General features: G+C 71.5%; 55 protein-coding genes and 1 riboswitch (2 of these 56 only partly in view). Of the genes, 32 read left to right on the top strand and 23 right to left on the bottom strand.

Going from position 1 to position 56,795, the window contains the following annotated elements; all coding sequences use genetic code 11:
• From proS to OHU35_RS30565, 18 genes are all read left to right on the top strand, one after another.
• On the top strand, positions 1-1,342 hold the 3' portion of the coding sequence (proS, locus tag OHU35_RS30480) for a proline--tRNA ligase (RefSeq protein ID WP_189727989.1). The gene continues 74 nt to the left of window position 1, outside the view; 1,342 of the gene's 1,416 nt are visible here — the last part of the coding sequence; its start codon lies off the left edge, out of view; the stop codon is at positions 1,340-1,342.
• Between the two features lie 304 nt (positions 1,343-1,646).
• Entirely contained in the window at positions 1,647-2,255 is a 609-nt protein-coding gene (locus OHU35_RS30485; RefSeq protein ID WP_184598513.1) for a hypothetical protein, read from the top strand.
• Positions 2,256-2,539: 284 nt separating this feature from the next.
• Positions 2,540-2,959: a 30S ribosomal protein S16 gene (gene rpsP, locus OHU35_RS30490; protein WP_189727991.1), complete on the top strand. Its 420-nt coding sequence runs from the start codon at positions 2,540-2,542 to the stop codon at positions 2,957-2,959.
• 2 nt (positions 2,960-2,961) lie between these two features.
• On the top strand, positions 2,962-3,201 hold the full coding sequence (locus OHU35_RS30495; RefSeq protein WP_115744409.1) for an RNA-binding protein: 240 nt from the start codon (positions 2,962-2,964) through the stop codon (positions 3,199-3,201).
• A gap of 81 nt (positions 3,202-3,282) precedes the next feature.
• Positions 3,283-3,825, top strand: coding sequence for a ribosome maturation factor RimM (gene rimM, locus OHU35_RS30500; RefSeq protein ID WP_189727993.1), 543 nt, complete (start codon positions 3,283-3,285; stop codon positions 3,823-3,825).
• Complete coding sequence (gene trmD / locus OHU35_RS30505; protein ID WP_189727995.1) at positions 3,825-4,658, top strand: tRNA (guanosine(37)-N1)-methyltransferase TrmD; 834 nt, start codon at positions 3,825-3,827, stop codon at positions 4,656-4,658. Before rimM ends, trmD begins: the two co-directional genes overlap by 1 nt.
• A 135-nt stretch (positions 4,659-4,793) precedes the next feature.
• Positions 4,794-5,144: a 50S ribosomal protein L19 gene (gene rplS / locus OHU35_RS30510; protein ID WP_030852073.1), complete on the top strand. Its 351-nt coding sequence runs from the start codon at positions 4,794-4,796 to the stop codon at positions 5,142-5,144.
• Positions 5,145-5,189: 45 nt separating this feature from the next.
• Positions 5,190-5,918: a signal peptidase I gene (gene lepB / locus OHU35_RS30515; RefSeq protein WP_189727997.1), complete on the top strand. Its 729-nt coding sequence runs from the start codon at positions 5,190-5,192 to the stop codon at positions 5,916-5,918.
• Entirely contained in the window at positions 5,911-7,002 is a 1,092-nt protein-coding gene (lepB, locus tag OHU35_RS30520; protein WP_189727999.1) for a signal peptidase I, read from the top strand. Before lepB (OHU35_RS30515) ends, lepB (OHU35_RS30520) begins: the two co-directional genes overlap by 8 nt.
• Positions 6,890-7,852, top strand: coding sequence for a signal peptidase I (lepB, locus tag OHU35_RS30525; RefSeq protein WP_189728002.1), 963 nt, complete (start codon positions 6,890-6,892; stop codon positions 7,850-7,852). The genes lepB (OHU35_RS30520) and lepB (OHU35_RS30525) overlap by 113 nt, the downstream gene beginning before the upstream one ends.
• Before the next feature lie 51 nt (positions 7,853-7,903).
• Positions 7,904-8,683: a signal peptidase I gene (lepB, locus tag OHU35_RS30530; protein WP_189728004.1), complete on the top strand. Its 780-nt coding sequence runs from the start codon at positions 7,904-7,906 to the stop codon at positions 8,681-8,683.
• Positions 8,673-9,197, top strand: coding sequence for an NUDIX hydrolase (locus tag OHU35_RS30535; protein WP_189728006.1), 525 nt, complete (start codon positions 8,673-8,675; stop codon positions 9,195-9,197). The genes lepB (OHU35_RS30530) and OHU35_RS30535 overlap by 11 nt, the downstream gene beginning before the upstream one ends.
• A 56-nt stretch (positions 9,198-9,253) precedes the next feature.
• Positions 9,254-9,562 (top strand): DUF2469 domain-containing protein, encoded by a 309-nt coding sequence (locus tag OHU35_RS30540; RefSeq protein WP_003993268.1) that lies wholly within the window; start codon positions 9,254-9,256, stop codon positions 9,560-9,562.
• An 87-nt stretch (positions 9,563-9,649) separates the two neighbouring features.
• Positions 9,650-10,051 carry a YraN family protein gene (locus OHU35_RS30545; RefSeq protein WP_189728008.1) on the top strand — a complete coding sequence of 134 codons (402 nt, stop codon included), beginning with the start codon at positions 9,650-9,652 and terminating at the stop codon, positions 10,049-10,051.
• Positions 10,051-11,676: a YifB family Mg chelatase-like AAA ATPase gene (locus OHU35_RS30550; RefSeq protein ID WP_189728010.1), complete on the top strand. Its 1,626-nt coding sequence runs from the start codon at positions 10,051-10,053 to the stop codon at positions 11,674-11,676. The genes OHU35_RS30545 and OHU35_RS30550 overlap by 1 nt, the downstream gene beginning before the upstream one ends.
• Positions 11,673-12,833 (top strand): DNA-processing protein DprA, encoded by a 1,161-nt coding sequence (dprA, locus tag OHU35_RS30555; RefSeq protein ID WP_189728014.1) that lies wholly within the window; start codon positions 11,673-11,675, stop codon positions 12,831-12,833. The genes OHU35_RS30550 and dprA overlap by 4 nt, the downstream gene beginning before the upstream one ends.
• 271 nt (positions 12,834-13,104) lie before the next feature.
• Positions 13,105-13,947, top strand: coding sequence for an RNA polymerase sigma factor WhiG (gene whiG, locus OHU35_RS30560; RefSeq protein WP_189728016.1), 843 nt, complete (start codon positions 13,105-13,107; stop codon positions 13,945-13,947).
• 93 nt (positions 13,948-14,040) lie between these two features.
• Positions 14,041-14,598 (top strand): TetR/AcrR family transcriptional regulator, encoded by a 558-nt coding sequence (locus tag OHU35_RS30565; RefSeq protein ID WP_189728231.1) that lies wholly within the window; start codon positions 14,041-14,043, stop codon positions 14,596-14,598.
• 100 nt (positions 14,599-14,698) lie between these two features.
• Here the strand turns inward: OHU35_RS30565 and OHU35_RS30570 are convergent, their stop codons facing one another.
• Positions 14,699-15,241, bottom strand: coding sequence for a M23 family metallopeptidase (locus tag OHU35_RS30570; protein WP_189728233.1), 543 nt, complete (start codon positions 15,239-15,241; stop codon positions 14,699-14,701).
• Between the two features lie 297 nt (positions 15,242-15,538).
• Here OHU35_RS30570 and rpsB point away from each other — a divergent pair, with 297 nt between their 5' ends.
• The 11 genes from rpsB to OHU35_RS30625 all read left to right on the top strand — a co-directional run bounded on the left by rpsB (position 15,539) and on the right by OHU35_RS30625 (position 26,845).
• Complete coding sequence (gene rpsB, locus OHU35_RS30575) at positions 15,539-16,507, top strand: 30S ribosomal protein S2 (protein WP_405507563.1); 969 nt, start codon at positions 15,539-15,541, stop codon at positions 16,505-16,507.
• A gap of 177 nt (positions 16,508-16,684) precedes the next feature.
• A complete protein-coding gene (gene tsf, locus OHU35_RS30580) occupies positions 16,685-17,521 on the top strand; it encodes a translation elongation factor Ts (RefSeq protein ID WP_189728020.1) in 837 nt (278 codons plus the stop codon).
• Positions 17,522-17,705: 184 nt separating this feature from the next.
• Entirely contained in the window at positions 17,706-18,464 is a 759-nt protein-coding gene (pyrH, locus tag OHU35_RS30585) for a UMP kinase (RefSeq protein ID WP_189728022.1), read from the top strand.
• Positions 18,465-18,628: 164 nt separating this feature from the next.
• The gene (frr, locus tag OHU35_RS30590; RefSeq protein ID WP_184598490.1) at positions 18,629-19,186 is read left to right on the top strand and encodes a ribosome recycling factor; all 558 of its coding nucleotides are present in this window, start codon (positions 18,629-18,631) and stop codon (positions 19,184-19,186) included.
• Positions 19,186-20,313, top strand: coding sequence for a phosphatidate cytidylyltransferase (locus tag OHU35_RS30595; RefSeq protein ID WP_189728024.1), 1,128 nt, complete (start codon positions 19,186-19,188; stop codon positions 20,311-20,313). The genes frr and OHU35_RS30595 overlap by 1 nt, the downstream gene beginning before the upstream one ends.
• Before the next feature lie 116 nt (positions 20,314-20,429).
• Positions 20,430-20,879, top strand: a complete 450-nt coding sequence (locus OHU35_RS30600; RefSeq protein WP_189728026.1) for an SRPBCC family protein — start codon at positions 20,430-20,432, stop codon at positions 20,877-20,879.
• A 76-nt stretch (positions 20,880-20,955) separates the two neighbouring features.
• A complete protein-coding gene (gene rlmN / locus OHU35_RS30605; protein WP_405507566.1) occupies positions 20,956-22,062 on the top strand; it encodes a 23S rRNA (adenine(2503)-C(2))-methyltransferase RlmN in 1,107 nt (368 codons plus the stop codon).
• A 24-nt stretch (positions 22,063-22,086) separates the two neighbouring features.
• Positions 22,087-22,193: riboswitch (TPP riboswitch) on the top strand.
• 123 nt (positions 22,194-22,316) lie between these two features.
• Positions 22,317-23,354, top strand: a complete 1,038-nt coding sequence (locus tag OHU35_RS30610) for a thiamine ABC transporter substrate binding subunit (RefSeq protein WP_189728235.1) — start codon at positions 22,317-22,319, stop codon at positions 23,352-23,354.
• On the top strand, positions 23,330-25,003 hold the full coding sequence (locus tag OHU35_RS30615) for an ABC transporter permease (protein ID WP_405507568.1): 1,674 nt from the start codon (positions 23,330-23,332) through the stop codon (positions 25,001-25,003). The genes OHU35_RS30610 and OHU35_RS30615 overlap by 25 nt, the downstream gene beginning before the upstream one ends.
• Positions 25,003-26,022: an ABC transporter ATP-binding protein gene (locus OHU35_RS30620; RefSeq protein ID WP_405507569.1), complete on the top strand. Its 1,020-nt coding sequence runs from the start codon at positions 25,003-25,005 to the stop codon at positions 26,020-26,022. The genes OHU35_RS30615 and OHU35_RS30620 overlap by 1 nt, the downstream gene beginning before the upstream one ends.
• Before the next feature lie 25 nt (positions 26,023-26,047).
• Positions 26,048-26,845, top strand: coding sequence for a maleylpyruvate isomerase family mycothiol-dependent enzyme (locus OHU35_RS30625; RefSeq protein WP_189728034.1), 798 nt, complete (start codon positions 26,048-26,050; stop codon positions 26,843-26,845).
• A 59-nt stretch (positions 26,846-26,904) separates the two neighbouring features.
• Here OHU35_RS30625 and OHU35_RS30630 read toward each other — a convergent pair whose 3' ends face one another.
• From OHU35_RS30630 to OHU35_RS30660, 7 genes are all read right to left on the bottom strand, one after another.
• The gene (locus OHU35_RS30630) at positions 26,905-27,594 is read right to left on the bottom strand and encodes an LAETG motif-containing sortase-dependent surface protein (RefSeq protein WP_189728036.1); all 690 of its coding nucleotides are present in this window, start codon (positions 27,592-27,594) and stop codon (positions 26,905-26,907) included.
• 147 nt (positions 27,595-27,741) lie between these two features.
• Positions 27,742-28,863, bottom strand: a complete 1,122-nt coding sequence (locus tag OHU35_RS30635; protein WP_405507570.1) for an LOG family protein — start codon at positions 28,861-28,863, stop codon at positions 27,742-27,744.
• A 24-nt stretch (positions 28,864-28,887) separates the two neighbouring features.
• Positions 28,888-29,295: a VOC family protein gene (locus OHU35_RS30640; protein WP_189728040.1), complete on the bottom strand. Its 408-nt coding sequence runs from the start codon at positions 29,293-29,295 to the stop codon at positions 28,888-28,890.
• 112 nt (positions 29,296-29,407) lie between these two features.
• Positions 29,408-30,862, bottom strand: coding sequence for a hypothetical protein (locus tag OHU35_RS30645; protein ID WP_189728042.1), 1,455 nt, complete (start codon positions 30,860-30,862; stop codon positions 29,408-29,410).
• Entirely contained in the window at positions 30,844-31,593 is a 750-nt protein-coding gene (locus OHU35_RS30650; RefSeq protein WP_189728044.1) for an ABC transporter ATP-binding protein, read from the bottom strand. The genes OHU35_RS30645 and OHU35_RS30650 overlap by 19 nt, the downstream gene beginning before the upstream one ends.
• Before the next feature lie 206 nt (positions 31,594-31,799).
• Positions 31,800-33,167 carry an aspartate aminotransferase family protein gene (locus OHU35_RS30655; RefSeq protein ID WP_189728237.1) on the bottom strand — a complete coding sequence of 456 codons (1,368 nt, stop codon included), beginning with the start codon at positions 33,165-33,167 and terminating at the stop codon, positions 31,800-31,802.
• A 13-nt stretch (positions 33,168-33,180) separates the two neighbouring features.
• Entirely contained in the window at positions 33,181-33,720 is a 540-nt protein-coding gene (locus OHU35_RS30660; RefSeq protein ID WP_189728046.1) for an Lrp/AsnC family transcriptional regulator, read from the bottom strand.
• 164 nt (positions 33,721-33,884) lie between these two features.
• Between OHU35_RS30660 and OHU35_RS30665 the strand changes: the two genes are divergently transcribed.
• On the top strand, positions 33,885-35,324 hold the full coding sequence (locus OHU35_RS30665) for a gamma-aminobutyraldehyde dehydrogenase (protein ID WP_189728048.1): 1,440 nt from the start codon (positions 33,885-33,887) through the stop codon (positions 35,322-35,324).
• A gap of 61 nt (positions 35,325-35,385) precedes the next feature.
• Here OHU35_RS30665 and OHU35_RS30670 read toward each other — a convergent pair whose 3' ends face one another.
• From OHU35_RS30670 to OHU35_RS30725, 12 genes are all read right to left on the bottom strand, one after another.
• Entirely contained in the window at positions 35,386-36,864 is a 1,479-nt protein-coding gene (locus tag OHU35_RS30670; protein WP_189728050.1) for an NADase-type glycan-binding domain-containing protein, read from the bottom strand.
• Complete coding sequence (locus OHU35_RS30675) at positions 36,861-37,427, bottom strand: phage tail protein (protein ID WP_189728052.1); 567 nt, start codon at positions 37,425-37,427, stop codon at positions 36,861-36,863. Before OHU35_RS30675 ends, OHU35_RS30670 begins: the two co-directional genes overlap by 4 nt.
• Positions 37,427-39,388 carry a putative baseplate assembly protein gene (locus OHU35_RS30680; protein WP_189728053.1) on the bottom strand — a complete coding sequence of 654 codons (1,962 nt, stop codon included), beginning with the start codon at positions 39,386-39,388 and terminating at the stop codon, positions 37,427-37,429. Before OHU35_RS30680 ends, OHU35_RS30675 begins: the two co-directional genes overlap by 1 nt.
• Positions 39,388-39,810, bottom strand: a complete 423-nt coding sequence (locus tag OHU35_RS30685; RefSeq protein ID WP_189728055.1) for a GPW/gp25 family protein — start codon at positions 39,808-39,810, stop codon at positions 39,388-39,390. Before OHU35_RS30685 ends, OHU35_RS30680 begins: the two co-directional genes overlap by 1 nt.
• Before the next feature lie 31 nt (positions 39,811-39,841).
• On the bottom strand, positions 39,842-41,749 hold the full coding sequence (locus OHU35_RS30690; RefSeq protein ID WP_189728057.1) for a VgrG-related protein: 1,908 nt from the start codon (positions 41,747-41,749) through the stop codon (positions 39,842-39,844).
• Positions 41,749-42,474: a LysM peptidoglycan-binding domain-containing protein gene (locus OHU35_RS30695; protein ID WP_189728059.1), complete on the bottom strand. Its 726-nt coding sequence runs from the start codon at positions 42,472-42,474 to the stop codon at positions 41,749-41,751. Before OHU35_RS30695 ends, OHU35_RS30690 begins: the two co-directional genes overlap by 1 nt.
• Positions 42,475-42,488: 14 nt before the next feature.
• Positions 42,489-42,911 carry a phage tail protein gene (locus tag OHU35_RS30700; RefSeq protein ID WP_184598457.1) on the bottom strand — a complete coding sequence of 141 codons (423 nt, stop codon included), beginning with the start codon at positions 42,909-42,911 and terminating at the stop codon, positions 42,489-42,491.
• A gap of 16 nt (positions 42,912-42,927) precedes the next feature.
• The gene (locus tag OHU35_RS30705; RefSeq protein WP_189728061.1) at positions 42,928-43,302 is read right to left on the bottom strand and encodes a hypothetical protein; all 375 of its coding nucleotides are present in this window, start codon (positions 43,300-43,302) and stop codon (positions 42,928-42,930) included.
• A gap of 3,036 nt (positions 43,303-46,338) precedes the next feature.
• A complete protein-coding gene (locus OHU35_RS30710) occupies positions 46,339-46,497 on the bottom strand; it encodes a DUF6760 family protein (RefSeq protein WP_189728064.1) in 159 nt (52 codons plus the stop codon).
• On the bottom strand, positions 46,494-47,015 hold the full coding sequence (locus OHU35_RS30715) for a hypothetical protein (protein WP_189728066.1): 522 nt from the start codon (positions 47,013-47,015) through the stop codon (positions 46,494-46,496). Before OHU35_RS30715 ends, OHU35_RS30710 begins: the two co-directional genes overlap by 4 nt.
• Positions 47,015-47,458, bottom strand: a complete 444-nt coding sequence (locus OHU35_RS30720) for a phage tail protein (protein ID WP_189728071.1) — start codon at positions 47,456-47,458, stop codon at positions 47,015-47,017. The genes OHU35_RS30715 and OHU35_RS30720 overlap by 1 nt, the downstream gene beginning before the upstream one ends.
• Before the next feature lie 56 nt (positions 47,459-47,514).
• Positions 47,515-49,113, bottom strand: a complete 1,599-nt coding sequence (locus OHU35_RS30725) for a phage tail sheath subtilisin-like domain-containing protein (protein WP_189728073.1) — start codon at positions 49,111-49,113, stop codon at positions 47,515-47,517.
• A 269-nt stretch (positions 49,114-49,382) separates the two neighbouring features.
• Here OHU35_RS30725 and OHU35_RS30730 point away from each other — a divergent pair, with 269 nt between their 5' ends.
• Entirely contained in the window at positions 49,383-50,780 is a 1,398-nt protein-coding gene (locus OHU35_RS30730; RefSeq protein ID WP_189728076.1) for an RICIN domain-containing protein, read from the top strand.
• A 12-nt stretch (positions 50,781-50,792) separates the two neighbouring features.
• Here OHU35_RS30730 and OHU35_RS30735 read toward each other — a convergent pair whose 3' ends face one another.
• The 3 genes from OHU35_RS30735 to OHU35_RS30745 form a co-directional block, all read right to left on the bottom strand.
• Entirely contained in the window at positions 50,793-52,796 is a 2,004-nt protein-coding gene (locus tag OHU35_RS30735) for an ATP-binding protein (RefSeq protein WP_189728078.1), read from the bottom strand.
• Positions 52,793-53,485, bottom strand: a complete 693-nt coding sequence (locus OHU35_RS30740) for a DUF4255 domain-containing protein (protein ID WP_189728080.1) — start codon at positions 53,483-53,485, stop codon at positions 52,793-52,795. Before OHU35_RS30740 ends, OHU35_RS30735 begins: the two co-directional genes overlap by 4 nt.
• 144 nt (positions 53,486-53,629) lie before the next feature.
• The gene (locus OHU35_RS30745) at positions 53,630-54,298 is read right to left on the bottom strand and encodes a response regulator transcription factor (protein WP_189728082.1); all 669 of its coding nucleotides are present in this window, start codon (positions 54,296-54,298) and stop codon (positions 53,630-53,632) included.
• A 297-nt stretch (positions 54,299-54,595) separates the two neighbouring features.
• On the opposite strand from OHU35_RS30745, the gene OHU35_RS30750 reads away from it, so the two are divergent.
• Positions 54,596-56,795 carry the 5' portion of an AAA family ATPase gene (locus tag OHU35_RS30750; protein ID WP_233878725.1) on the top strand. Its footprint extends 605 nt past the window's final position, so 2,200 of the gene's 2,805 nt are visible here — the first part of the coding sequence; its start codon is at positions 54,596-54,598; its stop codon lies off the right edge, out of view.

Raw genomic sequence — 56,795 nt, forward strand, 5'->3', positions numbered from 1 at the left:
GGAACTCGCCGACAACGGTCCGGTGCGCGGCACCATGGTCATCCGACCGTACGGGTACGGGCTGTGGGAGCGGATGCAGTCCGAGATGGACGCCCGCATCAAGGAGACGGGCACCCAGAACGCGTACTTCCCGCTGCTGATCCCCCAGTCGTACCTGACCAGGGAAGCGGACCACGTCGAGGGCTTCGCGCCCGAGCTGGCCGTGGTCACCCATGGCGGCGGCAAGGAACTCGAAGAGCCCGCCGTGGTCCGGCCCACCTCCGAGATGATCATCAACGACTACTTCTCGAAGTGGGTGCAGAGCTACCGCGACCTGCCGCTGCTCATCAACCAGTGGGCCAACGTCGTGCGCTGGGAGCTCAGGCCCCGCCTGTTCCTGCGCACCTCCGAGTTCCTCTGGCAGGAAGGCCACACCGCGCACGCGACCTACGAGGAGGCGCGCGACTTCGCCGCGCACATTCACCGGCAGGTCTACGAGGACTTCATGGTGAACGTGCTCGCGATGGACGTCGTCCCGGGCCGCAAGACCGTCAAGGAGCGGTTCGCCGGCGCCGTCAACACCCTCACCCTCGAAGGCATGATGGGCGACGGCAAGGCCCTCCAGATGGCCACGAGCCATGAACTGGGCCAGAACTTCGCGAAGGCCTTCAACACCCGGTACCTGTCCAAGGACGGCAAGCAGGAGCTGGTCTGGCAGACGTCCTGGGGTTCCACCACCCGCATGATCGGCGCCCTGGTGATGATGCACGGCGACGACAACGGCCTGCGCGTCCCGCCGCGGCTCGCGCAGATCCAGGCCGTGGTGCTCGCGATCAAGGGCGACGAGGCGGTTCTGGCCACCGTCCGCGAGCTCGGCGACCGGCTGAAGGCCGCCGGTGTCCGCGTCCAGGTCGACGACCGCACCGACATCCCCTTCGGCCGCCGTGCCGTCGACTGGGAGCTCAAGGGCGTCCCGGTGCGCATCGAGGTCGGCCCGCGCGACCTGGAGAACGGCACGGCGATGCTGGCGCGCCGCATCCCGGGAGGCAAGGAGCCGGTGTCCCTGGACTCCCTGGTGTCGCTGCTGCCCGAGGTCCTGGAGGAGGACCAGGCCCTGCTGCTGAAGCAGTCCCGCGAGCGCCGCGAGTCCCGTACGACCGAGGTCGCCACGTTCGAGGAGGCCGTCGAGGCGGCCACCGCCGGCGGCTGGGCGCGCATCCCCTGGGCCGTGCTCGGCGAGGAGGGCGAGTCCAAGCTCGCCGATCACGCGGCGACCGTACGGTGTCTGGTCGCCGAGGACGGGTCGGTGCCGGACGCCGACGACGCACCCGGTAACGTCGCCGTCGTGGCACGCGCTTACTGAGTGGGGCGCAAGGCGGCCGAAACGCCTCTTGCGTACGCGCGGACCCCTGCTTCCCCGGCGTGTGGACCTGAGCTGCGCGCCGGTCGGGAGGGATGGCCCGAAGGGCCTCCGTTGAGGGTGGCGGCGGGAGACGGGTGGGCGTACGCGGAACTACGCACCACCTTGTGGTGAGCTGCGAGGCTTCTCCACAGATCAGCGCACGCGCCCTCGTCAGGACGCATCAGAGGCAACTGACGGGTACGTGCAAATTATTTGGGATGGCCCGGAATCGGAACACTGTGGCACCCCGGCTCGTTGTCATTACGTGAGCACGACACAGACACCACCTGTTCTCGCCGCAGAGCTGGCACAGGCGTGGGCCGATATTCAGCGGTACCACCCCGAGCTGCCCGACCTTGCCGCGCCAGAGTCCCTGATCGGGGAGTCGTCGTCCGCGTGCGGTCACGAGCTCTCCTTCGAGCGACTGCTCCATGAGGCAGTCCATGGCATCGCCGCCTCGCGCGGCGTCCGCGACACCTCCCGTGCCGGCCGCTACCACAACCGCAGATTCCTCGCGATCGCCGAGGAGCTGGGCCTGGACCACCCCGAGGAACCGCATCCCAGCAGCGGTTTCTCCCTGGTCACGCTCACTCCCGAGGCGAAGCGCCGCTACCGCCCGACGATGGAACGCCTCCAGCGCGCCCTGAAGGCCCACACGGCCGCGACCTCCTCCGACACCTCCCGCACCTTCCGGGGCCCGGCCGCACGCCACGGCTCCTCCGGCGGCGGCGTACGCGTCAAGGCGGTCTGCGACTGCGGCCGCAACGTACGCGTGGTTCCGTCCGTACTCGCCCAGGCGCCGATCGTCTGCGGCGGCTGCGGCAAGCCGTTCCGTATCCCGGACGTCGTGGGAGCGGGAGCGGTGGCGGGCTGACGTCGGCAACCGGCATCTCGTGGCTGCCGGTCGAGACGCGCTGCCGGGGTGTGCACCCGACGTACCTCACCTCCGCGCCGGGTGCCGGCCCGGCATGCCCGTGGAGCGGCGCACCCCCGGCAAAGCCGCCCGGCAGGGTGTGGCACAATGGCTAGCTGTACTCGACAGTCGCACAGGACCCCTCTCTCCTCCGGCTGACGCGTCCATCGGGCACTCGGGTACCGCAACCCCACGCGGCCGTCTCGCCGTGCCCAACCACGTCAAATCCAGGAGAATCCACTCCCGTGGCAGTCAAGATCAAGCTGAAGCGTCTGGGCAAGATCCGTTCGCCTCACTACCGCATCGTCGTCGCCGACTCCCGTACCCGCCGTGACGGCCGGGCCATCGAGGAGATCGGCAAGTACCACCCGACGTACAACCCGTCGGTGATCGAGGTCGACGCCGAGCGTGTGGCGTACTGGCTGGGTGTCGGCGCGCAGCCGACCGAGCCCGTGCTCGCCATCCTCAAGAAGACCGGCGACTGGCAGAAGTACAAGGGCGAGCCCGCCCCGGCTCCGCTGCTGCAGGCCGCCGAGAAGTCGGCCCGCCCGTCGTTCGAGGCCCTCGCTGGCGACGACGAGGGCAAGGGTGAGGCCATCACCCAGAAGAAGAAGGCTGAGAAGAAGGACGAGGCGGCCGCCGAGTCCGCGTCGACTGAGGCCTGAGCATGCTCGAGGAGGCTCTCGAGCACCTCGTGAAGGGCATCGTCGACAACCCTGACGATGTGCAGGTCGCCTCGCGCAACCTGCGCCGCGGGCAAGTGCTCGAGGTCCGGGTGCACCCGGACGACCTCGGAAAGGTGATCGGCCGCAACGGCCGCACCGCACGCGCCCTGCGTACCGTCGTGGGCGCCATCGGCGGTCGCGGCGTCCGCGTCGACCTCGTCGACGTGGACCACGTCCGCTGACGCTTATCGCAACCGGCTCGGGCCGGGGAGGGCCTGAGGGCCGTCCCCGGCCCGCAGTCGTATGACAGGAGAGTTGGACACGTGCAGCTGGTAGTCGCACGGATCGGCCGTGCCCATGGCATCAAGGGTGAGGTCACCGTCGAGGTCCGTACCGACGAGCCGGAGCTCAGGCTCGCGCCCGGCGCCGTACTCGCCACCGATCCCGCCACCACGGGACCGCTCACCATCGAGACGGGCCGCGTCCACAGCGGCCGTCTCCTCCTGCGCTTCGAGGGCGTCAGCGACCGCACCGGCGCCGAAGCCCTGCGCAACACCCTCCTGATCGCCGAGATCGACCCGGAGGAACTGCCCGAGGGCGAGGACGAGTACTACGACCACCAGCTCATCGACCTCGACGTGGTCACCGCGGACGGCACGGAGGTCGGCAGGATCACGGAGATCTCGCACCTGCCCTCCCAGGACCTGTTCATCGTGGAGCGCCCCGACGGCAGCGAGGTGCTGATCCCCTTCGTGGAGGAGATCGTCGCCGAGATCGACCTCGAGGAGCAGAAGGCCGTCATCACCCCGCCGCCGGGCCTGATCGACGACCACGCCGAGATCGCGTCCAGCCGGGACGAGTCGTAATGCGCCTCGACGTCGTCACGATCTTCCCCGAGTACCTGGAACCGCTGAACGTCTCCCTCGTCGGCAAGGCACGCGCGCGTGGACAGCTCGACGTCCATGTGCACGACCTGCGTTCCTGGACCTACGACCGCCACAACACCGTCGACGACACGCCCTACGGCGGCGGCCCCGGCATGGTCATGAAGACCGGGCCCTGGGGGGACGCGCTCGATTCCGCCCTGGCCGACGGCTACGAGACCGGCTCCCACGAGCCCGCACTCATCGTGCCCACGCCCAGCGGGCGCCCCTTCACCCAGGAACTCGCCGTCCAGCTCTCCGAGCGCCCCTGGCTGATCTTCACGCCGGCCCGCTACGAGGGCATCGACCGGCGGGTCGTCGACGAGTACGCGACACGGATGCCGGTGTACGAGGTGTCCATCGGCGACTACGTCCTGGCCGGCGGCGAGGCGGCCGTCCTCGTCGTCACGGAGGCCGTGGCGCGGCTGCTCCCGGGCGTCCTGGGCAACGCCGAGTCCCACCGGGACGACTCCTTCGCGCCCGGCGCCATGGCGAGCCTGCTGGAGGGGCCCGTCTACACCAAGCCGCCCGAGTGGCGCGGCCGGGACATCCCCGACGTGCTGCTCAGCGGCCACCACGGGAAGATCGCGCGCTGGCGCCGGGACGAGGCCCTGAAGCGTACGACCGCCCACCGGCCCGACCTCATCGAGCGGTGCGATCCCAAGGCCTTCGACAAGAAGGACCGCGAGATGCTGTCCATCCTGGGCTGGGCACCGGACCCCGCGGGGGAGCCGTACGGCCGATTTTGGCGCAGGACCGAGGGCATGGAACAATAGGTCGCTGTTGTGCGTCCGTCCGGCGTGCGCCCCTGCCACAGGGGGAGATGACGCCCGTTCCGACGCGTACAGCCCTGATCCGAAACACCTAGTTTCCGTTGATGACCTGTGGCATCAGCGAAGAAAGCAGACGAAATGTCTCACCTGCTCGACACCGTCGACTCCGCGTCGCTGCGCAGCGATGTCCCCGCCTTCCGCCCGGGTGACACCGTCAACGTCCACGTCCGCGTCATCGAGGGCAACCGCTCCCGTGTGCAGCAGTTCAAGGGCGTTGTGATCCGCCGCCAGGGCTCCGGCGTGCGCGAGACCTTCACGGTCCGCAAGGTCTCCTTCTCCGTCGGCGTCGAGCGCACCTTCCCGGTGCACACCCCGATCGTCGAGAAGATCGAGCTCGTCACCAAGGGTGACGTCCGCCGCGCCAAGCTGTACTACCTGCGCGAGCTGCGCGGCAAGGCCGCGAAGATCAAGGAGAAGCGCGAGAACTGAGCGCTCTCCGGGGTTCACGTCGGGGCCGGATAGCATCTGGCTCCGATGGACACCGAAGCACAGCCGACGGAGCGCGACCGCTCCTCCCGCCCTTCCGACTCCGAGGAGACCTCGGACCCAGGAGGGCCGGAGGAACGGTCGCGTTTCGCGTTGGTGTCGCGTGTCAGCGCGTGGGTCCCGGGCGGCCGGATCACTCTGACCCTGTTGACCTGCCTGCTCTTCCTGCTGCTGCTCAGCACGTTCGTGCTGCGGCCGTTCCAGATCCCCAGCGGATCCATGGAGCCGGGATTGAGGATCGGGGACCGGGTTCTCGTAAATAAGTTGGCGTACCGTTTCGATGCCCGGCCGCAGCGGGGAGACATCGTCGTGTTCGACGGGACGGGGTACTTCGGGCACGCGGACTACATCAAGCGCGTTGTCGGTGTGGGGGCGGACCGCGTGGTCTGCTGCGACAAGGAGGGGAGGATCCAGGTGAACGGCCGGCCGGTCGACGAGTCGGGCTTCCTGTACCCCGGGGACAGCCCCTCCACGGTTCCCTTCGACGTCGTGGTGCCCGACGGCACCCTGTTCGTCCTCGGCGACCACCGCGGCGACTCCAGCGACTCCCGCGACCACCTCGGCTCCCCGGGCGGCGGCATGATCCCGGTCGGCGACGTGATCGGCCGCGCCGACTGGATCGTCTGGCCCTTCGGCCACGCCACCCGGCTCCAGCGCCCCGACGCCTACGCGCGCGTGCCCGCTCCCGCCGCCGGACGGGCGGGCGCCCATGGGTAACCGCGGCAAGCCGCGCGGCGTCGCCACGAGCGCCGCGGAAAACCTGCTGCCCACCGGAGCCCGGCGCGCCGCCAGCCCGTCCGGTGGACGTACCCGCGCCGAGCGGCGCAAGCTCCAGCGCAAGGTCAAGCGGCGCCGCAGGCGCGGTGCCGTCAAGGAGATACCGCTCCTCGTCGGCGTCGCCGTCCTGATAGCCCTCGTGCTGAAGACCTTCCTCGTCCAGGCCTTCGTCATCCCGTCGGGCTCCATGGAACAGACGATCCAGATCGGCGACCGCGTCCTGGTCGACAAGCTCACCCCGTGGTTCGGGTCCGAGCCGCAGCGCGGGGACGTCGTCGTCTTCAAGGACCCCGGCGGCTGGCTCCAGGACGAGCAGACCACCACCCAGCAGGAAGACCCCGTGGTCATCAAGCAGGTCAAGGAAGGGCTCACCTTCATCGGCCTGCTGCCGTCCGAGAACGAGAAGGACCTCATCAAGCGGGTCGTCGGCGTCGGCGGCGACCAGGTCAAGTGCTGCGACGCCCAAGGCCGCGTGACCGTCAACGGCATCCCGCTGAACGAGGACTACCTGTACCCCGGCAACGCCCCGTCCGACACGCCGTTCGAGATCACGGTCCCCCAGGGACGGCTGTGGGTGATGGGCGACCACCGGAACAACTCCGCCGACTCCCGCGCCCACCAGGACACCGACTACGGAGGCACGGTCTCCGAGGACGAGGTCGTGGGCCGCGCCATGGTCATCGCCTGGCCCTTCGGCCACTGGAACATGCTGGAGGAGCCGACTACGTACGCCTCCGTGTCCGACTCGGCCACCGGGTCGACCGCTGCGGCCCGGCTGTCGCATAGGGTTGCCTCCGACGATTCGAACGGAACGATCCAGCTCCCGACCCCTGCGGAACTCCCGCTCGTTATGGGAGTGGTGGGCCTGCGCCGTGTATGGGGCAGGCGGCGGCACAGAGTGAGGAGTTGGCGTGGGGGATGTGGCGGTCGGCGCACGGTCCGGACACGACGGCGAGGAGCAACGCGGGCGCCCCGCGGAATCCGCCGTCCCGGCCGCGGACAGCGCCGTGACCTCCGGGAATGACTCCGGGGCAGCCGAGGACGACAGGGTGACAGGCAAGCACACCACAGCCGAGAACCAAGGGCCGGGCGGTACGAACCGGACGCCGAAGAAGGCGCGCTCCTTCTGGAAGGAGCTGCCCATTCTGATCGGCATCGCGCTGGTGCTGGCGCTGCTGATCAAGACCTTCCTGGTGCAGGCGTTCTCCATCCCCTCCGACTCGATGCAGAACACGCTCCAGCAGGGCGACCGCGTCCTGGTCGACAAGCTCACCCCCTGGTTCGGCTCCGAGCCCGAGCGCGGCGAGGTCGTCGTCTTCCACGACCCCGACAACTGGCTGGCGGGCGAGCCGACCACGGACCCGAACGCGCTGCAGACGTTCCTCAGCTGGATCGGCCTCATGCCGTCCGCGGAGGAGAAGGACCTCATCAAGCGGGTCGTCGGCGTCGGCGGCGACACGATCGAATGCAAGGGCACGGGCCCGCTGACGGTCAACGGCAAGGCGCTGGACGAGAGGTCGTACGTCTACCCGGGCAACACGCCGTGCAGCGTCGACGACCAGGGCGGCCAGTTCAAGGTGAAGGTCCCCGAGGGCTCCATCTGGGTCATGGGCGACCACCGGCAGAACTCCCGGGACTCCCGCTACAACCAGGCGGACCGGCACAAGGGCATGGTCCCGGTGAAGGAGGTCGTCGGACGGGCCGTCGTCATCGCCTGGCCGATCAACCGCTGGGACAACCTGCCGGTGCCGGACACCTTCGACCAGTCCGGCCTGAACGCGCAGTCGGCCGCGGCCGGCTGGACAGTGGCGCCGCAGGGCCTGGCACTCGCCGGTGTGGTGCCCGTGGTGCTGTGGTGGCGCCGGAAGCGATGATTCCGACGGCGGGCTGACCCCCGCTGGTACCCCCGGGTAGGGTGCGGACCCATGGGTGGCGAGAGCATGACGCACACGGCCCCGCGCAGCGGTGGCACAGGTACGGGCCCGGTGGGCAGCCGGACCGGACAGCGGTTGTCCGGGCTGGCCGTCGCGCTGGGCCTCGTGCTTTTCCTCGGAGGGTTCGCCTGGGGAGCGGTGGTCTACCGGCCCTACACCGTGCCCACCAGTTCGATGACACCGACGATCGACGCGGGCGACCGGATCCTCGCGCAGCGCGTCGACGGCGATGATGTGCGCCGCGGCGATGTCGTCGTCTTCAAGGACACGACCTGGGCCAACGCGCCGATGGTCAAACGCGTGGTCGCCATCGGCGGCGACACGGTCTCCTGCTGCCAGGACGGCAAGCTCAAGGTCAACGGCAAGGAGATCGACGAGCCCTACCTGCCCAAGGGCACGCCGGCCGAGATCAGCAACTTCCCGACCGTGACCGTCCCCAAGGGGCGGCTGTTCCTGCTCGGCGACGAGCGCGGCAGCTCCGTGGACTCCACCGCCCACCTGACCGACGCCGCCAGTGGCACGGTGGCGCGCTCCGCCGTCGACGCCCGCGTCGACTCCGTCGTGTACCCGATGAAGGGCATGCTGGAGCGCCCGACCGGCTTCGAGGCGCTCGGCAGCCTCTCCTCGCCCGGACCGCTGCGGACGATCACCGCTGCGGTGATCGCCGGCGCCGTGCTCGTCCTGGGCGGGGGCGCCTACGGCCCGATCGCCAAGCGCGCGGGCGCGGCCCGTGCCCGGCGGTCGAGCGCGGAGCCCGCGGGTGTCCGCTGAGGCCGTGGGGGAGGGCCAGGACTCCTCCGAGGGCGGGCTGCGCAAGGTCGCCCGGGTCGTGCTGCTCGACCCGCAGGACCGCATCCTGCTGCTGCACGGGCACGAGCCGGACGATCCGGCCGACGACTGGTGGTTCACCCCCGGCGGCGGAGTGGAGGGCGACGAGACCCGTGAACAGGCCGCCCTGCGGGAACTCATGGAGGAGACGGGCATCACCGAGGTCGAGCTCGGCCCGGTGCTGTGGCGGCGGAAGTGCTCGTTCCCGTTCGCGGGCCGCCGCTGGGACCAGGACGAGTGGTACTACCTGGCTCGTACGGACCGTACGGAGATCGCCGCCGCCGGGCTGACCGAGCTGGAGCGGCGCAGTGTCGCCGGAGCGCGCTGGTGGACGTGTCGGGAACTGACCCGGGCACATGAGACGGTGTATCCGACCAGACTCGCCGGGCTGCTGCGTACGCTGCTCGACGAAGGTCCCCCGGCCAGGCCCGTGATCCTTGACCCGGAAATCGTCTAGGGGCTCACAGGACTGGCGCACAATGGTGGGATCGCACGGCTGAAGGGGAACATGCCATGAGCGCCGAGGACCTCGAGAAGTACGAGACCGAGATGGAGCTGAAGCTCTACCGGGAGTACCGCGATGTCGTCGGTCTGTTCAAATACGTGATCGAGACCGAGCGGCGCTTCTACCTGACCAACGACTACGAGATGCAGGTGCACTCGGTCCAGGGTGAGGTGTTCTTCGAGGTGTCCATGGCGGATGCCTGGGTGTGGGACATGTACCGGCCGGCGCGGTTCGTGAAGCAGGTTCGGGTGCTCACGTTCAAGGACGTGAACATCGAGGAGCTGAACAAGAGCGATCTCGAGCTGCCGAGCGGGTGACGTTCAGTGACGTTCACCCAGGTGGGTGAGGGGTTTATCCACAGCCGCTGAGCTGTCCACCAAGATCCACTTCGTGGCGGCGGGTGCGTGATCGTTGGCGCCGGAGGTGGTGCCGACATGAACGCACATCGGGCGCGCAGCGCCATGGGCAAGTACGGCGAGAGCCTGGCCGCGCGGCGGCTGGCCGAGGCCGGTCTGACGGTTGTGGAGCGCAACTGGCGCTCCGGCCGGACGGGTGAGATCGACATCGTGGCCACGGACGGTGACGTCCTGGTCGTCTGCGAGGTGAAGACCCGCAGGGAGGGTCCCTTCGAGCATCCGATGGCGGCCGTGACCCCGAAGAAGGCGGAGCGGCTGCGGGATCTCGCCGAGCGGTGGATCCAGACCCACGGGGGCGCACCGCCCGGCGGGGTCCGCATCGACGTGGTCGGCGTACTGCTGCCGAACCGCGGCGCGGCCGTGGTCGAGCATGTGCGGGGGGTGGCCTGATGGGATTCGCCCGTACGTGTTCGGTGGCGCTGGTGGGCGTCGAGGGTGTGGTCGTCGAGGTCCAGGCCGATCTCGAACCGGGTGTCGCGGCGTTCACGCTGGTGGGACTGCCCGACAAGAGCCTGACGGAGAGCCGGGACCGGGTGCGCGCCGCGGTCGTCAACTCGGGCGCGGCCTGGCCGCAGAAGAAACTCACGGTGGGCCTGAGCCCGGCCTCCGTCCCGAAGTCAGGCAGCGGCTTCGACCTGGCCGTCGCCGCGGCGGTCCTCGGCGCGGCGGAGCGCATCGACCCCCGGGTCCTCGCCGACGTCGTGATGATCGGGGAACTGGGGCTGGACGGGAGGGTGCGGCCGGTCCGCGGGGTGCTGCCGGCGGTGCTGGCGGCGGCGGACGCGGGGTATGAACAGGTGGTGGTGCCGGAATGCGCCGCCGCCGAGGCGTCCCTGGTGCCCGGGGTGTCGGTGCTGGGCGTCAGGAGCCTGCGGCAGCTGATCGCCATCCTGGCCGACGAACCCGTGCCCGACGAGGAACCGGACGAACAGGGCCGCCCGGACCCGCTCCTCGCAGGCCTGCGCGTGCCCGGTACGGGCGCGGCCACGGGCATGCACAGCGTCGGAGCGGCCCAGCACGACCACGGTCACGACCTCGCGGACGTCGTCGGGCAGACCTCGGCGCGCACGGCGGTGGAGGTGGCCGCGGCGGGCGGGCACCACCTCTTCCTCGAAGGGCCTCCCGGCGCCGGCAAGACGATGCTCGCGGAGCGGCTGCCGGCCATCCTGCCCTTGCTCGGCCGGCAGGAGTCGCTGGAGGTCACCGCGGTCCACTCGGTGGCGGGCCTGCTGCCCCCGGGCAAGCCGTTGATCGACGTCGCCCCCTACTGCGCCCCGCACCACTCGGCCACGATGCAGGCCCTCGTCGGCGGCGGCCCGGGCATCGCGCGGCCCGGCGCGGTGTCGCTGTCCCACCGGGGAGTGCTCTTTCTGGACGAGACTCCCGAGTTCAGCAGCCGGGCCCTGGACGCCTTGCGTCAGCCGCTGGAGGCGGGGCATGTCGTGATCGCGCGCAGTGCGGGAGTCGTGCGCTTCCCGGCGAAGTTCCTCATGGTGCTCGCGGCGAACCCCTGCCCGTGCGGCCGGTTCTCGCAGCGGGACGACCTGTGCGAATGCCCGCCCTCGGCGATCCGCCGCTACCAGGCGAGGCTCTCCGGCCCGCTGCTCGACCGGGTCGACCTGCGCGTCGAGGTGGACCGCGTCACCCGCACCGAGCTGACCGCCATCGGCGCGCGGGGCGAGTCCACGGCGACGGTCGCCGACCGCGTCCGGGCGGCCCGGGAACGGGCTTCGGAGCGCCTCGCCGGCACTCCCTGGCACACCAACAGCGAGGTACCCGGCCGCGAGCTGCGCAGCCGCTGGTACGCCGTGCCCGGTGCGATGGACGAGGCCGAGCGGGACCTGGAGCGGGGTGTCCTGACCGCCCGCGGACTGGACCGCGTCCTGCGGGTGGCCTGGACCGTCGCCGACCTCGTCGGTCACGACCGGCCCGACGCCACGGACGTCGCCCTCGCGCTCCAGCTGCGCACCGGTGTGCCGCGGGGGGTCCCGATGGCCCTCGGAGCGCTGACATGAGCGTCGTCGGCGAACCGGACGACGAACTGCTCGCCCGGGTGTTTCTCACCCGGGTCCTCGAGCCCGGGGACGAGGTCGGTGGGCGGTGGGTGCGGGAGTTCGGGGTCCGGGAAGTGGCGCGGCGGCTGGCGGAGGGCGGGCCGCCCCTGCCCGGGGTCGGCGGCAAGCGGTGGACGGGGCTGCTGGCCAGGGCCGAGACGGCACGGCCCCATGAGGACCTCGCCGTCGCGCGGGACGCCGGGGTGCGGTTCGTGTGCCCCGGGCGCCCGGAGTGGCCCGGGCAGCTCGACGACCTCGGGGATGCCCGGCCCCTCGGGCTCTGGGTGCGAGGGCGGGCCGGTCTGCGGATGTGGGCGCTGAAGTCCGTGGCCGTCGTCGGCGCCCGGGCCTGCACCGAGTACGGGGCGCACATGGCGGCCACCCTCGCCGCCGGCCTCGCCGAGCAGGGCTGGGTCGTGGTGTCCGGCGGCGCCTACGGAGTCGACGGCGCCGCCCACCGCGGAGCTCTCGGCGCGGGCGGCGCCACCGTCGCCGTCCTCGCCTGCGGCGTCGACCGCCCCTACCCGCGCGGACACACCCAGCTGATCGGCAGAATCGCCGAACAGGGGCTGGTCATCGGTGAGTTGCCACCCGGCGATCATCCGACACCGAGCCGGTTCATCCTGCGGAACCGGGTGATCGCGGCGCTCACCCGCGGCACCGTGGTCGTCGAGGCCGCCCACCGCAGCGGCTCCCTGGTCACGGCGCGGGCGGCACAGCGCCTCGGCCGTCACACGATGGGAGTACCGGGCCCGGCCACCAGCGGACTCTCCGCCGGAGTGCACGAACTGCTGCGCGGCGAGGCGGCCCTGGTCACCGATGCTGCGGACGTCGTCGAGCTGGTCGGCGACATCGGAGAACTGGCTCCCGACCGGCGCGGCCCCGTCCTGCCCCGGGATCTGCTGGAACCCGCCACCCGGCAGGTGCTCGCCGCCCTGCCCGGTGGCCGGCCCGCCCGGCCGGACGAGATCGCGCGCCGCGCACAGACCGCACAGGAGGACGCGATCGCGAGACTGTACGAACTCCGGGCACTCGGTTACGTCGAACGACACGGCGATGCCTGGAAGTTGACACGCCAGGCGGTGATGTCGGTCCGCAGTGGTCCCGGACCATGCTGACCGCGCGTGTTCGGCCGTCCGGGGGAACCTCGACATCCCTTGGAAATGCGCCCAGTTGAGGGCCTCCGGTGATCACACTGAGCGACCGTGGTGATCCGCCGGGACCCCTCCGGAACGTATCCGCGTCCTCCTTGGCCTCCGTCCTTCGCACACCGCGACACCGCAGTCACGCTACGCTCACGAGGATTCCGGCACGGACAGGCAACTCGACATCAGACAGACAGCTCACCCCAGCAGCACCACTGCGCAGCAGAACGGCACAAGGCGACGAATGCCCCAGCACACCTCCGGGTCCGACCGGGCGGCGATCCCCCCAGCCGCCCGTGACGGTGGCAGCGTACGGCCGCCCGCTCCCTCGACGCTCGACGAGCTGTGGCGGTCGTACAAGGCGACGGGGGACGAGCGGCTGCGGGAGCAGCTGATCCTGCACTACTCGCCGCTCGTGAAGTACGTCGCGGGACGGGTCAGCGTGGGCCTGCCGTCCAACGTGGAGCAGGCGGACTTCGTCTCCTCCGGGGTGTTCGGGCTGATCGACGCGATCGAGAAGTTCGACGTCGACCGGGAGATCAAGTTCGAGACGTACGCGATCACCCGGATCCGGGGCGCGATGATCGACGAGCTGCGGGCACTCGACTGGATCCCCCGCTCGGTGCGGCAGAAGGCGCGCAACGTGGAGCGGGCGTACGCCACGCTGGAGGCGCGGCTGCGGCGGACGCCGACGGAGGGCGAGGTGGCCGGCGAGCTGGGCATCGCGGTGGAGGAACTCCACGCGGTGTTCAGCCAGTTGTCGCTGGCCAACGTGGTGGCCCTGGAGGAACTGCTGCACGGCGGGGGTGAGGGCGGCGACGGGCTGAGCGTGATGGACACGCTGGAGGACACCGCCGCCGACAACCCCGTGGAGGTCGCCGAGGACCGGGAGCTGCGGAGGTTCCTGGCACGGGCGATCAACACGCTGCCCGAGCGGGAGAAGACCGTGGTCACGCTGTACTACTACGAGGGGCTCACCCTGGCCGAGATCGGGAACGTGCTGGGCGTGACCGAGAGCCGGGTCAGCCAGATCCACACGAAGTCCGTGCTGCAGCTCAGAGCGAAACTGGCGAGCTTCGGCCGCTGACCTGGTCGGATGCCGATGAGTCGGCGTGAGCCACTCCCGTCAGGCGTGACGCGTCCGTAGAGTGTTGACGTGCCAAGGATTCGAGCGGCCTCCGTGGCCGAGCACCGGTCGATGCAGCGAGCCGCCCTGCTGGACGCGGCTCGTTCCTTGTTGTCCGAGGGCGGTACGGAGGCGCTGACCTTCCCGGCCCTCGCCGAGCGGACGGGACTCGCGCGATCGTCCGTCTACGAGTACTTCCGGTCACGGGCGGCCGTGGTCGAGGAGCTGTGCGAGGTCGACTTCCCGGTCTGGGCGGCCGAAGTGTCGGTGGCGATGGAGCGGGCCCAGACGGCCGAGGCCAAGGTCGAGGCGTATGTGCGCCAGCAGTTGGAGCTGGTCGGGGACCGGCGGCATCGGGCCGTGGTCGCGATCTCCGCGAGTGAGCTCGACGCGGGGGCCCGGGAGAAGATCCGGGCGGCGCACGGTGGGCTGGTCGCGATGATCGTGGAGGCGCTGGCCGAGATGGGGCACGCGCAGCCTCGGCTGGCGGCGATGCTGTTGCAGGGAGTTGTGGACGCGGCCGTTCGGAGGATCGAGCTGGGGGCCGCGGAGGAGCCGGACACCATCGCGGAGGCGGCGGTGTCCATGGCCCTGCGGGGTGTAAGAGGCTGAGCCGCGTCTGTGCCGGGGCGGGTGGGTGCGCAGCCCGGCGTGGCGGGGTGCCGCCGCGCCCACCCGTGCCGCCCCTGGCGGCACGATTGCCCGCAGCGAGTCAGTACACCGGCAGCAGCCTCGACGGGCCCCTGTGGAGTAGCCATGGGGGCAGGAGCGACAGCGGGTTCAGGTAGGTCTCGCCTCTGCGCAGGCCCCAGTGCACGCACGTAGCCGTGCAGTGCGAGCCCGTCGCGTCCACCGTGCCGATCACCTCGCCGGGTTCCACCTCCTCGCCCTCCTGCACCGTCGCCGTCACCGGTTCGAGTGTCGTGCGCAAGGGTGGTTCGCCGGTCCCCGTGAGTTTCACCGAGACGACCCCCTTGCCGGCCACCCGGCCCGCGAAGGACACCCGGCCCCCGGCCACCGCCCGTACCGGCGTTCCCGGCGCTGCCGCCAGGTCCACGCCCCGGTGGCCCGGGCCGTACGCCGTCGCCGGGGGTTCCCAGCCGCGGAGGACCTGAGGGCGTAACCCGACGGGCCACGCGCGTCCCACCGCCGGGACGGGGGCGTCCGGGCCGGGCGGCGCCGCGAACAGCCGCGGCGGCGGGGACAGCAGGACGGCCGCCGTCAGAACCAGCAGCAGGATCAGCCGCGTACACATACGCACACATCGCTTCGCTCGCATGCGCAGAGCGTCCCGTACCACCGTCGGTCACCGTGCGTGGCTGTGGACCGCTGTTCGGTTGTGGACAACGGCGTCACCCGGTACCCCGCGGGTCCCGTACACTTCTGGTGGCGACCCGGGTCACCGGGTCGACTTCGCACGCCCCGATACGCACCCCGGCAACGGGCTGTATCAGCGCCCCTCGGTCCCTCGTGGAACGGCGCGCAGTGGGCGTCAGGCGCGGAAGCCGTCCGGCATCCGCGGCACAACCGAGAAATTCAAGGAGATACGGCCATGGCCGTCGTCACGATGCGGGAGCTGCTGGAGAGCGGCGTCCACTTCGGTCACCAGACCCGTCGTTGGAACCCGAAGATGAAGCGCTTCATCTTCACGGAGCGCAACGGCATCTACATCATCGACCTGCTCCAGTCGCTGTCGTACATCGACCGCGCCTTCGAGTTCGTCAAGGAGACCGTCGCCCACGGCGGCACGGTCATGTTCGTCGGCACGAAGAAGCAGGCGCAGGAGGCCATCGCCGAGCAGGCCACCCGCGTCGGCATGCCCTTCGTCAACCAGCGCTGGCTGGGCGGCATGCTCACCAACTTCTCGACCGTCTACAAGCGTCTGCAGCGCCTCAAGGAGCTCGAGCAGATCGACTTCGAGGACGTCGCCGCGTCCGGTCTGACCAAGAAGGAGCTTCTCGTGCTCTCGCGCGAGAAGGCCAAGCTGGAGAAGACCCTCGGTGGTATCCGCGAGATGCAGAAGGTGCCCAGCGCCGTCTGGATCGTGGACACCAAGAAGGAGCACATCGCCGTTGGTGAGGCCCGGAAGCTGAACATTCCGGTCGTCGCGATCCTCGACACCAACTGCGACCCCGACGAGGTCGACTACAAGATCCCGGGCAACGACGACGCGATCCGCTCCGTCACCCTGCTCACCCGCGTCATTGCCGACGCCGTCGCCGAGGGCCTCATCGCCCGTTCCGGCGTCGCCACCGGCGACAAGGGTGACAAAGCCGCGGGCGAGCCGCTGGCCGCGTGGGAGCGCGACCTGCTCGAGGGCGAGAAGAAGGCCGACGAGGCCGCCCCCGCCGCTGAGGCCGCTCCGGCCGCCGAGGCTGAGGCTGCTCCGGCCGCCGAGGCTGAGGCTGCTCCGGCCGCTGAGGCTGAGGCCGCTCCGGCCGCCGAGGCCGCCCCCGCCGCCGAGGCCGAGGCCGAGAAGCCGGCCGAGGGCGAGAAGGCCGCCGAGGCCGAGCAGGCCTGACCCGTCAGTCCGAGGTGACGGCGGGAGCGGTACTCCATCCCACAGCGCCTTCGGCGCGGTGAAGTCCGCTCCCGCCGTTCACCCGTAGGTCAGCGGAAAGACAGCGCCCTCCGGCTCCATGGGGGGCGCATCCGCAGATCTTCGATCTTCCAGACTTCGAGAAAGATTCACAGACTCATGGCGAACTACACCGCCGCCGACGTCAAGAAGCTCCGTGAGCTCACGGGCGCCGGCATGATGGACTGCAAGAAGGCGCTGGACGAGGCCGAGGGCAACGTCGAGAAGGCCGTCGAGGCGCTCCGCATCAAGGGCCAGAAGGGCGTCGCCAAGCGCGAGGGCCGTTCCGCCGAGAACGGTGCCGTGGTCTCGATCATCGCCGACGACAACTCCTCCGGTGTCATCGTCGAGCTGAAGTGCGAGACGGACTTCGTCGCCAAGGGTGACAAGTTCCAGGCCGTGGCCACCACCATCGCCGAGCACGTCGCCAAGACCTCCCCGGCCGACATCGAGGCCCTGCTCGCCTCCGAGATCGAGGCCGGCAAGACCGTCCAGGCGTTCGTCGACGAGGCCAACGCCAACCTGGGCGAGAAGATCGTCCTGGACCGCTTCGCGCAGTTCGGCGACGGCTACGTGACGGCGTACATGCACCGCACGATGCCCGACCTGCCCCCGCAGATCGGTGTCCTCGTCGAGCTGGACAAGCCGAACGCCGAGATCGCCAAGGGCGTCGCCCAGCACATCGCCGCCTTCGCGCCGAAGTACCTCTCCAAGGAGGACGTGCCGGCCGAGGTCGTCGAGTCCGAGCGCCGCGTCGCCGAGGAGACCACCCGCGCCGAGGGCAAGCCCGAGGCCGCCCTGCCGAAGATCGTCGAGGGTCGCCTCAACGGCTTCTTCAAGGACGCCACGCTGCTCGGCCAGCCCTACGCGCTGGACAACAAGAAGTCCGTCCAGAAGGTCCTGGACGAGGCCGGTGTCACCCTGAAGCGCTTCTCGCGCATCAAGGTCGGCATCTGAGTCCGTACCGCGATCGACGCCCGACCCCGATAAGGTCGGCAGCAGTCGTCCGTGTACGCCGTCACATGGGTGGCGGACGACAGCAGATCTGACAAGGAGGCCATTGCCGTATGGGATGCGAAACACGCCCCACCGGCAATGGCCTTCTTGGTATGTGCAACACGTGAAAGAGGCGGAATCCCCCATGACCACCAAGCCCCAGAAGAGCGACGACGGCAAAGTGCGCGGCCGGTTTCTGCTGAAGCTGTCCGGAGAGGCCTTCTCCGGTGGCGGGGGCCTGGGCGTCGACCCCGACGTGGTGCACAAGATCGCCCGCGAGATCGCTGCCGTCGTGCGCGACGGCGCGCAGGTCGCGGTCGTCATCGGCGGCGGCAACTTCTTCCGCGGCGCCGAACTCCAGCAGCGTGGCATGGACCGGGCCCGCTCCGACTACATGGGCATGCTCGGCACCGTCATGAACTGCCTCGCCCTCCAGGACTTCCTGGAGAAGGTGGGCGTGGAGACCCGCGTGCAGACCGCCATCACCATGGGCCAGGTCGCCGAGCCGTACATCCCGCTGCGCGCCGTACGGCACCTGGAGAAGGGCCGTGTGGTGATCTTCGGCGCCGGTATGGGCATGCCGTACTTCTCCACCGACACCACCGCCGCACAGCGCGCCCTGGAGATCGACGCCGAGGCGCTGCTGATGGGCAAGAACGGCGTGGACGGGGTCTACGACTCCGACCCGAAGACCAACCCGGACGCGGTGAAGTTCGATCACCTCGGCTACGGCGAGGTCATCACCCGCGACCTGAAGGTCGCCGACGCCACGGCCGTCACGCTGTGCCGCGACAACAAGCTCCCGATCGTGGTCTTCGAGCTCCTGGCGGAGGGCAACATCGGGCGCGCCGTCAAGGGTGAGAAGATCGGCACGCTCGTGGGGGACGCGGCCAGCCGGGACTGAGGACCCGCACCACCCCGTCCGGGGGACGGACGGGACGGAGCCGGGCCGGGGGATGGACAATGTCCTGCCGGTCGGGAACCGTGCAGGAAGAAGACGCGACGCAGCCGGCCGCCGCCCCACATGGAACCGCAGCCGGGCCTACTCAAGACACGCAGGAGCAAGTGGTGATCGAAGAGACCCTCCTCGAGGCCGAGGAGAAGATGGAGAAGGCCGTCGTGGTCGCCAAGGAGGACTTCGCCGCGATCCGCACCGGCCGTGCGCACCCGGCGATGTTCAACAAGATCGTGGCCGACTACTACGGCGCGCCGACGCCGATCAACCAGCTGGCTTCGTTCTCCGTGCCGGAGCCGCGCATGGCGGTAGTGACCCCGTTCGACAAGACGGCCCTGCGCAACATCGAGCAGGCGATCCGCGACTCCGACCTGGGCGTCAACCCGAGCAACGACGGCAACATCATCCGAGTGGTGTTCCCCGAGCTGACCGAGGAGCGCCGCCGCGAGTACATCAAGGTCGCCAAGAGCAAGGGCGAGGACGCGAAGATCTCCATTCGCTCCGTGCGCCGCAAGGCCAAGGAGGCCATCGACAAGCTGATCAAGGACGGCGAGGTCGGCGAGGACGAGGGCCGCCGTGCGGAGAAGGAGCTCGACGACACCACCGCGAAGTACGTCGCGCAGGTGGACGAGCTCCTGAAGCACAAGGAAGCGGAGCTGCTCGAGGTCTGATGAACGACTCTTCCTGGGGGGCGCCGCCACAGGCCGGGTACTGGGGGCCCACCGACCAAGGGCATGGCCAGGGGCACATCCAGAGCCCTGGCCATGGGCACGTCCAGGGGGCCGCCCCGGCGGGTCCCGCATACGATGCGTATGAAGCGCCTCAGACTCGCCCCATGCCCATCGTGCCTGACGTAGCCGGCCACGGCGACAACCAGGATGACGACCGGAGGGCTGCTCGGCTGAGCGGCCCCCCGGTCCGAAACGAGACGAATCCGGAACCCATGCCCGACGCCTCGCAGCCGGCACCCAAGCCGCCGAAGAAGAGCGCGGGCCGCGACCTGAGTGCCGCGATAGGGGTCGGGGTCGGGCTCGGTGCGGTGATCGTCGCGTCGCTGTTCGTCGTCAAGGCGGTGTTCGTCGGCGTCGTCGCGGTCGCCGTCGTGGTCGGCCTGTGGGAGCTGACCAAGCGGCTGGACGAACGCAAGGGCATCCGGGCGCCGCTCGTTCCGCTCGCGCTCGGTGGTGCCGCGATGGTCGTCGCCGGGTACGTCCGGGGCGCCGAGGGCGCCTGGGTCGCCATGGCGCTCACCACCCTGGCCGTGCTCGTCTGGCGCATGACGGAACCGCCCGAGGGCTACCTCAGGGACGTCACAGCGGGCGTGTTCGCGGCGTTCTACGTGCCGTTCCTGGCGACCTTCGTCTCGATGATGCTGACGGCGGACGACGGCCCGCAGCGGGTGCTCACCTTCCTGCTGCTCACGGTCGTCAGCGACACCGGGGCCTACGCCGTCGGCTGGCGCTTCGGCCGGAACAAGCTCGCCCCGCGCATCAGCCCCGGCAAGACCCGCGAGGGCCTGCTCGGCGCGGTCGCCTTCGCCATGGTCGCGGGCGCGCTGTGCATGGAGTTCCTCATCGACGACGGTGCCTGGTGGCAGGGCCTGGTGCTCGGCCTCGCGGTCGCGGTCAGCGCCACGCTCGGCGACCTCGGCGAGTCCATGATCAAGCGGGACCTCGGCATCAAGGACATGGGCACGCTGCTGCCCGGCCATGGCGGCATCATGGACCGGCTGGATTCGCTGCTGCCGACGGCTCCGGTGGTGTGGCTGTTGTTCGTGCTCTTCGTGGGGTCCGGCTGAGCGGACCTCTTCCAGCGAGCTCCCGTCCTTGTGGGCGGGAGCTCGCTGTCGTTCCGGGGAGGCATCGAAGGGCGCCTGGTGGGACGATTCAGGTGTACGTCGCAAAGGGGGTCATCATGTCCATCATTCGACAGAGCATCGATGTCGACCGGCGTCCCGAGGACGTCTACGACTACGTCATGGACACCCCGCGGATGCCGGAGTGGCAGCTGAGCGCCGTGTCCGCGGAACGCCTCGACGAGGGGCCCTTCGGCATCGGCTCCCGGTTCCGGGTCACCCGGCACGTCGGCCGCCGCGTGATGCCGATGACCATGGAGGTCGTCGAGTACGACCCGCCCCACACCTGGGGCATGCGCGGTGTCGACGGCCCCGTCCGGGCACGGGTGCACGGCGAGGTCGAGCCGTTCGACGAGGGACAGCGCTCCCACGTGACGATCGAGATCGACTTCGAGGGCCACGGCCTCGGCAAGGTCCTGGTACCGCTCGTCATGCGCCCCCAGGTCCGCAAGGAACTCCCGCGCAACGAGCAGCTCCTCAAGGACCGGCTGGAGCACGTGGGCGAGTAGGGCGTTTCCCCTACGGTGTCGCGGTGGGCAGGCGGGGCACGGGCCACTGTCGGCGATCTGCGACACTGGTTGAGCCATGCCTAAGCCCGGAGAACTCACTTTCGTCGCCCCCCGCGGAGCCAAGAAGCCGCCGCGGCATCTCGCCGATCTCACTCCTGCCGAGCGCAAGGAGGCCGTCGCGGCTGTCGGGGAGAAGCCGTTTCGTGCCAAGCAGCTCTCGCAGCACTACTTCGCGCGGTACGCGCACGAGCCGGAGCAGTGGACCGACATTCCGGCCGGTGCCCGGGGGAAGCTGCAGGAGGCGTTGCTGCCCGAGCTGATGAGCGTCGTGCGGCATCTGTCGACCGACCAGGGCACCACGCGCAAGACGCTGTGGCGGCTGTTCGACGGGACGCTCGTCGAGTCCGTGCTGATGCGTTATCCGGACCGGGTGACCATGTGCATCAGCTCGCAGGCGGGGTGCGGGATGAACTGCCCGTTCTGCGCGACCGGGCAGGCGGGTCTGGACCGGAACCTGTCCACCGCCGAGATCGTGCACCAGATCGTGGACGGCATGCGGGCCCTCAGGGACGGTGAGGTCCCCGGCGGTCCGGCGCGGCTCAGCAACATCGTGTTCATGGGCATGGGCGAGCCGCTCGCGAACTACAACCGGGTCATCGGGTCCATCCGGCGGCTCACCGACCCCGAGCCCGACGGCGTGGGGCTCTCGCAGCGCGGGATCACCGTCTCGACGGTCGGTCTCGTCCCGGCGATCCACCGCTTCGCCGACGAGGGCTTCAAGTGCCGTCTCGCCATCTCGCTGCACGCGCCCGACGACGAGCTGCGCGACACCCTCGTCCCCGTGAACACGCGGTGGAAGGTCCGGGAGGTGCTGGACGCCGGGTTCGAGTACAGCGCCAAGTCCGGGCGGCGGCTGTCCATCGAGTACGCGCTGATCCGGGACATCAACGACCAGGCCTGGCGGGGTGACCGGCTCGGGCGGCTGCTCAAGGGCAAGCCCGTGCATGTCAATCTCATTCCGCTGAACCCGACGCCCGGGTCGAAGTGGACGGCCTCACGGCCCGAGGACGAGAAGGCGTTCGTCGAGGCCATCGCCGCCCATGGTGTGCCGGTGACGGTCCGGGACACCCGTGGACAGGAGATCGACGGGGCGTGTGGTCAGCTCGCGGCCACCGAACGGTAGTCTGACCGTCGTACATACACCTTCATATTCCGACAGGGGAGCGCCACAGCGCTGAGAGTGCGGCACACGGCCGCAGACCCTCCGAACCTGGCCCAGGTCATTCTGGGTAGGGAGATCGGTCATCACTCGAGCTGTTGCGCCCTGCCCGGGAACCCTGAGTTCCCGGGCGGGGCCGCGTCTTCTCCTGGTCATCCAGGAGGAATCCAGTGAGCAACAACATCAAGCGGCTGACGGCCGTGGTCATCGGGCTCGGGATGGCCGGCACGCTCGCCGCGTGCGGGTCGTCCGGTGGAGACCAGGGCTCCGGCGACTCCAAGACCGTGACCCTCGTCAGCCATGACTCGTGGGCCGCGTCCAAGGACGTCATCGCCGCCTTCGAGAAGCAGTCCGGCTACAAGGTCGACGTCCTGGAGGACGGCGACGCCGGGCAGGCCGTGAACAAGGCCATCCTGACCAAGGACAACCCGCAGGGCGACGTCTTCTTCGGCGTCGACAACACGCTGCTCTCGCGGGCGCTCGACAACGGCCTGTTCCAGCCGTACGAGGCGAAGGGCTCGGACCGGATCAAGGCCGAGTACCGCGCCGACCAGGGCAAGCACCGGGTCACGCCCGTCGACACCGGCGACATCTGCGTCAACTACGACAAGAAGTACTTCGCCGACCACAAGCTCGAGCCGCCGAAGAGCTTCGACGACCTGGTCAAGCCGCAGTACAAGAACCTCCTGGTCACCGAGAACGCCTCAGCGTCCTCGCCCGGTCTCGGCTTCCTGCTCGGCACCGCGGCGAAGTACGGCGACGACGGCTGGCAGGGCTACTGGAAGAAGCTCAAGGCCAACGGCGTGAAGGTCGTCGACGGCTGGGAGCAGGCCTACAACGAGGAGTTCTCCGGCTCGGCCGGCGGCAAGAAGGCCAAGGGCGACCGGCCGCTCGTCGTGTCGTACGCCTCCTCGCCGCCCGTCGAGGTCGTCTACGCCGACCCCAAGCCCGGCGCGGCACCGACCGGGGTCGCGCAGGGCACCTGCTTCCGGCAGGTCGAGTACGCGGGGCTGCTGAGCAACGCCGAGAACACCAAGGGCGGCAAGGCGTTCCTCGACTTCCTGATCAGCGAGCGGTTCCAGGAGGACATGCCGCTCAACATGTTCGTGTACCCGGTGCGCGAGGGCGCCCAGGTGCCGCCGGAGTTCGTGAAGTTCGGGCCCCAGGCGAAGGATCCCGAGACCATGGACCCGGCGAAGATCGCCGACCACCGTGACCAGTGGGTCAAGTCGTGGACCTCACTCGTACTGAAGTAGCCGTCCGCAGGGACCGTCGCGGGAGCGCGGCGCGGTTCGGGCTCATCGCCCTGCCCGTCGCGTTCTTCGCCGCGTTCTTCGCCTACCCCGTCGCCGCGATCGTCGCGCGCGGCCTGAAGGTCGACGGGGCCTGGCGGTTCGGGCGGATCGGGGAGGTGCTGGCGCAGTCCGACGTCCGGCACGTCCTGTGGTTCACCACCTGGCAGGCGTTCGTCTCCACCGCGCTCACCCTGCTGATCGCGCTCCCCGGCGCGTATGTCTTCGCGCGCTTCGAATTCCGGGGCAAGCAGGTCCTGCGGGCGGTCGTGACCGTCCCGTTCGTGCTGCCGACGGTCGTCGTCGGTACGGCGTTCCTGGCGCTGGTCGGGCGGGGCGGGCTGCTCGACGAGCTGTGGGGCGTACGGCTGGACACCACCGTGTGGTCGATCCTGCTCGCGCACGTCTTCTTCAACTACGCGGTCGTCGTACGGACCGTCGGCGGGCTCTGGGCGCAGCTGGACCCGCGGCAGGAGGAGGCCGCGCGGATGCTCGGGGCGTCGCCCTGGAAGGCCTGGCGGCAGGTCACGCTGCCGGCGCTCGGGCCCGCGGTGGCCGCCGCCGCGCTCATGGTCTTCCTGTTCACCTTCACCTCCTTCGGTGTCGTCCAGATCCTCGGCGGGCCCACCTTCTCGACCCTGGAGGTGGAGATCTACCGGCAGACGTCGGAGATCTTCGACCTGTCCACGGCGGCCGTGCTGACGCTGATCCAGTTCGTCGCCGTGGGCGCGATCCTCGCCCTGCACGCCTGGACCGTACGGCGGCGGGAGACCGCGCTGCGGCTGGTGGACGCGTCGCTGACGGCGCGCCGGCCGCGCGGCGCCGGGCAGTGGGCGCTGCTGGGCGGGGTGCTTGGCACGGTCGTCGTGCTGCTTCTGCTGCCGCTCGCCGTGCTGGTCCAGCGGTCCCTGGACGCTCCCGGCTTCGGCTACTACCGCGCGCTGACCAGGGCCGACGGCGGGATCTTCCTGGTGGCGCCGATCGAGGCGATCGGCAACTCGCTGGAGTACGCCGTCGCCGCCACCGTGATCGCCGTGGTGATCGGTGGCCTCGCCGCTGTCGCGCTCACCCGCCGGGACGCCGGGCGGTTCGTGCGCGGCTTCGACGCGCTGCTGATGCTGCCGCTCGGGGTGTCGGCCGTGACCGTCGGCTTCGGGTTCCTGATCGCCCTCGACGAGCCGCCGCTGGACCTGAGGTCCTCGTGGATCCTGGTGCCGCTCGCGCAGGCGCTGGTCGGGGTGCCGTTCGTCGTCCGGACCATGCTGCCCGTGCTGCGGGCGGTGGACGCGCGGCTGCGGGAGGCGGCCTCGGTGCTCGGAGCCTCGCCCTGGCGGGTGTGGCGGGAGGTGGACCTGCCGATGGTGCGACGGGCGCTGCTGATCGCGGCCGGGTTCGCCTTCGCGGTGTCGCTCGGGGAGTTCGGGGCGACGGTGTTCATCGCGCGGCCCGACAACCCGACGCTGCCGGTGGCCGTGGCGCGGCTGCTGGGACGGCCAGGGGACCTCAACTACGGCCAGGCGATGGCCCTTTCGACGATTCTGATGGTGGTGTGCGCCGTGGCCCTGCTGGTGCTGGAGAGGCTCAGGACCGCCGACCGGACAGGGGAGTTCTGATGCTGCTGGCGCTGGAGGGCGCGACCGTCCGTTTCGGCGGGCGGGCCGTGCTGGACGCCGTCGATCTGGAGGTCGCCGAGCACGAGATCGTGTGTGTGCTCGGGCCCAGCGGCAGCGGCAAGTCGACCCTGCTGCGGGCCGTGGCCGGGCTGCAGCCGCTCGACTCCGGGCGGGTGTCGCTCGACGGGCGCGACCAGGCCGGCGTGCCCGCGCACCGGCGCGGGGTCGGGCTGATGTTCCAGGACCACCAGCTGTTCCCGCAGCGGGACGTGGGCGGCAATGTCGCCTTCGGCCTGCGGATGCACGGGGTGTCGAAGCGGCAACAGGCCGAGCACGTACAGGAGTTGCTGGACCTCGTCGGGCTGCCGGGCGCGGCCCGCCGGGCCGTCGCCGCGCTGTCCGGCGGGGAGCAGCAGCGGGTGGCGCTGGCCCGGGCCCTGGCGCCGAGCCCCAGGCTGCTGATGCTGGACGAGCCGCTGGGCCAGCTCGACCGGTCGCTGCGGGAGCGGCTGGTCGTGGAACTGCGCCAGCTGTTCGGCCGGTTGGGCACGACCGTGCTCGCCGTGACGCACGACCAGGGGGAGGCCTTCGCGCTGGCCGACCGGGTCGTGGTGATGCGGGACGGGCGGATCGCCCAGTCGGGTACGCCGCTTCAGGTCTGGCAGCGGCCGGCCGACGCGTTCGTGGCCCGCTTCCTCGGCTTCGAGAACGTCATCGAGGCGACGGTGGGCGCGGAGGCCGCGGACACGCCGTGGGGCAAGGTGCCGGTGCCGGAGGGCGCCCCGCAGGGCACGCGGACCCTCCTGGTGCGGCCCGCCGGCGTACGCCTGGTGCCCGCCGGTGAGGGCCTGCGCTGCACGGTGACCGCACGCACCTTCAAGGGCACCCATGTCGCCGTCCACCTCCAGCCGGAGGACGCCCCGCGCCTGGAGGCGGCGTGCGCGCTGCGGGAGGCGCCGGAGGTCGGGGACGAGACCGGAGTGGAGTTCGACGCGGCCGAAATCGTCGTGCTCGACTGATCGTGCTCCGCCTAGGGTGCGGGGCATGACACTCCTGGCGCACGACCGCTACTGCGACGAAATCGCCCACCAGGTCGGCCTGTTGAGGTCGGTGGTGACCTCCGGGGCCGACCTGTCCGCCACTGTGCCGACCTGCCCGGACTGGTCGCTGGAGGAACTGGTCCGGCACACGGGCGGCGCCCTGCGCTGGGTGGAGCTCATGGTGCGGACCCGGGCCCAGGAGGAGGTGCCCGAGGAGGAGGTGCCGGGTGCCCAAGGGCCCGAGGTCCGGGGCGACGCCGCCGCGCTGGACGCGTGGCTTGCCCAGGCGGGCGATGAGGTCGTCGCCGCGCTGCGGGAGGCCGGGCCGGACGCGAAGGTGTGGGGCTGGGCGGGGATCCTCAGCGCCGGGTTCTGGGCCCGCCGGGTGACGCACGAGATCACCGTGCACCGCGCGGACGCCACGCTCGCCGCCGGGCTTCCCTACGAGGTCGCGCCCGATGTCGCCGCCGACGCGATCGACGAGTGGCTGCAGATCGTCGAGTACGTGCAGCGGACGGTGCCGCACGACGCGGCGAGGGAACTGCGCGGCCCGGGCCGCAGTATTCACCTGCACGCCACCGACACCGGGCCCGAGGTGAACGCCGAGTGGCTGGTCGTGCTCACCGAGGACGGTGTCACCTGGCGCCGGGGCCATCAGAAGGCCACGGTCGCCCTGCGCGGGCCGCTCACCTCCGTGCTGCTGGCGTTCTACCGGCGGCTGCCGCTGGACGCGCCGGAACTGGAGGTTCTGGGGGAGCGGGAGTTGCTGGAGTTCTGGCTGGAGCGGGCGACGTTCGGGTGAGACGGACGTGGCCCGCCCCCTGGGTCACGGGACGGGCCACATCAAGGTGTGCGCAGGCGTCAGCTCTCGCTGTTCGCCCCACGACGGCGCATGCCGAAGAACACCGCGCCACCACCGACGACGACCAGGGCCGCCGCGATGCCGGCGATGATGCCGGTGTTGGAGTTGGCGCCGGTCTCGGCGAGGTTGGAGTCACCGGCCGGGCCGGGCGCGTTGCCCGCCGGCGTGGTGCTCTGGCTCTCGGACGGCGTCGGAGCCGGGGTGTCGGTCTCCTCGGCCGGCTTCGAGGGGGAGGCCGACGGGGTCGGCGTGGCCGGGGGAGTCGAAGCCGGGGGCTCCTCCTCCTTCTTGCAGGCCGTGGCCGGGGTGACGAGGTTCGGCTTGATGTCCTCGTCGACGTACGGAGCGGCCTTCACGTGGATGCGGTACTCCGCGTTCGGCTTCCAGTCCTCGGCGAAGGTGATGGTGGTGCCTTCGCGTGAGCCCTTGACCTCCTGCTCGCCGACCTTCTTCGCGTCGGCGCCGTTGTTCTGCAGGTACACGGTGACGGTCGCCTTGACGCCGGCGGGGTCCACGTCGGTGACGGAGATGACGCCCTTGTCGCCGTCACACTTCGCCTCGGCGGAGAACTCGTTGATGTTGCAGGCGAGCGCGTTGCCGGCGGTACCGAGCGCGAGCGCGGCCGAGGCGGAGGCGACACCGAGGATGCGCACGGCACGTGCGCGGCGGGATACGGACAGAACTGCCACGTTTGTCCTTTACAGGATGCGTTTAAGCGGGGGGCTGAGGCAGTGGTGACGGAACATCAGCACTACCAGGAGACTCACAGGTTTATAAGCGCCGCATAAGTAGTGTCAACGCATATGCAGCTTGCAAGCACTTGCTTTGCCTGCTTATTAACCGCCGAGGCGTTTCAACGCCCCCGGCGCCTCCTCGATCCGCTCGACCAGCGCGATCCGCGCCTCCATCGAACGCCCCCTGGCCAGCGACTGGAGCAGCGGCCACGTCGGCAGCTTCTCCGTCCAGTGCGCGCGGTTCACAAGCACCATGGGCGTCGGCTCGCCGCGCGACTCATAGTAGTTCGGCGTCGCGTTGTCGAAGATCTCCTGTACGGTGCCGGCGGCTCCCGGCAGGAACACCACGCCCGCGGTCGACCGGGCCAGCAGGCCGTCCTCGCGGGTGGCGTTGGCGAAGTACTTGGCGATGTGCGAGGCGAACGGGTTCGGCGGCTCGTGGCCGTAGAACCAGGTCGGGATGCCGACGGAGCGGCCGCCCCGCGGCCAGCGGGCGCGTATCTCGAAGGCCGCCGCCGCCCACTGGGTGATCGACGGCGTGAAGTGCGGTGCCTTGCCGAGCAGTTCCAGCGACTCGGTGAGCATCTCGTCGTCGAACGGGGCCGCGTACGCGCCGAGGTTCGCCGCCTCCATCGCGCCCGGGCCGCCGCCGGTGGCGACCGTGAGACCGGCGCGGGTCAGTTCGCGGCCGAGCCGCGCCGCCCCCGCGTACTCCTCGGTGCCCCGGGCCATCGCGTGGCCGCCCATCACGCCCACGACCCGGGCGCCGGACAGGAGTTCGTCGAGCGCGTCCGAGACGGAGTCGTCGTGGACCGCGCGCAGCATGGACGCGTAGATGTCGCCGTCGGCCTTGGTGCGCTGGAGCCAGGCGTAGGCGCGGGCGTCGGGCGTGGCCTCGTAGCCGTCCGGCAGTGACGCGAAGAGCTCGTCCGGCGAGTAGACCAGGCCGCGGTACGGATCGAAGGGCAGATCCGGGACGGGCGGAAAGACCAGGGCGCCGTCGCCGCGTATCTTCGCGGCCGCGTCCTCGCGCATCGCGCAGCCGAGGAAGATCGCGCCCGCCGTGTCCGTGGTGAGCAGTTCGCGCGTACGGTCCGTCAGGTCGACGGCCTGGACGCGGTGACCGGCGAGCGTGCCGCGCGCCGCGACGGTGGCGTCGAACTCCTCGAGCGTCTCGATCTCACGGTCGTCATGGTGGGCCGCATGGGCGGGCATCGTCTGCACCCGCCCATGCTGGCACAGCGGGTCTCAGCCCTGGACGGCCGCCGGGTCCATCCACACGACCTCGAAGGTGTGGCCGTCCGGGTCGTCGAAGGCGCGGCCGTACATGAAACCGTGGTCCTGGGTCTCGCCGGAGACGGAGCCGCCGGCCGCGACCGCCTTCTCCACGAGCTCGTCGACCTTCTCGCGGCTCTCCGAACTCAGCGCGATCAGCACCTCGCTGGTCGTCTTCGAGTCCGCGATCTCCTTCTTCGTGAACTGGCGGTACTTCTCCTCGGTGTGCACCATCACGACGATGGTCTCGCTGATCACGACCGAGGCGGTGGTGTCGTCGCTGAACTGCTCGTTGATCGTGTAGCCGAGTTCCGTGAAGAACTTCTTCGAGGCGGCGACGTCGCTGACACACAGGTTCACGAAGATCATCTGCTGGTACATGTGCGGTCTCTCCCATCGGGGCCGTGCCATCGGGTCCGTGTCGTTACGCGGGGATAGACCGGGGGTCCGCGCGGAACTCATCGCGGTCCGGAGATTTTTCTCCTACGAGTTCTCAGCGCGCCAGCGGCAGCGCCGCCAGCTCCGCGACCGTCAGGGTGAGCGGAGCGAACAGGGCGAGCAGCGCGCCCGCGCGCAGGGCCGCGGCACTGCGCAGCATGGTCGCGGGGGCGCCCAGGCGCAGCAGCGCGGAGGTGGTGTCGGCGCGGGCCTGCCGGGCCTCGACGGCGGCCGTCAGGAGCGTCGCGACGGTGCAGCCGGTCACGAGGAGCACGCCGAGGAGGGTGAGCGGACCGAGCGACAGTCCGTTCGGGGCGTGCAGCAGCGCCATCGCGTACGTGGCCGACAGCACCGCGCAGACCACGCCCAGGGGGCGGCCGATGCGGGTGGCCTCCGTCATGAGGATGCGGCCGGCCAGCAGCCGCAGGGCGCCGGGGCGGGCCGACTGGAGCAGCCGGCCGCACAGGTGGGTCAGGCCGGGACCGGCCAGGGCCAGGCCGACGGTGGCCAGCGTCCAGCCCGCCATGACGCCGGGGGAGGCGCCGGAGAAGGTGAGATCGGGCGCCGCGGGGGCGCTGCGGCTCGCGTAGGTCTCCACGGCGAGCCCCGCGGCCAGGACGGTGATGCCCCAGGGGAGGCCGGAGGGGGCGGCGGTGAGGGCGGCGTCGGCCGTGACGGCGTCCGGCGGCACCGCCTCGGAGGCCGCGGGGGCGTCGGCGGTGTCCGGTGCAGCGGCGGGCCGGGCGGACGGCCGAGCGGGGTCCTCGATCGTGCTCACCGCGCTCCCGGCGTCCGCGACGGTCGCAGCCGGGGCCGGTTCGCCGGTCCGCGCCTGCGGGGGGCCGCTCTGCTGCCCGGCGGGCTCGCCGGCGCCGGCGCCCCCGGGCCGGGTGATCTGCCGGCCGAAGCGGCCGTACGCCCCGAAGGTGTCGAGCGTGCTCGTGCGCCGATACGCGCCGAAGCGGCCGTACACCACCCGGGCCGCCGCGGCCGCCCGCTGCTCCCTGGGCCGCAGCGTCAGTACCACCGAGATCGACGCGCCCGCGGGCACGAGCGCCAGCAGCGTCAGGGCCCCCGGCAGCGGCAGCGGCTGGTCCGCGGCGAGGGCCTCGGCCGCCGCGCCGTCGAACGGCAGGCCCGTCAGGTCCCCCCGCAGGTGCAGGAAGACCAGCAGGGCCAGCATCGAGCCCAGGGTGCAGGACAGGGCCGTCGTCGTCGCCGAGACGGCCATCAGGCGCAGCGGGCCGAGGCCGATCGCGGAGAGGCCGGTGCGGGGCTTGGTGCCGGGATCGGTGCGGGCCACCGCGAGGGCGAAGTACAGCGTGGCGGCGAGGGGCGCCGCGCACCAGGCCAGGCGCAGCGCGGCGGCGCCGGGGGAGCCGGGGTGGCCCAGCGCGTAGCCCAGGGCGCAGAGCAGCAGGAAACCCGTGCCCGCCGAGGCCGCCGCGACCAGGAGGCGGCGCAGCTGGACGGCCGGGTGGGCGGCGCGGGTCAGACGGAGAGCGAGCACGCCGCCCGGCCTTCCGGCTCGGTGGTCTCGGCGACCGGCGGCAGGTGCACCGTCTGCACACGCCGCCCGTCGAGCAGGAAGACCGTGCGGTCGGCGAGGGCCGCGGTGTCCGGGTCGTGGGTGGCCAGGACGACCGTGATGCCGTGCGAGCGGGCCGCCGTGGTGAGGGTGCGCAGCGCGTGGGCGCGGTCGGCGCGGTGCAGGGGCGCCGTCGGCTCGTCGGCGAACAGGACCGAGGGCGCCGGGGCGAGTGCGCGGGCGATGCACACCCGCTGGCGCTCGGCCTGCTTCAGCTGGTGCGGGCGCTTGCGGGCGCCGTCGCCGATGTCCAGGCGCTCCAGCCACTCCAGGGCCGCTCTCTTGGCGCGGCGCCTGCTGGTGCCGCGCAGCATCAGCGGCAGGGCGGCGTTCTCCCAGGCGTTGAGTTCCGGGACCAGCGAGGGGACCGGGTCGATCCAGCCGAAGCGGTCGCGGCGCAGCCGCTCCCGGGTGAGGGCGCCCATGGTGTGCACGGGCACGCTGTTGAACCAGACCTCGCCGCGCCGGACGGGTGCCAGGCCGGACAGGCACCGCAGCAGGGTCGTCTTGCCGCTGCCGCGCGGGCCGCTGACGGCGAGGATCTCGCTCTCCCGGACGCCGAGGGAGACGCCGCAGAGCGCGGGCGAGCCGTCATGGTGCTGGAAGTGCAGGGCGCGTGCCCAGAGCACGTCGTTGTCCGGCGGGGCCTCCATGGGCGTACACCTCGGTTCAGATCCGTAGTTCCCGTGCCATCCCCCGTGCGGGGGAACGAAGGCGGGGCCGATCAGTCACTGCGCACGCTAGGCAGCAGGAGGCGGGAGGCCGGACAGCACGCGGCCCCGGGCCGCCGTTTCTCACTCGAACGGGCGGCACCGGGGCTGGTGTTGATCGTCCAGTCAGACGATCGGGGTGACGATGCTCAGAGCTTCGTCCAGGCCTCCGAGAGGGTGGCCCGCAGGATCTGCTCGATCTCGTCGAACGTCGACTGGTCGGAGATCAGCGGCGGGGCGAGCTGAACGACCGGGTCGCCGCGGTCGTCGGCGCGGCAGTACAGGCCGTTGTCGTACAGCGCCTTGGAGAGGAAGCCGTACAGGACGCGCTCCGTCTCCTCGTCGTTGAAGGACTCCTTGGTGTTCTTGTCCTTGACCAGCTCGATGCCGTAGAAGAAGCCGTTGCCGCGGACGTCGCCGACGATCGGCAGGTCGTGGAGCTTCTCCAGGGTGGAGCGGAACGCGCCCTCGTTGTCGAGGACGTGCTGGGGGAGGTTCTCGCGCTCGAACAGGTCGAGGTTGGCGAGGCCCACGGCCGCGGAGACCGGGTGGCCGCCGAACGTGTAGCCGTGCAGGAAGGTGTTGTCGCCCTTGTAGAACGGCTCGGCCAGTCGGTCGGAGATGATGCACGCGCCGATCGGGGAGTAGCCCGAGGTCATGCCCTTGGCGCAGGTGATCATGTCCGGGATGTAGTCGAACTTGTCGCAGGCGAAGATCGTGCCCAGCCGGCCGAAGGCGCAGATGACCTCGTCGGACACGAGCAGTACGTCGTGCCGGTCGCAGATCTCGCGGACGCGCTGGAAGTAGCCGGGCGGGGGCGGGAAGCAGCCGCCCGCGTTCTGCACCGGCTCCAGGAAGACCGCGGCCACCGTGTCCGGGCCCTCGAAGAGGATCTGCTGCTCGATCTGGTCGGCGGCCCAGCGGCCGAAGGCCTCCGGGTCGTCGCCGAAGAGCGGGGCGCGGTAGATGTTGGTGTTCGGGACCTTGTGCGCGCCCGGGACCAGCGGCTCGAACGGGGCCTTCAGGCCCGGCAGGCCGGTGATGGACAGGGCGCCCTGCGGGGTGCCGTGGTAGGCGACCGCACGGGAGATGACCTTGTGCTTGGTGGGCTTGCCGACCAGCTTGAAGTACTGCTTGGCGAGCTTCCAGGCGGTCTCGACGGCCTCGCCGCCGCCGGTGGTGAAGAAGACCTTGTTCAGGTCGCCCGGCGCGTGGTGCGCGAGGCGCTCGGCCAGCTCGACGGCCTTGGGATGGGCGTAGGACCACACCGGGAAGAACGCCAGCTCCTGCGCCTGCTTGAAGGCGGTCTCGGCGAGCTCGACGCGGCCGTGCCCGGCCTGCACCACGAACAGTCCGGCGAGACCGTCCAGGTAGCGCTTGCCCTGGTCGTCGTAGATGTAGGTGCCCTCGCCACGGACGATGGTGGGTACGGGGGCCTTCTCGTACGACGACATGCGCGTGAAGTGCATCCACAGGTGGTCGTACGCGGACTGGGAGAGGTCCTTGCTCACGGCTATCGGGTCCTCACGGTTATCGGGTTCCCCACATGTAGGTCTGCTTCTTGAGCTTGAGGTAGACGAAGCTCTCCGTCGAGCGCACTCCGGGCACGGCCCGAATGCGCTTGTTGATGACCTCGAGGAGGTGGTCGTCGTCCTCGCAGACGATCTCCACCATCAGGTCGAAGGAGCCTGCGGTCATCACCACGTACTCGCATTCGGGCATGGCCGTCAGCGCCTCCGCGACCGACTCCACGTCGCCCTCGACGTTGACGCCGACCATCGCCTGTCTGCGGAAGCCCACGGTGAGCGGGTCCGTGACGGCGACGATCTGCATCACGCCCTGGTCGAGCAGCTTCTGGACGCGCTGGCGCACGGCCGCCTCGGAGAGGCCGACGGCCTTGCCGATGGCGGCGTACGGCCGGCGGCCGTCCTCCTGGAGCTGTTCGATGATGGCGAGGGAGACGGCGTCCAGCTGGGGCGAGCTGCCGTTCCTGGACTCGCGGGAGGACTCGCGGAGTTCCCGCGACCCCTTCTGATCTGCGCTTCGACTGGCCACGAGCTCACTGTGCACGAGGTCTCGTCACTTCCGCAAGGCGTGATCGATGAAATCCGTTGTTTTGATTGCCTAACCCTGCGGATTCCGCACGAATGAAGGGAGCGGGGGTGTTGAAAACGTGGACCGGGCGACTAGGGTGGGTGTCTCAAGTACTGGACATCCGAACTGGAGGGCCGGCAGTGAGCACCGAGCTTCGTCGTCTGCGCAACTACATCGGCGGTGAGTTCCGGGACGCCGCCGACGGACGGACCACCGAGGTGGTCAATCCCGCGACGGGTGAGGCGTACGCGACCGCTCCGCTGTCCGGGCAGGCGGACGTGGACGCCGCGATGGCGGCGGCCGCCGAGGCCTTTCCCGGCTGGCGCGACACCACGCCCGCCGAGCGTCAGAAGGCCCTGCTGAAGATCGCGGACGCCTTCGAGGAGCGCGCCGAGGAGCTGATCGCGGCCGAGGTGGAGAACACGGGCAAGCCCATCGGGCTGACCCGCTCCGAGGAGATCCCGCCGATGGTCGACCAGATCCGCTTCTTCGCGGGCGCGGCGCGGATGCTGGAGGGCCGCTCGGCCGGCGAGTACATGGAGGGCCTGACCTCCATCGTCCGCCGTGAGCCGGTCGGTGTCTGCGCGCAGGTCGCGCCGTGGAACTACCCGATGATGATGGCCGTGTGGAAGTTCGCCCCGGCGCTCGCGGCGGGCAACACCGTCGTCCTGAAGCCGTCGGACACCACCCCGGCCTCGACGGCCCTCATGGCCGGGATCATCGGCTCGATCGTCCCCAAGGGCGTCTTCAACGTCATCTGCGGCGACCGCGACACCGGCCGCATGATGGTCGAGCACGACACCCCGGCGATGGCCTCCATCACCGGCTCGGTGCGCGCCGGCATGCAGGTCGCCGAGTCCGCCTCCAAGGACCTCAAGCGCGTCCACCTGGAGCTGGGCGGCAAGGCGCCCGTCGTGGTCTTCGAGGACACCGACATCGCGAAGGCCGTCGAGGACATCTCGGTCGCGGGCTACTTCAACGCCGGGCAGGACTGTACGGCCGCCACGCGCGTGCTCGTCCACGAGTCCATCCACGACGAGTTCGTCTCCGCCCTGGCGAAGGCCGCCGCCGAGACGAAGACGGGGCAGCCGGACGACGAGGACGTGCTGTTCGGCCCGCTCAACAACCCCAACCAGCTCAAGCAGGTCGAGGGCTTCATCGAGCGGCTGCCCGCGCACGCGCGCGTGGAGGCCGGCGGCAAGCGCGTCGGCGACAAGGGCTACTTCTTCGCGCCCACCGTCGTCTCGGGCCTGAAGCAGGACGACGAGATCATCCAGAACGAGATCTTCGGCCCGGTCATCACCGTCCAGTCCTTCTCCGACGAGGAGCAGGCCGTGACGTGGGCCAACGGCGTCGAGTACGCGCTCGCCTCCTCCGTGTGGACCAAGGACCACGGCCGCGCGATGCGCATGTCCAAGAAGCTCGACTTCGGCTGCGTGTGGATCAACACGCACATCGCGCTGGTCGCCGAGATGCCGCACGGCGGCTTCAAGAAGTCCGGCTACGGCAAGGACCTCTCGGCGTACGGCTTCGACGACTACACGCGCATCAAGCACGTGATGACGTCGCTGGACGCCTAGTCACCCGGTCGACGCCGCGGCCCCGGACGGGTGGTTTCCGTCCGGGGCCGCGGTGCGCGGCTCAGGTGCTGTTCGCGCTCGACGGGCCGAAGAACTCGATCTCCGCGATGGCGACCTGCTTCTTCGCCGAGATGCCGTGGGCGGACTCGATGGTGAAGCGGACGGCGGTGACCGCGCCCACGCGGAAGGCACGCCGCTGGGGGCCCGCTCCCTGGTCGAGGGTGATCTGACGGGTCGTCTTCTTGCCGTCGGCCCCGGTGATCGTGGCCTCGACGCGGTGCGGGAGCGCCGACTCGCGGAGCTTGTCGGGACGGATGGAGACGCCCGGGGTGATGATCAGGTCCAGGAGCCGGGTCGGCTGGTCGAAACGGGCCTCCACCCACTGGCCCTTGCCCGACTCGGAGACGCCCGGGCCCCACCAGGTGTCGTTGAGCTTGTCGAAGGCCAGGTCCGGCTTGTGGCCCGGGAAGTAGCGGGACGCGGCGTAGCGGTCCGGGGACACCTCGGCGCGCTTGGCGAAGTGGTCGCGGGTGGCCTGGATGCCCTGGGGGATGTTGATCACCAGAACGATCAGCAGGGACAGCACGATCACGATGCCCAGCCAGGACAGGACACGGTCGAAGGTACGGCGCAGCCGGGGGCGGTCGCCCGCCCACGGGGCCTCCTGGCTGCCGAAGGGGCCGAGCCTTCGCCACCAGGGGAGCCGGACCGGGCCGGCCGGTCCGTCACCGGCCATGGGCATCGCGCACCGGGCGCAGAAGTGCCGCTCGGGCCGGTTGCGGGTGGCACACCACGGGCAGGGGGCGCCGCCGTCCATGCCGTGTTCCTGACCGGGGGCGCGTACGGCCTGCGGGCGCTGGGGCTCGGGGCGGCCGGGCAGGACCGGGGTGACGGAGGGGTGCGGGTCGGGCTGGGGTTCGGGGTCCCCGACCGGTATGAGGAGGCTGCGGGCACGGTCGGTCATGCCGTGTGTGTCGGCGTCGGCGTCGGCGGGGTGCGGGGTCTGGGTGGCCGGGGGGACGGGTTCGGTGGGGGCGGTTTCGTCCGGGGGCGGGGTGGTCGGGGAGGGGGATTCGGGGGTGGTGGTGCCGGGGTCGGCGGTGGTGTGGGGGCCGGCGGGGTGGTCGTCGGGTGTGCCGTGGTGGTCCGGATGGCGGGGGGCCGCTTCGGGGGTGGCGGCGGCGCGGGCGGAGGCCTGTTGCGTCGCCGTGCCCGTGCCCGTGCCCAGCCGGTCGCGGGGTGTGCGGGCCAGACCCGCCCCGCCGTCCGGCCGGGCGAAGGCGTCCCAGCCGGGCTCGGGCGAGGGGGCGCCGCCGCCGCCCGACTCGCCGTTGGCGGCTCTGGCGTGCTCGGACGACCTGGGCGGCACAGCCGGCTCGGACGCCGGGGCCGGTTGCGAGGGCCGGGCGGCCTCGGCGCGGGGGCCGGTGCCGCTGGCCGGGCGGTCCGTCCAGCTCAGTACCGCCCCGCAGGCGTCGCAGAAGGACTGGCCCGGTTCCGCGCGGGTGCCGCAGTCGGCGCAGTTCTGGGGGGTTGTCATGTCTCCCGGGTCCTTTCGGCGGGGGCACCGGCGGTCACCTGGACCGTGTACGGCATATGAGCGGGGCGGGCGGCGGACACGAGGGTCTCCAGGCGGTAGTGGTCCGCGCGGGTCGGGGCGGGAAGTCGTAGGTGGACGTGCAGACGGGGGCGGGGCGCGCCGGGGAACGGGCCGAGCGGCCGGGCGCTCCACGCGGCGCCGCCGCTCTCGGTGATCTCGGGCTCCACGCCGAACGCGAGCCGGACCGCCTCGGACAGCCCGCGCCGGGTGCCGCGGATGCGGTGCAGATACGCGGCGGCCGCCACGGCCGCCCGCAGACGCGCTTCGGGTTCGTCGCCCGCGGTCTCCGCGCCGACCCAACTCCCCAGCCACTGGGTGAAGTCCAGCGGGGTGAGGGACGGGCGGAAGTAGGTGTCGAGACAGTCCAGCACGCTCAGGATCGGGGCGATCACGTCGTCGAGCCCGGCGACGAACCGCTGGGCCAGGTCGTCGTCGGCGAAGACGGCCGGCAGCATCGTGCCGATCGGCGCGGAGGATCCGAGGCCGTCGATCGAGCCCCTCATCAGGAACCGTCTCCGATCACCCGGACGCGGTGGTCGAACGAGAACACCAGCGACGGCGCGGACAGATCGATCCGGTCCGTCGGCTCGCCGCGTTTGCCGGTGAGCGGGTCCGCGGGGTGCAGGACCACCTCGTCGACCAGCTCCACCCCCGGCACGCGTTGCAGCACCGCGAACACCTCCCCGGCCTGCACGGGCCGCCCGAACCGCCAGCCGGTGCCGTCCGTGCCGCCGGTCAGCGGATCGAGGTGCCGGTAGAGGGCGTCGTGCACCTCCCGGCGCACCCGGTCGGTGTCGACACCCCGGAAGGCATGCACCGTGGCCACCACGGTGACGCCCTGGTAGTACGGCGGTCCCACCGCCAACCGGGTCCCGATCAGGCGCCGTTCGTCCAGGTGCCGGGTGATGCGGTCCAGCAGCGCGTCGCCGGGCACGAGTTGTTCGAAGCGCAGTCGGCCGCCGGGGTCCGGCACGGCCTGCGGCACGACCAGCACCCGTACCGCGTAGGCCCCGTGCTCGCCCTCCTCGCCCTCCAGGCAGGTGATGCGAGCCGTCTCCGGGGCGGCGCGGCGGGCCAGTTCCTCGTAGTCGCGCAGCGTCACGGCACGCTCCTGGGCGCGCAGGGTGATCGGGGCCCGGACCTTCGCCTCCTCCACCGTCTCCCCGTCCACGCCGCCGCGCGCGGCCTCGCGGTTGACGACCTCGGAGACGTACGGGATGGAGCTGCGCAGGACCTGTACGGCGCCGCGCGCCACATTGCCCGCGCGCCCGCCGCCCGTGCGGTAGCGGCGGGCCCGGACGGGGGCGCCCTTGGGGGCGACCATCCCGTACTGCCGCAGGGATCCGTCGGGTTCGCGCACGGCCGGGCCGAAGGCGATCTCGCCGGTCGTGGCGTCGAGGGTGATGTGCCGGTCGTACGGCCCGGAGCCCGCGAAGTTAGGGACGACCCGCCAGTCCGTCCAGCCGTCGTGCTCGGCGGTCTGCAGCAGCACCGGCGGGTCGTCGCCGACCACGGGCGCGTGCACCAGGCGCAGCCGCTGGCCCGGCAGCCCGGTGGACTCGCCGAGCGCCTCGTCGTACACGGTCTCGGCGTGCACGGCGGCCGTCGTGCCGCCGATCGTGAAGGCCTCGGCGGCGCGCACGGTGGGCGAGGTGGTGTAGAAGGGCTGGTTCGGCCGGGGGTCGGTGACCCGGCAGCGCAGCCAGCCGGCCTCCTGGCCGGCGTTGCGGGACAGCACATGCCCGCCGGGGATGTGCAGGACCACCTCGCCGGGCCGGTTCAGGCCGCCCGTGCCGTCCCGGTCGACCTCACAGGGCTGCCAGCCGTCCGCGGTCCACGCCTCCCACACCAGCGGCGGCTGGCGCGGGTCCACGCCGACGCCGTCCACCCGGCTGTCCAGGTCCAGGGCGACCGCGCAGTGCGGGACCGCGGCGGTCAGGCCGAACAGCACGGCGTCACCGGGGCCGGGCGACTCGGCGAAGCACAGCAGGTCCTTGTCCTCCTCGGCGAGGTCGGAGGTCCGGTCGACCATCGGCTCACCCCGGTGCTGCACCAGCAGATGACGCAACGCGCAGGGCACCACCGTCAGTTCGCGCTCGGTGCCGAAGACCACCGCCTCCTCGCTCTCGGTGCGCAGCGTGGCGACCTCCGTGCCGACCGGCACCCACACCGCCTCCTCCTGCGGGGCCGACAGCCAGAACGTCACCTCGGTGCGGGCCGCGGACGGCGGGAACAGGGTGATCCCGACGAGGTCCAGGAACGCCAGGTGGTTCTTCTCCGGCACCCGGTTGAGCCGGTAGACGATCTGGTCGGCCATGTGGGCGACCGTCTCGACGAGGGTGACGCCGGGGTCGGAGACGTTGTGGTCCGTCCACTCCGGGGCGCGCTGCTGGATGTAGCGCTTGGCGTCGTCGACGAACTGCTGGAAGCGGCGGTCGTCGAGGTTGGGGGAGGGCAGTGCCATCAGCGGTCGCTTTCGGGGGCGTCGGGCTCGTCGTGGGACGGAATGACGTAGAAGGGGAAGACCAGGCTGCGCGGGTTGTTGGTGCCGCGGATCGAGTACCGGACGTCGATGTAGAGGACGCTCTGGTCGGTGCCGGCGCTGACCTCGACGTCGTCGACCTCGATGCGCGGCTCCCAGCGGTCCAGGCTGGCGTACACCTCGTGCTGGATACGGCCCGCGGTCTGCTCGTTGACCGGCGCGAACACCAGGTCGTGGATCGCGCAGCCGAAGTCCGGCCGCATCGGCCGCTCGCCCGGCGCGGTCGACAGGACCAGCCGGATCGCCTCCTCGATCTCCCGCTCCCCGCTGACCAGCGCGATTCCGCCGGTCGGCCCGATGCGCAGCGGGAACGACCAGCCGGACCCGACGAACTGCTCGGCCATCAGAACCACACCCTGTCTTCTCTGGAAACGGTCACGGGATCGGCATCGGCACGGGAATGGTGGTGACGCCGAACACCTTCGAACCGATGAGGGTGGTCGGGGACTTGATCGTCGTGTTCGCGAGCGAGTTGATCTGCACGGTGCCGACGCCGGTGAGGTTCGCGACGCCCTTCGCGTCCAGGTTCAGGGCGCCCAGCGCGTTCACGCTGATCGCTCCGGCGGCCCGCATGTTGACCACCCCGCCGCCCTGGATGGTGAGCGGACCGCCGCTCTTGAGGGTCAGGCTGCGCCGGGCGCTGAGCAGGAGATCGGCGCCGGCCTCCACCGACACCGACCGGCTGCCCTTGATGGTGACCGAACCCTTGCTGTCCACGACGATCTCGGTGTTCGTCCGGTCCAGGTTGATGACCAGCTGCTTGTCGCCGGAGGCCAGCCGGACACCCTGCTTGCGCAGGCCGGTCTTCTGGCTGAGCAGGTCCATCCGGTTGCCGTCCCGGTCCGAGACGGTGTGCCGGCTCGCCTTCTTGCGCACGGTGTCGTGCAGCGGCACGTCGTGCACGGGCGTCGGCTTGTCCTTGCCGTTGTAGAGCCCGCCGATGACGAAGGGGTGGTCGAGGGCTCCCCGGTCGAACGCGACGAGCACCTCGTCGTTGACGTCCATCGGGAAGATGCCACCGCCGCCCAGACCGCCCCACTGCACGGTCCGCGTCCAGTCGCTGACATAGCTGTCGTCCAGCCAGGGGAACTGCAACCGGACCCGCCCCTGCTTGAGCGGGTCGTTCACATCGGTGACCAGGGCGTTGGCCACGCTCGGCAGCCGCGGCGAGCTGTCGGCGCCGCCGGAGGCGAGCCCGTACAGCGACCGCCACTGCCGCCCGCTGACCGTCACCCACGCCTCGTAGTGCTTGCCGTCGCCGAAGACATGCCGCACGGACGTGGCCGTGTACTTGCCCTCGAAGGGCTGCCCGACGTCCGAGAGCGTCACCGGAACTCCCGGGCGCAGCTTGGGATTTCCGCGCGCGACGACCTCCATCTCGGCGAACGAGGAAGTGAGGTCGTCGGCGAGGGCGTCGGCGGCGAACTTCACCTCGTTCTGCCGGTCGTACGGCGTGCTCGTCTCGACCAGCTTGGCCGGCTTGAACTTGCCGGCCGCCGCGCCGGGTGTCGTGCCGATGCCGATGCCCGGGTTGTCGGTGGCGGGCGCGGTCGCCGTCAGCTTCTTCTTCGTCGTGACGTCCCAGCCCCGCGACTCGACCTTGCCGACCTGGTCGGCGGCGGTGACGGCGGAGCGCAGCCGCAGGATGTCGCGCCCGGCCTGGAGCACGAACGGGCTCCGGTCGCCGTCGGTGCTCGGCGAGGGCGCCCCGGACGACGGCTTCGGCTTCACGAACTGGAAATTGCCGTCCGCGTCGACGGACATCACCATCTCGTTCTCGTCGGCGAGCCGGGCGAGGAAGTCCCAGTCGGTGACGTTCGACTGGCTGATGAACTCGTACACCGTCTTCGTCGACTGCACCCGCCCCACCGGCACCCCGCCCTGCGCGGCGAGCTTGCGCGCGATGTCCGACGCGCTCTGGTTGCGGTAGGCGGCCACCCGGCGGCGGCGCAGCAGACGGTGCCCGAGGTCGTAGCCGCGGATCACGGTGAAGGTGCCCGTGCCGTCGTAGTCGGCCTCCAGACCGGTGACCTCGCCGGTCAGCAGCGGGTCGGCGGCGCCCTGGCCGTCGGACACCGGCGCGATGACCACCGGGGTGCCGAAGGTGACCTTCAGATCGCGCAGGAGGATCCGGTACGGGTCCCGGAACGTCAGCCGGAACGCGGCCGGCACCCCGGCGCCCTGGTCGACGTAGCTGTCGACCAGCGCCCGGGCGAAATCGGGCGGCAGCTTGGCGCCCCCGAGCTTCACCTCGACGACGTTGGAGAACGCGGACTGCACCATTACGGACGTACCTCCTCGGCGGCGGGCAGCACCAGTTCCGCACCGGCGGGCAGCCGGGACGGGTCGTCGATGCCGTTGGCCTCGGCGATCGAGCGCCAGGCGGCGGCGTTGCCGTACTCCCGCCAGGCCAGCGACTGCAGCGAGTCGCCCGCCACGACCCGGTGCACGCGCTGCGCGGTGAGCGCGCCCGACGTCGGGTTCTGCCTCTTGGTCTTGCTGGGGATCTCGTGCAGCTGGAGCCGGCAGGTGGCACGGATGGGCACGCCGGTCGTGCCGAAGAGGGAGTACGTCGCCTCCACCGAGCTCACGTACGCCGTGAACCGGGCCGTGGAGAACGACCCCCACTGGAACACCACCCAGGGCGGCGACGGCTGCTTCGCGGCGATGCTGGCGTTGGTCACCTCGCAGCACGCGAGCAGCGACTCCACCTTCTTCAGCACGGTGTTGCCGGTCGGCCTGGCGGAGGAGTCGAGGAAGATCTCCACGCCCATCTCCCGCGCCTCGGCGCCCATGAACTCCGGCAGGGCGCCGTCCCGTTCGATCTGCGCGGGCGTCGACTTCCACTGGGCGCGGCGGGTCAGGGACAGCTGCGCGGGATTGAAGTCGAAGCCGAAGGTCTTGATGATCCCGCCGGGCGTGGTGCTCTTGCCGACGGGGGGCTCGTGGATCGCGAGCGTCGCCCTGACGAGGCTCTTTCCGGCGCCCCTGCTGCTGGCTCTTGCCATGTCGTGATGCCCCTTCAGTCCGTGAACCCGTGGTGGGCGATCTCCAGGACCTCGGTCGCCACGGCCGGGTTGGCGGGGTCCAGGCTGGGACCGCTCCAGCTCACCGGCAGCACCTCGATCAGCCCCCAGCGGGCCACCTCCGAACCGTCCGCGCGCAGCGCCGCGATCTGGGCGGTGGGCCGCTTGATCCCCGTCTGCACGGACGAGATCCACTTGGCGACCTTCGTGGTGTCCGGGGTGAGCGGGCGGGTCAGCCGGATGGTGGAGAAGGTGACACGGGTGGGCAGCTGCCAGACGAACCCGTTGTTGCCGCCCTCCTGGCGCTGCTCGACCTCCACCTGGGACGACAGCCCTTCGCATCCGTTGAAGTAGCCGAGGCTCTCACCGTCGATGCTGAGGGTGAACCAGATGGTGGAGCCCGGGTCCTGGCGGGACATCGAGGGCCTTTCTGTATCAGTGGCGGGGGTCGCGGAGTCGGCCGATCCGCTCGCGGTCCATGCGGAGTTCCGTGCGGATCAGCCGGGTGATGCGGCCGATGAGGCGGTGGACCAGTTCGTCGAGCTGGAAGTCGGTGAGCTCACGGGGGTCGAAGCCGCCGTTCGGGATCTCCGTGTAGGCGGGCGGGGGCGGTTGGTTCGAGGACGCGGAGGCGGCTGCGGATGCGGCTGCGGATTCCGAGTACGGGGGTGGAGAGCTCTGGGGTGGTGTGGTCTGGGTGGTGAGGGTGTTGGCGATGGTGGCGGCCGCCGCGGCCGCGAGGGCGCCGGTGGTGTTCTTGGGGGCGTTCTTGGTCGTGGTCTTCGGCTTCTTCCAGAAGCGTTGGACCACGGGGAGAGAGGAGGTGGGGGTGTGGGTGGCCGGGGGTGTCGGTGGTTGTGGGGCTGTGTTCACGGGGGCGCCCAGCGGGGGGCGGCGGGGTGTGGTGGGTGTGGCGGGGAGGGGTGGTGCCGGCTGTTGGGGTGAGGCGGTGGGCTGTGGGGTGATGGGTGCGCCGAGGCCGAGATGGGGGGTTCGGCGTGTGGCGGGGGGCTGTGCGGGGCCGGGTGCGGTGGTGCGGTTGGGCGACGGGGTGGTGGGAGGGAGGGCTGCTCGCTGAACGGTGCGCGCTGACGGCAGTGGAGCGGCGGTTGCTTCGGCAGCGGGTGCTGCGGGCGCGGGGCCGTGGGGTGGCTGCGGTTCGGGGGCGGTAGGGGAGGGAGCGACGCCGGTGGGTGCCGGAGCAGGCCTGTCGGCAGGGGGCCGTGGTGGTGCGACGGGGGCGCCTGCTGTCGGGGTGGGAGCGGGGGAGTTGGCCCGGCTGTCGTTGGCAGGTGCCGGTGCGGTGTCGCCGGGGCGTGCCGTAGCGCCGTGGCTGAACTGTGGGCGTGGCGGTCGGGCGGGGGTGGCTTGTTGGCGTTGGACCGTCTGGGCCGGGCTGGTGCTGGTGCTGGTGCTGGTGCGGGCAGGCGCGGGGGCCGGTGGGGTGGGGGTGCCTGTGGGCGGTGTGGGCCCGCCGGGGAGTGTGGGGCGGTTGCCGAGCTGTGGGGGTGGGGCGGGGGTGCCCGTCGGCGGTGTGGGTGTGGTGGGTGTCGTGTGGCTGTCCCGGCCGGGTGCCGGTGTGGTCTTGCCGAGCTGTGGGCGTGGTGGTCGGGCGGGGGTGGCCTGTTGGCGTTGGACCGTCGGGGCCGCGCTGGTGCTGGTGCTGGTGCTGGTGTGGGTGCGGGCAGGCGTGGGGAGCGGTGAGGTGGGGGTGCCTGTCGGCGGTGTAGGACCGGCGGTGGGTGTGGTGCGGTTGGGGGCGGTGCCGCCGGTGGGTGTTGCGGTGCCGTTGCCGGGCTGTGGGCGTGGGGGTGGGGCGGGGGTGCCCGTCGGCGGTGTGGGTGTGGTGGGTGTCGTGTGGCTGTTCCGGCCGGGTGCCGGTGCGGTGTTGCCGGGGGCTGACGGCGTAGCGGCGTTGCTCGCCTGCGTGCGTCGTGGCGTCTGGGCGGGGGTGGCCGGGGTGTGAATCGGTCCGGTGCCCGTGCCGGTGGGCGACGGCTGGGGGCGGGCAGGGGTGGCCAGGCGTCGTTGGACGGGCGGAGTCGGTGCGGCTGCGGCGTCGGCCGTGCTGTGTGCGGACTTGCCCGGCAGCGACGGAGCGCCGGTGGGCCCTTGCGCCCCGGCCGGTCCTGACGGCGGCGTCACCGCACCCGGCCGGGGCACGGCCCCCTTCGGCCGCGTGGGCGCTGCCTCCGCAGCCGGGCTGTTCGTCGTACGGCTCGTGACGGCCGGGCCCGACGGGAGGCCGTCGCCTCGGTCGGTGGTGGCCGGGGTGTTGCCGCGGTCTGCATCGGCGGGGCTGGTGACCGAGCGCTGCACAGAGGCCGGGGTCGTGGGCGCGGGTGTGTGAACTTCCGCCCCACTGCTGCCGGTTGACGCGCTGGAGGTGGCGTCCGCCGCTGTGACGCCTTCGGGCCTCGCGGTCCGCCGTGTCGCCGGGAGCGTCCGTCGCTGTACCGGTGCCGTTCCTGACTGCGTCCTCGTCAGGGAGTTGGGCCGGGGCGGGCGGCTTGCCGGAACGGGCGTCACGTGGAGGCCAGGAACGGGGAGTGGTGCGGCGACCTGCTCCCGGACGGGCGGCGGTATCGGGGACACCACGGGAACTGCCGGAGCAGCCGTAGTGACGGGAGTGGTCGAACGGGCGGTCGCAGCACGTGCCGACCCCGCCGGCACCGATCCGCCACCCGACGGTGCGGAGCCGCCCGTACCCAGCCGCTGGACCACGCGCGCACGCGTACCGGCAGCCCTCGCGACCCCGCCGGCCTCCGCGCCGGCGGCAGGTCCCGGGGTCATGCCGGCTTCCGCGCCGCCCCCGACACGCTCCGAGCCCCCGGAAACCTTCGTCGAGGCCCCGGCACTCTTCGATGGCCCGGGAGTCATCGAAGGCTGGGGAACCGTTGAGGCCCTGGCACTCTTCGATGCCCCGGGCGTCTCCGAGGCCTGGGGAACCGTTGAGCTCCTGGCACTCTTCGATGCCCCGGGAGTCTCTGAGACCCCGGCACCCATCGATGCCCCGGGGCCCTCAGAGGCCTGGGGAAGCGTTGAGCCCCCGGCCCCCTTCGATGCCCCGGGAGCCGCCGAGCCGCCGGGCACCTTCGAGCCCCTGGCACCCTTCAGAGCCCCGGGAGTCCCAGAGCCTCCGGGAGTCCCAGAGCCTCCGGGAGTCCCAGAGCCCCGGGAAACCATCGAACCCCCGGAAACCCCCGAAACCCCGGACCTCTCCGAGCCCCAAGGCGCCCCCGAGCCCTCCGAAACTCCGGCCACACCCCCAGCCCCGGCGGTACCGGCACTGCCACTGCCACCTGCACTGCCACCGGTCCCGGCACCGGCCCCGGCACGGGACCCCGTCGGCCCCACCGCCCTCGCCGGAATCTCCCGCAACGGCACCGCCGGTGCCCGATGCACCACCGGTTCCGAGCCGGTCAACGGCAAAGCTCCCGTGGGGCGTTCGAGGCCGAACACCGGTCGGCCCGATGTCGGGTGCGAGAGGTCGCCGAGCAGGGTGCGTGACTGCCCGTTCAGGACCGCGGGCGACGCCGTGCCCGCGAACGACGGGTTCTGCCACGTCGGCAGGCGCCCGCCGAACCCCGCGTCCGCGACCCCGGCCTCCTGCCCGGAGGCCAGGGCCCGCTGGATCGACGGCAGCCTCGACCAGGCGGCGCTCACCACGGGGCCGGCACCGGCACCGGTGCCCGCACCCGTACGCGCGGAAGCACCGTCGGCCGGTACCGCCCCTTCCGACGCCCCGGGAGACGCCTCGGGAGACGCCTCGGCGGCGGCGACCCGGTCGCCGCCGTCAAGCCCGCCGTCCCGCCGCCCCCGCAACCGGTCCAGGAACCCCATGCCTCAGTCCTCCGCCCCGGCCCGCGTGACCAGGGACGCGATCTCGGCCGTGTAGCGGCGGCGGTCGCGGTGTTCCAGGTCCAGGATGTCGTCCATGCTCCAGTGGAAGTGGTAGGCGACGTACGCGATCTCCTCGTGCAGCCGGTCGGTCGCGTACGTCACGATTCCCCCAGGCGGCTCCCGCCGAGTTCCACCTCGAAGGGCTCCGCGCAGTGCGGGCACTCCACAGCCGCGCGGGTGTGGCCCTCCGCGTTGATCTGGCGGTAGAAGTCCTGCAGAAAGGCGAGGTCCGAGGCGAACATGTTCTCCACGGTCCCGTCGTGCACCGTCGGCAGCGTGCCGAGCCGGGTGATCACCCGGCCGAGCAGCACCACCGACAGGAACGCCGGGTTCTCCTGCACCCGCACGTCCCGCAGCGGCACGAGTTCGTCCCGGGCCGTCGACAGGCGCATCACGCCGTCGCGGTGGACGGTGCCCGACTCGTCGACGTATCCGCGCGGCAGCTGGAAGGGGAACTCGGTGCGCAGTTCGTACTGTTGCTGCGGCGGGGCCTGCGCCGGGACCGGGGCGGCAGGCGGGGCCTGCATCGGCCCCGGCCCGGGTGCCGCTTCCGGCGCCGGCGCCGCGTCGGCGCCGGAGTACATCACCGCGCCGCCGGCCCTGGCAGCCGTACGCCGCATTACTCGATGTCCAGTTCTTCGAACACGATGGTGACGGTCTCGGTGAGCGCCGACGCCTCGCCCGCCTTCACGGTGCTCGTGTCGATCTTGCTGCACCACGCGTTGCGCATGTTGTAGCGCTTCACGGGGTTGCTCTGGTAGTCCATCATGATGATGGACGCGTTCTTGCGGGCCGTGCTCATCTGGCCGGTGATCGACTGGTTGATCCACTCGGTGAACGCGGCCGACTGGGTCATACCGCGGACGACCGTGCAGGTCCCGTTCTTCTTCACGCCCGGCAGGTTCACGACCTTGTTCTGGCCGTTCTGGGTGTTCTGCTGGTACGTGATGACGTCCTGCTCCATGGACAGGCCGCTGACCTCGGCGAGGTACTCGACCATGACGCCGTCGATCTGCAGCCCGAAATTGTGTGAGGTGAGGGAGTCACCCGGCGAAAGGCTCATGTGCTGTCCGCTGTCCTTCTAGAGGGTCTTGGTTGAGGGGAGGCGCGCGGCCGGGTCTACTCCTCCAGCTCCCCGCCTCCGCTGGAGAACTGGGCCAGCCGGAAGATCACGAACTCGGCGGGCTTCACCGGGGCGATGCCGATCTCGCAGACCACCCGGCCGACGTCGACCGACTCCGGCGGGTTCGTCTCGTCGTCACACTTGACGTAGTACGCCTCTTCGGGGCGCTGGCCGAACAGGGCGCCGTCGCGCCACTCGTTGACCAGGAACGCCGAGATGTTGCGCCGGATCCGCGCCCACAGGTTGTGGTCGTTCGGCTCGAACACCACCCACTGGGTGCCGATCAGGATCGACTCCTCCAGGTAGTTGAAGTACCGGCGGATGTTGAGGTAGCGCCAGGCCGGGTCGGAGGAGAGGGTGCGGGCGCCCCAGACGCGGATGCCGCGGCCGGGGAAGGCGCGGATGCAGTTGACGCCGATCGGGTTGAGCAGGTCCTGCTCGCCGCGGGTGATCTGGAGTTCGAGGTCCACGGCGCCGCGGACGACCTCGTTGGCGGGGGCCTTGTGGACGCCGCGCTCGGAGTCGTTGCGGGCCCAGACGCCGGCGACATGGCCGCTCGGCGGCACCAGCCGGGCGTGACCGGTGGCCGGGTCGAAGGTCTTGATCCAGGGGTAGTACAGGGCCGCGTACTTGGAGTCGTAGCCGGCGGTCTCCTGGCGCCAGACCCGGATCTGGCGGGCGTTCATGCCCGGCGGCGGGTCGATCACGGCGACCCGGTCACCCATCAGCTCGCAGTGCGCGATCAGCCCGAGCTGGACCGCCTTGACGGCCTCCAGATCGATCGCGCCGCGCTGGTAGGCGGCCATCAGGTCGGGGACGGCCACCATGGAGACCTCGTCCACGGCCTCCAGGCCGCCGAAGCCGGTGCGGTCGGCGGAGTCACCGAGGTACTGGGCCGGGCCCGGGTGCGAGGCGTCCGCGTTCCCGGTGGAGGCTGCGGGGGCGGCGGGCGCGGGCGCCGGGGCCGCGAGGGCCACCGTCTGGTTGTCCGGGCGGGCCAGCTGCGCGGCCGGCGCGGCCTCGGTGACGGTGATGAGCTTGGAGCGCTCCTTGACCTGCGTGACGACGTAGTTGCGGCCGCCCTTCTTGGCGGTCACGTCGAACGTCTCGACCGGCTTGTCACCGTCCTTGACGATGAGCTTGAACCGCTCGGCGGGACCCTCGCCCTCGGGGTCCGCGACCTCCACGCTCAGGTCGCCCTGCGCCACGGCCGTGACGGCGAAGGTGCCGAGCTGCTTCGGCTCGCCCGCGGGCAGTGCGGCCGGGGCGTTGCCGGAACGGCCGGTGACGGCGGCGGGGCCCTGGTCGGCCTCGACGGGAGCGCCCTCGGAGGAGCCCCCCACGCGGACGACGTACGCGGCGGAACCGCCGTTGTTGAAGAAGCCGTAGACGGAGTGCGCGAGGTAGTACCCGTCGGTGAACTCACCGAAGGCCGCGACGTACTGCGTCCAGTTGGTGACCAGTGTCGGCTCGTTCAGCGGTCCGGTCGGCGCGAGTCCGACGAAGGCCGCCACCGAGGTCCCCACCCCCTCGATCGGGCGCGAGCCGCTGGCCACCTCCTCGACGTAGACGCCGGGCGACAGGTAGGACGGCATGCTCTGCTCTCCTCGGGGTACGAGACACGAACAGCTCTCACCCTCGCGCGCGCCGGGCCGGTGCGGAAACGGCCTCCGGTGCCGAAGCGGGGGCAATCCGGTTGCCCGCAAGGGCAGTTCCGAAGGCGGCCGCGGCCGCAGTTCATCCTGACGGCGACCGGCGCACCGGCGCCCCGGACCTGACGGCCCCGCGCAGTGGCCCGTTCGGCCCTCTCATCGTGCCCCTAAGCTTCCTGACGTGCCGTGGGCACCCCGGCTAGCGTCGCGACGTGAGCCTGTGGACATCTCTGGAACCCGCCTCCGCGACCGTCGACCCGGGCAGCAGCACGCGCGTGCGCCTGCGCCTGCGCAACACCGGTGACGTCGTCGACGAGTACCGCTTCGAACCGGTCGGCCCCGTCGCCCCCTGGACGACGGTCGAGCCGGCGTCCCTGCGCCTCTACCCCGGCACGACCGGCACGGTGGAGCTGACGTTCGCGCCGCCGCGTACGCCGGACGCCACGGCGGGCCCGAACCCGTACGCGGTGCGGATCACGCCGACCGAGCATCCCGAGGCGACGACCGTCCCCGAGGGGAACCTGACCATCACGCCGTTCACCGAGGTGCGGGCGGAGCTGGTGCCGCCCACGGTCAAGGGGCGGTTCCGGGGACGGCCCCGGCTCGCCGTCGACAACGTGGGCAACACCAAGCTGACCGCGTCCCTGAGCGGCAGCGACAACGGCGACGAGCTGTCGTTCGACATCCACCCGGCCAATGTGCAGATCGAGCCGGGCCGGGCGACGTTCGTCAAGACCACGCTCAAGCCCAAGAACATCATCTGGTTCGGGTCGAAGGAACAGCGGCCCTACACCCTCGCCGTGCAGCGGTCCGGCGCCACGGCGATGCCCGTGGAGGGGACGTTCGTCCAGCGCGGGTTCCTGCCGGGCTGGCTGGCGACCCTCTTCGGGATCCTGTTCGCCCTCGCGTTCACCTTCCTGATCCTGTGGCTCACCTATAAGCCCTCGGTCATCACCAAGGCCGACGCGTCGCCCGTCGGCGCCGGCAGCACCCTCGCGCCGTCCCCGACACCCACCCCGTCCCTGACCTCGGCGCCGCCCCCGTCGCCGACGCCGCAGGAGTCGGAGGCCGGCGGGGAGCAGGGCGGCGGGGGTGCCGCACCGCCGCCGCCCGCCAAGAAGAAGCCGAAGCCCGTGGTGCCGGCGATGAACGTCCTGCTGTACAACCCCACCACCAAGAAGTGCGCGGCCGCCGTCGAGAACAAGGCCGACGGGCCGGTCAAGCAGTTCACCTGCGACGAGACCCAGCAGGACAACCAGCGGTGGAACCTGGAGGTGAAGTACGCGAACAAGGGGCCGGGCGGTCACGCGCTGTTCCAGATCCGCAACGTCAAGGACCAGCTCTGCATGGACCTGCCGAACTTCGGGGCGGCCCCCGTGCCGTCCGGGATCACCGAGTACACCTGCGCCGGCACGATGCAGGACAACCAGCTGTGGTGGATCGACAAGCAGGAGAGCGGGGCCTACTGGATCCGCAACTACGCCAGCAACAGCAAGTGCCTGGACGTGTCCGGCTACAGCACCGGCGGTGACGGCAGCAACCTCACCCTGTTCCACTGCTCCAACACGGACGACCAGGAGTGGAAGATCGTCCAGCCCTCGGACGGCTGACGGCCCGGCCGGCTACCAGGTGCCTTCCCCCGGCACCAGGCGGCCGGCCTTGCGGTACTCGCGGCGGGCGCCCTCCAGCAGGTCGTCCGCCGTGACTCCGCCCCCGCGCCCGGCGGCCAGGTAGGCGGCGGTCACCACCGCGCTGCGGATGGAGCCGCCCGCCAGCTCGAAGCCGCTCGCCACCGCGTCGAGCGCGATGCCGTCCGCGCCGGGCACGTGCGACAGGCTGTGCCGCCACAGCGCGAGGCGCTGCCCGGCGTCCGGGAACGGGAAGTCGACGATCAGGTCCAGGCGCCGGGTGAAGGCCTCGTCGATGTTGGCGCGCAGGTTGGTGGTGAGGAGCGCGATGCCGTCGAAGGACTCCAGCCGCTGGAGCAGGTAGGCGCTCTCCAGGTTGGCGTACCGGTCGTGCGCGTCCTTCACCTCGGACCGCTTGCCGAAGACGGCGTCGGCCTCGTCGAAGAGGAGCACCGCGTCGGTGCGGTCGGCCTCGGTGAAGATGCGTTCCAGGTTCTTCTCGGTCTCGCCGACGTACTTGTCGACGATGGACGACAGCTGGACGACGTAGAGATCGAGTCCGAGGTCGGCCGCGACGACCTCCGCCGAGAGTGTCTTGCCGGTGCCGGACTCGCCGGCGAACAGGCCGAGGACGCCCCGGCCCCGGCCGCCGCCCGCGCTGAGCCGCCAGTCGCCGAGGACCTGGTCGCGGTGGCGGGCGCGCAGGGCGAGTTCCCGCAGCTGGGTCAGGGGCCCGTCGGGCAGGACGAGGTCCCGCCAGTCCACGTCGGGCCGGATCCGGCGGGCATGCTGCTCCAGGCCGGAGGCGGACTGCTGCCGGGCGGCGAGGCGCAGATGGGCGGGGGAGAGCGGGGTCCCGTCGAAGTCGGCGAGGCTCCGGGCCGCACGGGCGGCACGCGTGATGTGCTCACCGGCCAGGTGGTACGGGGCGACGGTGGCGGCCAGGTCGAAGCCGGGTTCCCCGCCGAGGGCGGCCGACCAGGCGTCCACCGCGCCCGCGCGCCGTGCGGGCGCCTCCAGGACGAGGGGATCCTGGTCGCACCACTGAGGGTCGTACGGGCGGGACCCGGTCACCAGCACGGGGACGTCGACCGCCGTGGCCAACTCCCGGAACAGCGCCGCCGGTTGCTCCGGCAGCCCCGTGACGACGACCGCGCGGTCACTCAGCCGGGCCTCCCGCAGCAGGTCCGGGACGCGGTCCTCGGGACCCGTGAACCGCACGGCCTCGACACCCGCGGCGCGCAGGGCGGCGGTGACACAGGGCAGCCCGTCGCCCTCACGGCGCTCGCGCAGATACACGGTGAGCGGCGGACCGGAGCCCAGCCGGGCGGCCAGCCGCTGGGCGATCCGGTCGGCCTCGTCGTCCGAACCGGGGGCTCGGAGGTCCGTGCCGGGCTCCGGTGCGGGCAGCGCCTGCAGATGCCCGGTGAGTGACGCGTCGGGGGTGTCGTCGCCGAGCAGGTGGGCCACGAGACGGTCCGGTACGCGCAGGGCGCGGCTGAGGAACGGCCGTTCGGGTTCCTCCACGGTGAGCAGCCCGAGCGCGGACAGCGGGGCCGCGGGATGCAGCCGGGCCCGCCCCTCGGCCAGGTGGACGGGGATCCCGCACAGGTCGAGGGCGAGCGCGACGGTGGCCCGCCGGCGGCTGACGTCGTCGTTGAGGTAGCCGTACAGCGGCTCGAAGCCGCGGTCCAGGTCGGGGGCGAGGGCGATGAGGAGCAGCGCGGTGTCGAGCTCGGTCAGGGAGAGCCGGGCGGAGAGGCCTGCCAGGCGGTCACCGGGCGGCCCTTCGGCGTCGGGGAGGGTGAGCGGCAACGGCTCGGCCGGGCGCAGCAGATGCCGTACGGCCTCCTCCGACAGGTACAGGCCGCGCAGCGGGTCGCCGGCCGTGGGGTCGCCGGCGGACCGGTGTTCCACCAGCAGGGCGGCCCGGTCCCGCAGTTCGGCGAGGCGGGCGAGGAGCGCGGTGGCGGGGATGTCGGTCGTCCGAGTGGTCATGTCGTGCGGTCCAGCCCCCGGCCCCGGCGCGCCGTCCTGCGGGCCTCCCGTGCCTCCTGGGCCGCCGCCACCTGCCGTGCGCTGTGCGCGCGTTCCTCCGTCTCCGGCGGTGTGCCGTCCACCGTGCGGACACGGACCGCGACGCCCTCGGTGACGGGCGGACCGGCGTCGTACTCGGGGTAGGCCGGGAAGGGAGCGGTGATCACGAGGTCGAGGGACGGCTTGAGTTCGCCGCCGAGCGCGGACCAGATCTCCGCGAGGGAACGCGACTCGGTCTGGGTGCCGGCCACGGACATCGGGATCGTCATGCCCAACGCGCCGAGGGAACCCGGTAGTTCGGAGGGGCCGATCAGCTCGCGCGGGATCAGCGTGGCCAGTACTGCGGACAGTAGCCGGTGTTCGTCCTGGGGCTGTTTCGTCCACGCCGTCACCAGGTACGACAGCCGGAACCAGCGGGGCGGCTGCCGGTGCTTGACGATGAAGTCCCGTTCGTCGTGGATCGGGACATGGCCGCGCTGGCGGCGGGCGACGTCCTCCCGGATGTCGTACAGATAGGCGTTGATCGTGGGCGCGTTGCGGCGGGCGGCCCAGTCGCGGGTGGGGGCGTCGAGCGCGACGTCGATGCCGGAACCGGCCAGTGCGCCGCCGCTGAGCAGGTTCTTGAGAACCTCGTCCACTTCGTGGATCACCGATGTGCTCCCGTTCCCGCCCTGCTGTGCTGTGCGCCGCCGTATCCGATCCTGCCTTCCGCCCCGCCCGGCCCGCAGGGACGCCGGGGACGGCGGCCGGGCAGAACGCGCTGCCCGTGGGGTCGGCTTCGGATGCCCGTTCGGTCAGATGTAACCTTCCCGCAGGGCATGGGCCACGGCGTGGGCCCGGTTACGCAGGTGCAGTCGGGTGGTCAGCCCGTGCATCACGTTCTTGACGGTGCGTTCGGAGTAGGACAGCTTGCTGGCGATCTCACCGGTGTCGAGTCCTTCGGACACCAGCCGCAGTACGTCCACCTCACGGGGTGTCATCCCCGAGGCCGGAGCGCCGGTGCGGCCGGCGGCGCCGCGATGCAGGGTGCCCACCTGGTTGATCAGCCGGCCGAGCAGATCGGCGGGCAGGTCGCCGTCGCCCCGGGCGGCCGCGAGTACGGCCTGCACGAGCCGGGTCGCGGTGGCCTCGCGGCGCCACACGATGGCACCGACCCCGCACTCGATCACGTCGAGCAGCTCCGCCTCCCTCAGCGCGGACACCACGAGCACCGCCCGCGCGCCCTCGCTGCGCACCAGCCGGCGCAGCCGGGTCAGGGCCGTGTCGTCGAGGACGTCGTCGATGAGCAGGGCCACCGTGCCGGGGCCGGACTCGGTCTCGTCCCGCAGGTCGATCTCCGGGAACCGGCGCAGCTGGCTGAGCGCTCCCTCGCGCGATATCGGGTCCGTGGCGTGCACCGCCACGGGTATCCGGGACGCGGGATCGGCCGTGCCGGGGCGTGTGGTCCGCGATGAGCTGAGCAACCGTTTCCCCTATGTCCACGTACGCGCCACCTCGGTGGAGTCGGTGGCGGATGTGCACTCCTCACCCTTCTGGGGCGGACGGTGCGAACGCAATCGTGGATCACCACGAGACGCACCACGAGATCGGCCCCGCGCCGACCACGAGACCGCCGACGGCCGCACAGCAGCCGTGAGGTGACGGCCCGTCCGGTTCCACCGGGGCCGGAACTCGCCGCCGTGGCACTTGTCACGGCACCAGCCCCGGGCGCAGGCCGTCCTCGACGGGGGAAGACGCCACGTCCGACCAGGGAGGCAGGAATGCCCGATCCTCAGCCCGAGCAGCTGCGGCGTGCGCGGCCGGCCGAACACCGGGAGGCCGCTGCCCTGCTGGCGGCCGGCATCGCACGCGCCCGGTCCGGGACGGGCGGCCTCGTGCTGCTGCGCGGAGCCACCGGCACCGGCCGGACCAGCGTCCTGGAGGCGGCCGCCGAGGCCGCCGCAGCCCAGGGCATGCGGGTGCTGCGCGCCCGCTGCTCGCAAGGCTGGGCGGCCGCGCCCTTCGCAGCCGTGCTCCAACTCCTCGGACCCGTACCGGGCTCGGGGCAGACCGACCCGGCCGGCGACGAACACGAGCAGGCCGTCCTGCTCCGGCATGCGCTGCGCTCGTACGCCGGTGAGTCCCCGCTGCTGCTCGCCGTGGACGACGTCCACCTCGCCGACGGCCCCTCCTACCGCTGGCTGGTGGAGGCCGCCCGGCACGTGGACCGATTACCCCTGCCGATCCTGCTGGCCGTCACCGAACGCAGTCAGTACGACATCGATCCGCCGTCCCCGGGCTTCACCCACACCCTCTCTCCCGCCCTCGTCGACACCCACACCCTGTCCCCGCTCACCCCGGACTCGGCGGCCGGCCTGGTCCGCGCGCAGCACCCGAAGGCCCCCACGGCATGGGTCGAGAGCTGTGTCCGGGCCGGCGCGGGCAGCCCCCTGCTGCTGAGGGCCCTCCTGGACGACCTCAACGCCTCCGCCGGGTACGCGACCGACGTCCCGCTCCCGTACCCCGACCTTCCCGAGGCCTCCGCCGCTCTGTACCAGGGCTCCTATGTGGCCGCCGTGCAGTGGTGGCTGGACAGTGCCGGGAACGGCACGGCGGAGGTGGCTCGGGCTCTCGCCGTGCTCGAGGAGGGAAGGGAGCGGGCCGCAGGGGGAGCGGGCGGAGGCGAAGCGCAGGCCGGTCTGCTCGGGGAGCTCACGGGTGCCGATCCGGCCCGGGTGGCGGGCTGGCTCACCGCGATGACCGGGCTCGGCCTGCTGCGCCCCGGCCCGGACGGACTGCCCCGCTACGCCCATCCGCTGCTGAGGGACGCCGTACTCACCGGCGTCCCCGCGGCCCGGCGGCGCGCGGTGCACCGGACCGCCGCCGAGGCGATGCTGCATCGCGGTGCCCCCACCGCGGCGGTGGCACGGCACCTGCTGCGGTCCGGCCCCGTGGGTGCCGACTGGGCCCCGGCCGTGCTGCGGGACGCCGCCTCCCTCGCGCTGCGCGACGGCCGCTCCGACGACGCCGTCGCGTTCCTGCGCAGGGCCCTGGAGGAGCCGCTGCCCGACGACCACCGGCAGCGGGTGCTGACCGAGCTGGGCTCCCTGGAGTGCGCGGGCCGGGACTCCTCGGCCGGCATCCCCCGGCTCACCGAGGCACTGGGGCTGCACGGCACACCGCAGGACCGGGTGCGTGCCGCCGTGGCCCTCGGCACGGCGCTGGCCGGACGCGGCCGGGCCCGCGCCGCCGTCGAGGTACTGCGCACGGTGGACGGCCAGCTCACCGGACACCCCGACCTGGGCGGTGCCCTGGAGACCGCGTCCGCCCTGCTGTCCGACCAGGACCAGACGGTCCGCAGCGACGTGTACCGCCGCCTGTCCGAGACCGCCGAGCGCTCACCCGAACTCGTAGGACCGGCGACGCGGGCGTTGCTCGTCCGGTACGCGGCCAGCGCCGCACTGACCTCGGCGGGTGACGCCATGCGGCAGGTGCGCGCGCTGCTCGCCGAGCCGGCCCATCCGCTGACCGAGCCCTTCCTGCTCGGCACGTCCGCCGCGGTCGCCCAGTGGGCCGACGAACTCGACGAGGCCGACCGCCTCGTGGACCGCGGCCTGGCCGGACAGCGCCCCGACCTGCTGCACCCCATGCACGCGGCACTGCTCAACACGCGGGCCGACATCGCCGCCGCGCGCGGCGAGTACACGCTGCTGCCCGCCGAACCCCCCACCCACGCCCACGGCCCCTCCAACGTGCACGCCACCACCCTGATCGCACTCGTGGAGACCGGCCGCACCGCCGAGGCCCGGCGGCTCGCGGACGGCTTCGACCTGCGCGAGGCGCCCGACAACTGGGAGCTGAACCGCTTCCTGTACGCCCGGGGCGCGCAGCGCGCCGCCGCGGGCGACACGGCCGGGGCCCTGCACGACTTCCTGGAGTGCGGCCGCCGCCAGAGTGCCCGCGAGGTGGTCAGCCCGGTCG

It is taken from the genome of Streptomyces purpurascens, assembly GCF_045040895.1.
In the GTDB taxonomy this organism is placed as follows: Bacteria; Actinomycetota; Actinomycetes; order Streptomycetales; family Streptomycetaceae; genus Streptomyces; species Streptomyces purpurascens.

Excerpts from the sequence above, each read along its gene's own strand:
- OHU35_RS30720 (WP_189728071.1), bottom strand. The coding sequence starts at position 47,458 with ATGAGCCTTTCGCCGGGTGACTCCCTCACCTCACACAATTTCGGGCTG.
- OHU35_RS30700 (WP_184598457.1), bottom strand. The coding sequence starts at position 42,911 with ATGTCCCGCCAGGACCCGGGCTCCACCATCTGGTTCACCCTCAGCATC.
- OHU35_RS30620 (WP_405507569.1), top strand. The coding sequence starts at position 25,003 with ATGCTGCTGGCGCTGGAGGGCGCGACCGTCCGTTTCGGCGGGCGGGCC.
- whiG (WP_189728016.1), top strand. The coding sequence starts at position 13,105 with ATGCCCCAGCACACCTCCGGGTCCGACCGGGCGGCGATCCCCCCAGCC.
- dprA (WP_189728014.1), top strand. The coding sequence starts at position 11,673 with ATGAGCGTCGTCGGCGAACCGGACGACGAACTGCTCGCCCGGGTGTTT.
- rplS (WP_030852073.1), top strand. The coding sequence starts at position 4,794 with ATGTCTCACCTGCTCGACACCGTCGACTCCGCGTCGCTGCGCAGCGAT.
- OHU35_RS30595 (WP_189728024.1), top strand. The coding sequence starts at position 19,186 with ATGAACGACTCTTCCTGGGGGGCGCCGCCACAGGCCGGGTACTGGGGG.
- OHU35_RS30695 (WP_189728059.1), bottom strand. The coding sequence starts at position 42,474 with ATGGCAAGAGCCAGCAGCAGGGGCGCCGGAAAGAGCCTCGTCAGGGCG.
- OHU35_RS30715 (WP_189728066.1), bottom strand. The coding sequence starts at position 47,015 with ATGCGGCGTACGGCTGCCAGGGCCGGCGGCGCGGTGATGTACTCCGGC.
- OHU35_RS30625 (WP_189728034.1), top strand. The coding sequence starts at position 26,048 with ATGACACTCCTGGCGCACGACCGCTACTGCGACGAAATCGCCCACCAG.
- OHU35_RS30650 (WP_189728044.1), bottom strand. The coding sequence starts at position 31,593 with ATGGAGGCCCCGCCGGACAACGACGTGCTCTGGGCACGCGCCCTGCAC.
- OHU35_RS30690 (WP_189728057.1), bottom strand. The coding sequence starts at position 41,749 with ATGGTGCAGTCCGCGTTCTCCAACGTCGTCGAGGTGAAGCTCGGGGGC.
- OHU35_RS30735 (WP_189728078.1), bottom strand. The coding sequence starts at position 52,796 with ATGACCACTCGGACGACCGACATCCCCGCCACCGCGCTCCTCGCCCGC.
- tsf (WP_189728020.1), top strand. The coding sequence starts at position 16,685 with ATGGCGAACTACACCGCCGCCGACGTCAAGAAGCTCCGTGAGCTCACG.
- rlmN (WP_405507566.1), top strand. The coding sequence starts at position 20,956 with ATGCCTAAGCCCGGAGAACTCACTTTCGTCGCCCCCCGCGGAGCCAAG.
- OHU35_RS30540 (WP_003993268.1), top strand. The coding sequence starts at position 9,254 with ATGAGCGCCGAGGACCTCGAGAAGTACGAGACCGAGATGGAGCTGAAG.
- trmD (WP_189727995.1), top strand. The coding sequence starts at position 3,825 with ATGCGCCTCGACGTCGTCACGATCTTCCCCGAGTACCTGGAACCGCTG.
- OHU35_RS30610 (WP_189728235.1), top strand. The coding sequence starts at position 22,317 with ATGGCCGGCACGCTCGCCGCGTGCGGGTCGTCCGGTGGAGACCAGGGC.
- OHU35_RS30600 (WP_189728026.1), top strand. The coding sequence starts at position 20,430 with ATGTCCATCATTCGACAGAGCATCGATGTCGACCGGCGTCCCGAGGAC.
- lepB (WP_189727997.1), top strand. The coding sequence starts at position 5,190 with ATGGACACCGAAGCACAGCCGACGGAGCGCGACCGCTCCTCCCGCCCT.
- rpsB (WP_405507563.1), top strand. The coding sequence starts at position 15,539 with ATGGCCGTCGTCACGATGCGGGAGCTGCTGGAGAGCGGCGTCCACTTC.
- OHU35_RS30495 (WP_115744409.1), top strand. The coding sequence starts at position 2,962 with ATGCTCGAGGAGGCTCTCGAGCACCTCGTGAAGGGCATCGTCGACAAC.
- OHU35_RS30680 (WP_189728053.1), bottom strand. The coding sequence starts at position 39,388 with ATGGCACTGCCCTCCCCCAACCTCGACGACCGCCGCTTCCAGCAGTTC.
- lepB (WP_189727999.1), top strand. The coding sequence starts at position 5,911 with ATGGGTAACCGCGGCAAGCCGCGCGGCGTCGCCACGAGCGCCGCGGAA.
- OHU35_RS30570 (WP_189728233.1), bottom strand. The coding sequence starts at position 15,241 with ATGTGTACGCGGCTGATCCTGCTGCTGGTTCTGACGGCGGCCGTCCTG.
- OHU35_RS30725 (WP_189728073.1), bottom strand. The coding sequence starts at position 49,113 with ATGCCGTCCTACCTGTCGCCCGGCGTCTACGTCGAGGAGGTGGCCAGC.
- OHU35_RS30675 (WP_189728052.1), bottom strand. The coding sequence starts at position 37,427 with ATGAGGGGCTCGATCGACGGCCTCGGATCCTCCGCGCCGATCGGCACG.
- pyrH (WP_189728022.1), top strand. The coding sequence starts at position 17,706 with ATGACCACCAAGCCCCAGAAGAGCGACGACGGCAAAGTGCGCGGCCGG.
- OHU35_RS30640 (WP_189728040.1), bottom strand. The coding sequence starts at position 29,295 with ATGTACCAGCAGATGATCTTCGTGAACCTGTGTGTCAGCGACGTCGCC.
- OHU35_RS30670 (WP_189728050.1), bottom strand. The coding sequence starts at position 36,864 with ATGACAACCCCCCAGAACTGCGCCGACTGCGGCACCCGCGCGGAACCG.
- OHU35_RS30550 (WP_189728010.1), top strand. The coding sequence starts at position 10,051 with ATGGGATTCGCCCGTACGTGTTCGGTGGCGCTGGTGGGCGTCGAGGGT.
- lepB (WP_189728004.1), top strand. The coding sequence starts at position 7,904 with ATGGGTGGCGAGAGCATGACGCACACGGCCCCGCGCAGCGGTGGCACA.
- OHU35_RS30685 (WP_189728055.1), bottom strand. The coding sequence starts at position 39,810 with ATGGCCGAGCAGTTCGTCGGGTCCGGCTGGTCGTTCCCGCTGCGCATC.